Source organism: Chromobacterium paludis (assembly GCF_008275125.1).
GTDB lineage: Bacteria > Pseudomonadota > Gammaproteobacteria > Burkholderiales > Chromobacteriaceae > Chromobacterium > Chromobacterium paludis.
This window is the reverse complement of sequence record NZ_CP043473.1, coordinates 3898328-3953294: the sequence shown is the minus strand read 5'-3', so window position 1 is coordinate 3953294 and position 54967 is coordinate 3898328. Positions and strand designations below refer to the sequence as shown.

Annotated in this window: 57 protein-coding genes (1 of these 57 only partly in view); 14 read left to right on the top strand and 43 right to left on the bottom strand. The window is 65.6% G+C overall.

The features are described 5' to 3' along the window. Positions 1-18: 18 nt before the first annotated feature. The 4 genes from FYK34_RS18725 to FYK34_RS18715 form a co-directional block, all read right to left on the bottom strand. The gene (locus FYK34_RS18725; protein ID WP_149299137.1) at positions 19-2052 is read right to left on the bottom strand and encodes a prolyl oligopeptidase family serine peptidase; all 2034 of its coding nucleotides are present in this window, start codon (positions 2050-2052) and stop codon (positions 19-21) included. Positions 2053-2116: 64 nt separating this feature from the next. After that, positions 2117-2242: a hypothetical protein gene (locus FYK34_RS21085; RefSeq protein WP_269203834.1), complete on the bottom strand. Its 126-nt coding sequence runs from the start codon at positions 2240-2242 to the stop codon at positions 2117-2119. 155 nt (positions 2243-2397) lie between these two features. Next, the gene (gene ltaE, locus FYK34_RS18720; protein WP_149299135.1) at positions 2398-3426 is read right to left on the bottom strand and encodes a low-specificity L-threonine aldolase; all 1029 of its coding nucleotides are present in this window, start codon (positions 3424-3426) and stop codon (positions 2398-2400) included. A 13-nt stretch (positions 3427-3439) separates the two neighbouring features. Beyond that, complete coding sequence (locus tag FYK34_RS18715) at positions 3440-4045, bottom strand: TetR/AcrR family transcriptional regulator (protein ID WP_149299133.1); 606 nt, start codon at positions 4043-4045, stop codon at positions 3440-3442. Between the two features lie 100 nt (positions 4046-4145). On the opposite strand from FYK34_RS18715, the gene FYK34_RS18710 reads away from it, so the two are divergent. Further along, a complete protein-coding gene (locus FYK34_RS18710) occupies positions 4146-4481 on the top strand; it encodes a darcynin family protein (RefSeq protein WP_149299131.1) in 336 nt (111 codons plus the stop codon). 118 nt (positions 4482-4599) lie between these two features. On the opposite strand, the gene FYK34_RS18705 is transcribed toward FYK34_RS18710, so the two are convergent. Continuing rightward, on the bottom strand, positions 4600-4824 hold the full coding sequence (locus tag FYK34_RS18705; RefSeq protein ID WP_103901636.1) for a hypothetical protein: 225 nt from the start codon (positions 4822-4824) through the stop codon (positions 4600-4602). 274 nt (positions 4825-5098) lie between these two features. On the opposite strand from FYK34_RS18705, the gene FYK34_RS18700 reads away from it, so the two are divergent. Continuing rightward, on the top strand, positions 5099-5875 hold the full coding sequence (locus tag FYK34_RS18700) for a tRNA threonylcarbamoyladenosine dehydratase (RefSeq protein ID WP_149299129.1): 777 nt from the start codon (positions 5099-5101) through the stop codon (positions 5873-5875). A gap of 82 nt (positions 5876-5957) precedes the next feature. On the opposite strand, the gene FYK34_RS18695 is transcribed toward FYK34_RS18700, so the two are convergent. From FYK34_RS18695 to FYK34_RS18625, 15 genes are all read right to left on the bottom strand, one after another. Then, positions 5958-6350, bottom strand: a complete 393-nt coding sequence (locus FYK34_RS18695; protein WP_149299127.1) for a VOC family protein — start codon at positions 6348-6350, stop codon at positions 5958-5960. Beyond that, positions 6347-6787: an NUDIX hydrolase gene (locus tag FYK34_RS18690; protein WP_149299125.1), complete on the bottom strand. Its 441-nt coding sequence runs from the start codon at positions 6785-6787 to the stop codon at positions 6347-6349. Before FYK34_RS18690 ends, FYK34_RS18695 begins: the two co-directional genes overlap by 4 nt. After that, positions 6784-7542: a CDP-diacylglycerol diphosphatase gene (locus tag FYK34_RS18685; protein WP_149299123.1), complete on the bottom strand. Its 759-nt coding sequence runs from the start codon at positions 7540-7542 to the stop codon at positions 6784-6786. The genes FYK34_RS18690 and FYK34_RS18685 overlap by 4 nt, the downstream gene beginning before the upstream one ends. Positions 7543-7559: 17 nt before the next feature. Beyond that, positions 7560-8288, bottom strand: coding sequence for an SDR family NAD(P)-dependent oxidoreductase (locus tag FYK34_RS18680; protein WP_168209805.1), 729 nt, complete (start codon positions 8286-8288; stop codon positions 7560-7562). A 38-nt stretch (positions 8289-8326) separates the two neighbouring features. After that, entirely contained in the window at positions 8327-9214 is an 888-nt protein-coding gene (locus tag FYK34_RS18675; protein WP_168209804.1) for a tetratricopeptide repeat protein, read from the bottom strand. Between the two features lie 65 nt (positions 9215-9279). After that, positions 9280-9612, bottom strand: a complete 333-nt coding sequence (locus tag FYK34_RS18670; protein WP_149299120.1) for a YbjQ family protein — start codon at positions 9610-9612, stop codon at positions 9280-9282. Positions 9613-9674: 62 nt separating this feature from the next. Continuing rightward, positions 9675-10385, bottom strand: coding sequence for a 2-phosphosulfolactate phosphatase (locus tag FYK34_RS18665; protein WP_149299119.1), 711 nt, complete (start codon positions 10383-10385; stop codon positions 9675-9677). 212 nt (positions 10386-10597) lie between these two features. Next, positions 10598-11020, bottom strand: coding sequence for a DUF3224 domain-containing protein (locus FYK34_RS18660; protein WP_149299118.1), 423 nt, complete (start codon positions 11018-11020; stop codon positions 10598-10600). A gap of 86 nt (positions 11021-11106) precedes the next feature. Next, positions 11107-12096: a murein tripeptide/oligopeptide ABC transporter ATP binding protein OppF gene (oppF, locus tag FYK34_RS18655; RefSeq protein WP_149299116.1), complete on the bottom strand. Its 990-nt coding sequence runs from the start codon at positions 12094-12096 to the stop codon at positions 11107-11109. Next, positions 12089-13090 (bottom strand): oligopeptide/dipeptide ABC transporter ATP-binding protein, encoded by a 1002-nt coding sequence (locus FYK34_RS18650; RefSeq protein WP_149299114.1) that lies wholly within the window; start codon positions 13088-13090, stop codon positions 12089-12091. Before FYK34_RS18650 ends, oppF begins: the two co-directional genes overlap by 8 nt. A gap of 23 nt (positions 13091-13113) precedes the next feature. Beyond that, entirely contained in the window at positions 13114-14028 is a 915-nt protein-coding gene (locus FYK34_RS18645; RefSeq protein WP_149299112.1) for an ABC transporter permease subunit, read from the bottom strand. 14 nt (positions 14029-14042) lie between these two features. Further along, positions 14043-14963, bottom strand: coding sequence for an oligopeptide ABC transporter permease OppB (gene oppB, locus FYK34_RS18640; protein ID WP_149299110.1), 921 nt, complete (start codon positions 14961-14963; stop codon positions 14043-14045). A 142-nt stretch (positions 14964-15105) separates the two neighbouring features. Then, positions 15106-16719, bottom strand: coding sequence for a peptide ABC transporter substrate-binding protein (locus FYK34_RS18635; protein WP_149299108.1), 1614 nt, complete (start codon positions 16717-16719; stop codon positions 15106-15108). A gap of 436 nt (positions 16720-17155) precedes the next feature. After that, on the bottom strand, positions 17156-18190 hold the full coding sequence (gene pyrC / locus FYK34_RS18630; protein ID WP_149299106.1) for a dihydroorotase: 1035 nt from the start codon (positions 18188-18190) through the stop codon (positions 17156-17158). A 65-nt stretch (positions 18191-18255) separates the two neighbouring features. Continuing rightward, positions 18256-18486, bottom strand: coding sequence for a sulfurtransferase TusA family protein (locus tag FYK34_RS18625; protein ID WP_149299104.1), 231 nt, complete (start codon positions 18484-18486; stop codon positions 18256-18258). 123 nt (positions 18487-18609) lie between these two features. Here FYK34_RS18625 and FYK34_RS18620 point away from each other — a divergent pair, with 123 nt between their 5' ends. The 3 genes from FYK34_RS18620 (at position 18610) to FYK34_RS18610 (ending at position 20561) form a co-directional block, all read left to right on the top strand. Then, positions 18610-19374, top strand: coding sequence for an NRDE family protein (locus FYK34_RS18620; RefSeq protein ID WP_149300082.1), 765 nt, complete (start codon positions 18610-18612; stop codon positions 19372-19374). Positions 19375-19388: 14 nt separating this feature from the next. Further along, the gene (locus FYK34_RS20590; RefSeq protein WP_168209802.1) at positions 19389-19895 is read left to right on the top strand and encodes a CNP1-like family protein; all 507 of its coding nucleotides are present in this window, start codon (positions 19389-19391) and stop codon (positions 19893-19895) included. Between the two features lie 69 nt (positions 19896-19964). Further along, positions 19965-20561: a PDDEXK family nuclease gene (locus FYK34_RS18610; protein ID WP_149299100.1), complete on the top strand. Its 597-nt coding sequence runs from the start codon at positions 19965-19967 to the stop codon at positions 20559-20561. 42 nt (positions 20562-20603) lie between these two features. Here FYK34_RS18610 and moaC read toward each other — a convergent pair whose 3' ends face one another. The 20 genes from moaC to gatC form a co-directional block, all read right to left on the bottom strand. Beyond that, complete coding sequence (gene moaC / locus FYK34_RS18605; RefSeq protein ID WP_149299098.1) at positions 20604-21083, bottom strand: cyclic pyranopterin monophosphate synthase MoaC; 480 nt, start codon at positions 21081-21083, stop codon at positions 20604-20606. Between the two features lie 354 nt (positions 21084-21437). Then, entirely contained in the window at positions 21438-22349 is a 912-nt protein-coding gene (gene lpxC, locus FYK34_RS18600) for a UDP-3-O-acyl-N-acetylglucosamine deacetylase (RefSeq protein WP_168209841.1), read from the bottom strand. Positions 22350-22461: 112 nt separating this feature from the next. After that, complete coding sequence (ftsZ, locus tag FYK34_RS18595; RefSeq protein WP_149299094.1) at positions 22462-23649, bottom strand: cell division protein FtsZ; 1188 nt, start codon at positions 23647-23649, stop codon at positions 22462-22464. A gap of 102 nt (positions 23650-23751) precedes the next feature. Continuing rightward, positions 23752-24966 (bottom strand): cell division protein FtsA, encoded by a 1215-nt coding sequence (ftsA, locus tag FYK34_RS18590; protein ID WP_196782760.1) that lies wholly within the window; start codon positions 24964-24966, stop codon positions 23752-23754. A gap of 46 nt (positions 24967-25012) precedes the next feature. Beyond that, the gene (locus FYK34_RS18585) at positions 25013-25738 is read right to left on the bottom strand and encodes a cell division protein FtsQ/DivIB (protein ID WP_149299090.1); all 726 of its coding nucleotides are present in this window, start codon (positions 25736-25738) and stop codon (positions 25013-25015) included. Then, positions 25728-26639 (bottom strand): D-alanine--D-alanine ligase, encoded by a 912-nt coding sequence (locus FYK34_RS18580; RefSeq protein ID WP_149299088.1) that lies wholly within the window; start codon positions 26637-26639, stop codon positions 25728-25730. The genes FYK34_RS18585 and FYK34_RS18580 overlap by 11 nt, the downstream gene beginning before the upstream one ends. 48 nt (positions 26640-26687) lie before the next feature. Further along, on the bottom strand, positions 26688-28085 hold the full coding sequence (gene murC / locus FYK34_RS18575) for a UDP-N-acetylmuramate--L-alanine ligase (protein WP_149299085.1): 1398 nt from the start codon (positions 28083-28085) through the stop codon (positions 26688-26690). Positions 28086-28097: 12 nt separating this feature from the next. After that, positions 28098-29207 carry an undecaprenyldiphospho-muramoylpentapeptide beta-N-acetylglucosaminyltransferase gene (murG, locus tag FYK34_RS18570; RefSeq protein WP_149299083.1) on the bottom strand — a complete coding sequence of 370 codons (1110 nt, stop codon included), beginning with the start codon at positions 29205-29207 and terminating at the stop codon, positions 28098-28100. Positions 29208-29212: 5 nt separating this feature from the next. Beyond that, positions 29213-30370, bottom strand: a complete 1158-nt coding sequence (gene ftsW, locus FYK34_RS18565; RefSeq protein WP_149299081.1) for a putative lipid II flippase FtsW — start codon at positions 30368-30370, stop codon at positions 29213-29215. After that, positions 30367-31731, bottom strand: coding sequence for a UDP-N-acetylmuramoyl-L-alanine--D-glutamate ligase (gene murD, locus FYK34_RS18560; RefSeq protein WP_149299079.1), 1365 nt, complete (start codon positions 31729-31731; stop codon positions 30367-30369). The genes ftsW and murD overlap by 4 nt, the downstream gene beginning before the upstream one ends. 11 nt (positions 31732-31742) lie before the next feature. Beyond that, positions 31743-32828 (bottom strand): phospho-N-acetylmuramoyl-pentapeptide-transferase, encoded by a 1086-nt coding sequence (gene mraY / locus FYK34_RS18555; protein ID WP_149299077.1) that lies wholly within the window; start codon positions 32826-32828, stop codon positions 31743-31745. A gap of 1 nt (position 32829) precedes the next feature. Next, a complete protein-coding gene (locus FYK34_RS18550; RefSeq protein WP_149299075.1) occupies positions 32830-34194 on the bottom strand; it encodes a UDP-N-acetylmuramoyl-tripeptide--D-alanyl-D-alanine ligase in 1365 nt (454 codons plus the stop codon). Then, complete coding sequence (locus FYK34_RS18545) at positions 34191-35672, bottom strand: UDP-N-acetylmuramoyl-L-alanyl-D-glutamate--2,6-diaminopimelate ligase (protein WP_149299072.1); 1482 nt, start codon at positions 35670-35672, stop codon at positions 34191-34193. Before FYK34_RS18545 ends, FYK34_RS18550 begins: the two co-directional genes overlap by 4 nt. A gap of 4 nt (positions 35673-35676) precedes the next feature. Beyond that, entirely contained in the window at positions 35677-37431 is a 1755-nt protein-coding gene (locus tag FYK34_RS18540) for a peptidoglycan D,D-transpeptidase FtsI family protein (RefSeq protein ID WP_149299070.1), read from the bottom strand. Further along, positions 37431-37703: a cell division protein FtsL gene (ftsL, locus tag FYK34_RS18535; protein ID WP_149299068.1), complete on the bottom strand. Its 273-nt coding sequence runs from the start codon at positions 37701-37703 to the stop codon at positions 37431-37433. Before ftsL ends, FYK34_RS18540 begins: the two co-directional genes overlap by 1 nt. After that, positions 37700-38662, bottom strand: a complete 963-nt coding sequence (gene rsmH, locus FYK34_RS18530; RefSeq protein WP_149299066.1) for a 16S rRNA (cytosine(1402)-N(4))-methyltransferase RsmH — start codon at positions 38660-38662, stop codon at positions 37700-37702. Before rsmH ends, ftsL begins: the two co-directional genes overlap by 4 nt. Further along, complete coding sequence (gene mraZ, locus FYK34_RS18525; RefSeq protein WP_149299064.1) at positions 38659-39105, bottom strand: division/cell wall cluster transcriptional repressor MraZ; 447 nt, start codon at positions 39103-39105, stop codon at positions 38659-38661. The genes rsmH and mraZ overlap by 4 nt, the downstream gene beginning before the upstream one ends. Before the next feature lie 398 nt (positions 39106-39503). Further along, positions 39504-40931, bottom strand: coding sequence for an Asp-tRNA(Asn)/Glu-tRNA(Gln) amidotransferase subunit GatB (gatB, locus tag FYK34_RS18520; RefSeq protein ID WP_149299062.1), 1428 nt, complete (start codon positions 40929-40931; stop codon positions 39504-39506). Positions 40932-41098: 167 nt separating this feature from the next. Continuing rightward, complete coding sequence (gatA, locus tag FYK34_RS18515; protein WP_149299060.1) at positions 41099-42550, bottom strand: Asp-tRNA(Asn)/Glu-tRNA(Gln) amidotransferase subunit GatA; 1452 nt, start codon at positions 42548-42550, stop codon at positions 41099-41101. Between the two features lie 83 nt (positions 42551-42633). Then, complete coding sequence (gene gatC, locus FYK34_RS18510; protein WP_149299058.1) at positions 42634-42921, bottom strand: Asp-tRNA(Asn)/Glu-tRNA(Gln) amidotransferase subunit GatC; 288 nt, start codon at positions 42919-42921, stop codon at positions 42634-42636. A 349-nt stretch (positions 42922-43270) separates the two neighbouring features. Here gatC and FYK34_RS18505 point away from each other — a divergent pair, with 349 nt between their 5' ends. From FYK34_RS18505 to FYK34_RS18480, 6 genes are all read left to right on the top strand, one after another. After that, on the top strand, positions 43271-44314 hold the full coding sequence (locus FYK34_RS18505; protein ID WP_043623769.1) for a rod shape-determining protein: 1044 nt from the start codon (positions 43271-43273) through the stop codon (positions 44312-44314). 66 nt (positions 44315-44380) lie between these two features. Continuing rightward, the gene (gene mreC, locus FYK34_RS18500) at positions 44381-45289 is read left to right on the top strand and encodes a rod shape-determining protein MreC (protein ID WP_149299055.1); all 909 of its coding nucleotides are present in this window, start codon (positions 44381-44383) and stop codon (positions 45287-45289) included. Between the two features lie 6 nt (positions 45290-45295). Continuing rightward, positions 45296-45799, top strand: a complete 504-nt coding sequence (gene mreD, locus FYK34_RS18495) for a rod shape-determining protein MreD (RefSeq protein ID WP_149299053.1) — start codon at positions 45296-45298, stop codon at positions 45797-45799. Positions 45800-45813: 14 nt separating this feature from the next. Then, positions 45814-47754, top strand: coding sequence for a penicillin-binding protein 2 (gene mrdA, locus FYK34_RS18490; protein ID WP_149299051.1), 1941 nt, complete (start codon positions 45814-45816; stop codon positions 47752-47754). Then, entirely contained in the window at positions 47735-48832 is a 1098-nt protein-coding gene (gene rodA / locus FYK34_RS18485) for a rod shape-determining protein RodA (protein WP_149299049.1), read from the top strand. The genes mrdA and rodA overlap by 20 nt, the downstream gene beginning before the upstream one ends. 139 nt (positions 48833-48971) lie before the next feature. Beyond that, positions 48972-50414: a M16 family metallopeptidase gene (locus FYK34_RS18480; RefSeq protein ID WP_168209801.1), complete on the top strand. Its 1443-nt coding sequence runs from the start codon at positions 48972-48974 to the stop codon at positions 50412-50414. Here FYK34_RS18480 and dinB read toward each other — a convergent pair. From dinB to FYK34_RS18465, 3 genes are all read right to left on the bottom strand, one after another. Beyond that, the gene (gene dinB, locus FYK34_RS18475; RefSeq protein ID WP_149299045.1) at positions 50401-51528 is read right to left on the bottom strand and encodes a DNA polymerase IV; all 1128 of its coding nucleotides are present in this window, start codon (positions 51526-51528) and stop codon (positions 50401-50403) included. The genes FYK34_RS18480 and dinB overlap by 14 nt on opposite strands. 7 nt (positions 51529-51535) lie before the next feature. Continuing rightward, positions 51536-51835 carry a SelT/SelW/SelH family protein gene (locus tag FYK34_RS18470; protein ID WP_149299043.1) on the bottom strand — a complete coding sequence of 100 codons (300 nt, stop codon included), beginning with the start codon at positions 51833-51835 and terminating at the stop codon, positions 51536-51538. 362 nt (positions 51836-52197) lie between these two features. Beyond that, positions 52198-52656, bottom strand: a complete 459-nt coding sequence (locus FYK34_RS18465; protein ID WP_149299041.1) for a copper chaperone PCu(A)C — start codon at positions 52654-52656, stop codon at positions 52198-52200. Positions 52657-52847: 191 nt separating this feature from the next. Between FYK34_RS18465 and FYK34_RS18460 the strand changes: the two genes are divergently transcribed. From FYK34_RS18460 to FYK34_RS18450, 3 genes are all read left to right on the top strand, one after another. After that, a complete protein-coding gene (locus tag FYK34_RS18460; RefSeq protein WP_149299039.1) occupies positions 52848-53495 on the top strand; it encodes a MarC family NAAT transporter in 648 nt (215 codons plus the stop codon). 70 nt (positions 53496-53565) lie between these two features. Beyond that, positions 53566-54390 (top strand): helix-turn-helix domain-containing protein, encoded by an 825-nt coding sequence (locus FYK34_RS18455; protein ID WP_149299037.1) that lies wholly within the window; start codon positions 53566-53568, stop codon positions 54388-54390. 100 nt (positions 54391-54490) lie between these two features. Continuing rightward, on the top strand, positions 54491-54967 hold the 5' portion of the coding sequence (locus FYK34_RS18450) for an AzlC family ABC transporter permease (RefSeq protein WP_149299034.1). Its footprint extends 234 nt past the window's final position; the window shows 477 of its 711 coding nt (coding positions 1-477); it begins with the start codon at positions 54491-54493; its stop codon lies off the right edge, out of view.

The following is a 54967-nucleotide window of genomic DNA, read 5'->3' as shown; positions in this document are numbered from 1 at the left end:
GGCGCGATCCCAGCGTCGTCAGTCCATCAGCCGCTGGTACAGATACACCAGCACCCGCGCCAGCTCCTTCGCCGTGTCTTCCTGGCCGGCGTTGCCGGCGTGCCCGCCGCCATCGGTTTCGTAGAACAGCGCGTCGTGGCCCAGCTCGCGCAGGCGCGCCACCATCTTGCGCGCGTGGCCGGGATGCACGCGGTCATCGCTGGCGCTGGTGGTGAACAGGGCCAGCGGGTAGCGCGCGTCGGCGCGCAGATGGTGATACGGCGAGTAGGCCGCCAGCGCTTCGCGCTCGGCTTCGTCTTCCGGGTCGCCGTACTCGTCTATCCAGCTGGCGCCGGCCAATAGCTCGGTGTAGCGCAGCATGTCCAGCAGCGGCACCTCGCACACCACGGCCTGGAACAATTCCGGCCGCTGCGCCATCGCCGCGCCCACCAAGAGGCCGCCGTTGCTGCCGCCCTCTATCGCCAGCTTGGCCGGCGAGGTCAGCTGGCGGTCCATCAGGTCTTCCGCCACCGCGATGAAGTCGTCGAAGCTGACCTGCCGCTTGGGCCCCTGCGCCGCCTGGTGCCAATGCGGGCCGAACTCGCCGCCGCCGCGGATGCAGGCCAGCACGAAGGCGCCGCCCTGGGCCAGCCAGTGCGGGCCGAAGTTTTCGATGTAATACGGCAGCATCGGCACCTCGAAGCCGCCGTAGCCGTACAGCAAGGTCGGCGTGGAGCCATCGAAGGGCGCGTCGCGCCGACGCACTACGAAATAGGGGATTTGCTCGCCGTCCGGCGCCGTGGCCTGCCACTGCTCGGCCACATAGGGCGCAGGGTCGAAGGCCTCCGGCTGGCGGCGCAGGCATTCGCTCGCGCCGTTTTCCAGATCCAGACGGTACAGGCCGCAGGGCGTCAGGAAGTCGCTGTAGCTGTAGTACAGCACGTCGCTCTGCCACGGCTGGTCGGCGATTTCGATCACGCCGTCCTCCGGCAGGCTCAGCGGCTGGCGCACCCACTCGCCGTCCTGCTTGGCGAAGCACAGCATGCGGCTTTTGACGTTGTCCAGCAGGTTGACCAGCAGCCGGCTGCGTGTGGTTTCCACCATCGCCACCGCCAGCCGCGGCTCGGGCGCTTGCAAGGTCTGCGGCGCAGGGCCCTCGCCCAGCAGGCCGGCCAGGCTCACCGCCAGCAGGCTGCCGCTGGGATAGTTCGCGCCTTGCCAGGCCCAGTCTTCCGCCAGCTTGACGATGAAATCGCCGGCGATATAGGCCTCGATCTCCGCCTTGGGCGGCAGCGGCAGCGCGTGCAGCGCCAAGCCGCCGTCTATCAGGTAATAGGTTTTGCGGTAAAAACCGTCGGACACCTCGGCCAAGTCCAGCGCGCTGCCGTCGCTGTCCAGGAAGCGCCAGGCCGCGGTCATCATCGCGTCTTCCGGCGCGGCGAACAGCTGGGTCCAGCCGTGCTGGCCGTCTTCGCCCCGCTCCACCAGCCACACCTCGCGCGGGTAGCCGGCGCGGGTCAGCGGCGCGCCCTTCCAACCGGGGCAGACGAAGGCGCTGTCCGGATCGCGCCAGGCGATGTGGTTCTTGCCTTCCGGGAAGCTGAAGCCGCCCTCCACCCAGCGCCGCGCTTCGACATCGTATTCGCGCGCCACGGTGGCGTCGCCGCCGCCGTTGGTCAAATGCACCAGCGCCCGCTCCGGCATCACGGTGCAGTGGGACACGCCGTCCAAATACCAGTCCTTGCCGTCGGCGTCGGCCAAGGCGTCTATGTCCAGCACCGTCTGCCAGTCCTGGCTGCCGGCGCGGTAGTCGTCCAGGGTGGAGCGGCGGTAAATGCCGCGCGGATGCGCCTCGTCCTGATGGAAGTTGTACAGCCAGCCGGCGTGCTCGGCGAAGTATGGAATCTGCCGCGTGTCGCGCAGATGGGCCAGGATGTCGGCCTTCAGGCCGTCAAAACGCGGATCGGCGTCCAGCACGCCCTCGGTGCGGGCGTTCTGCTCCGCCACCCAGGCGGCGGCGCGTTTGGAATCCAGGCTTTCCAGCCAGGCGTGGGGGTCTTGGGACGGGGTCATGGCGCTGTGGATAAGAAATCAAAGAATGGCGGCGAGAGTAGCACCGGCGCGCGCCGCTGCCAAATCACCGCACCCCCGCCGCCGCAGCTTTGAAGCGGGCGATGACCTCCGGCGGCGTGTCCTTATTGAAGGCCGCGTACAGCGCGCTGTCCAGCTGGTCCAACTGGCCTAGCTTGATGCCGCGCGCCATCGAGGCGTTCCCGCTCCGCCGCCTTCAATGTGTTGAGCATGCCGGCCTTGGTAACGAGCGGCAGGTCGCAGCGGCCGCCTGCAACGCGAGCCCCTTCAAACGCATGCGGCCCGCTCCCGTTGCCCTGCCTAACGGTTATCGCCGCTGCGGCGCGATCAATCGCAAAGCACGCGCTGCATCACCTCCAGCAGGCGGTCGATGTCGGCGCGGCTGACCTGCCAATGGGTGACCAGGCGCATCATGCCCATGTGCGGCGGATTGGCCAGGAAGCCGGCCTCTTCCAGCGCGGCCATCAGTTCGGCAGAGTCTATCTCGGCGTTGAAGCGGAACCATACCAGGTTGATGTGGGTGTCGGCCGGGTTGATGTCCACGCAGGGCAGCTTGGCCAGGCCTTCGGCCAGATAGCGGGCGTTGGCGTGGTCTTCATGCAGGCGCGGCGCCATCTCGGTCAGCGCCAGAATGCCCGGCGCGGCCAGCACGCCGGCCTGGCGCAGGCCGCCGCCCATCAGCTTGCGCTTGCGGCGCGCCTGTTCGATGAAATCCTTGCGCCCGGCCAGCATGGAGCCCACCGGCGCGGCCAGTCCCTTGGACAGGCAGAACATCACGCTGTCCACGTGGTGGACCACTTCTCGCACGTCGCAGCCCAGGCTGGCGGCGGCGTTGAACACGCGCGCGCCGTCCAGATGCACCGGCACGCCGTATTCGCGCGCCAGCGCGGCGGTGTCGGCCATGGCGGCCAGCGGCAAGACGCGGCCGTTGCTGTGGGCGTTTTCCAGGCAGATCAGGCCGGTGCGCGGTTCGTGGATGTCGTCGCCGACGCGAATGCGGCGCTCGATCTGTTCCACCGCCATCAGGCCGTTGACGCCTTCGATGGTGCGCAGATGGGCGCCGGCGATCACCGCCGCCGCGCCGGCCTCGTGCCAGACGATGTGGCTGTTGTCCTCGACGATCACCTCGTCGCCGCGGCGGCAGTGGGTGAACAGGGCCAGCTGGTTGCCGAAGGTGCCGCTGGGCACGAACAGCGCGGCCTCCTTGCCCAGCGTGTCGGCGGCCAGCGCTTCCAGCTTCAGCACGGTGGGGTCGTCGCCGTAGCAATCGTCGCCCAGCGGGGCGTCGAACATGGCCTGGCGCATGGCCGGGGTCGGTTGGGTCACGGTGTCGCTGCGCAGGTCTATCCGCTGCATGTCTGGCTTCTCCTTAAGTGGCTTGCCGCGCCGGCAGGCCCAGGAAGCCTGCCAGCGCGTCGGTAATCGTGTGTTCCAGCGGCTCGGCCTCCGGCTCGCCGTCCAGCAGCAGGCCATGCGTCAGGCTGTCCGCCATGCGCAGCAGCGTGCCGGCTTTGGCCGGGTCCAGGCCGGATTCGGCCAGCCAGCCCGCTATCCGCGCGCGCAGCGCGGCGTCCAAGGGATTGCTGGCCGGCGGCTCGTCGAAGGCCGGCCATTCGCGCTCCAGCACCCGGTGCAGGCCCAGCTCGCGCCTATGCAGCGCCAACACGGCGTCCACCATGGCCGCCAGCCTGCCGCGCGGCGGCTGGCCGGCGCTTGCCGCCAGCGCATGATCCAGCGTCGCCAGCGTCCCTTCGCCATGGCGGCGATGCAGGGCGGCGACCAGCGCCTGCTTATTGGGAAAGTACTGGTAAAGCGAGCCGATGCCGACGCCGGCCTCCTCGGCGACGCGGTTGGTATTGAACGCGGCATAGCCGTCTCGCGCCAGAATGCGAGCCGCCGCCTCCAGGATGGCGGCCACGGCATGGCGGGAGCGGGCTTGGCGCGGCGCTTTGCGCGGCTGCGGAATCGTGGACATCGCTCAAGCTAAACACGAGTTTCCGCGCGCCGCAAGCCGCCTTACATTAAGCGCTGAGCGGAGCCGGCCCGCCCAGTCCTTTTCCCTACTGGAACCCATCATGTCCAAGACCATGACTTTCTTCGCGCTGCTGCGCGTCCACCCCAACTGGCTGCGGCTGAGTCGGCCGGAACGCAGCCGCTTTGAGGAAGATACGCTGAAGCCCATCTATGCGCGCTATCCCGAGGTGCGCATGCGCTGGTTCGACGCCGAGGCCTTCACCACGCGCTGCAGCGATGTGGCGATGTTCGAGACCGAGTCGGTGCCGGCTTTCTACTATCTGATAGACGCGCTGCGCGACAGCAAGGTGGTGACCGAACCCTATTTCGAGTTCGTCGACATCATCCCGGCGGTGGAGGAAGGCTTCCGCGATTACGACGCGCAGCTGGCGCGCTGAAAAACCGACGGCGGCCGCTGGGGCCGCCGTTTTCGCTTGCGCTCGCGCGCGCAGGTGGGGAACCTGGATGAGCCGGCCGAACCGGCGGGAGAATCAACGGATTGTCAGCAAAAAGCGCTTAATGGATGCGATAGGATTGGCGGATGGCGTCGGCCTGGCGTTCAGCTTTCTGGATGTCGGGCCCGCCCATCGAGATGTCCGCGCCGCAAGCGCAGCGCAAGGCATGATCGGGTAGCAGGGTCTTCAGATGCATCCGGGTCTCGCGCCCGCACTCCTCGCAGGCGATCACCACGGTGGCGTTGTAGTGCTTGTCCAAATCAATATCGAATCTTTGCTGCTTCATCGGACATCTCCCTAGAACTGAGAGTTGGCCGGCAGAGGAATCGCCTAACGCCATTCTTGCCGGTCCCGCAACACGCGCCGGAAAATCCTGACGCGTAATCATCAAGATACGGCCAATCGAAAAAGGTTCCAATCAATCAAGACCTTGGATTGTAAAAAAATCTTCACGCCGGCCAGAAACGCCACAGCGCCGCCCGGAAACGACAAGGGGGCTGGCATGGCGGCGGCAGCTTGGTTATCCTTGGCCGTTTTTTTCCGCGCCCAGGTAAGACCCGATGGACCACACTGCCGATCTAGACCGCCGCTTCGGCGGCATTGCCCGCCTCTACGGCGACGACGCGCTCTCGCGCTTCCGCCGCGCCCATGTCTGCGTGGTGGGCGTGGGCGGCGTCGGCTCTTGGGTGGTGGAGGCGCTGGCGCGCAGCGCCATCGGCAAGCTCACGCTGATAGACCTGGACAATGTGGCCGAGTCCAACACCAACCGCCAGCTGCCGGCGCTGGACCCGCTGTACGGCATGGCCAAGGTGACGGCGCTGGCGGCGCGCGTGAAAGCGATCAACCCGGCCTGCGAGGTGGTGGAGATAGAAGACTTCGTCACCGAAGAGAATATGGACGCCATGCTGGGCCAGAGCTACGACTACATCGTGGACTGCATAGACAGCCTGAAGGTGAAGACGGCGATGGCGGCCTGGTGCGCCCGCAAGCGCCAGCGCTTCATCGTGTCCGGCGGCGCCGGCGGCCAGATGGACCCGAGCCAAATCAAGCTGGCGGACCTGTCCGAAGTGACCCAGGACCCGCTGTTGTCCAAGCTGCGCTACAACCTGCGCCGCCATCACGGCTTTGCCCGCGACGGCAAGAAAATGGGCGTGCCCTGCGTCTATTCGACGGAGCAACTGGTCTACCCGCAGGCCCAGGCCTGCGACGCCGGCGAGGCGCGCGGGCCGCAGGGCTTGTCCTGCGCCGGCTTCGGCGCCGGCATGGTGGTGACGGCCAGCTTCGGCCTGTTCGCCGCGTCGCGGGTGCTGACGGATTTGGCGAAGGGCAAGAAATAAGTCGGCTGCAACGCCTATCCGCAATCTTTGGGGACCCTATCCGCGCAGCGGATTCAACACTCGCAAACTCTCAAGCAAGCGCTCAGCCCTTACGCTGAATCAAATCCCACTGATTGCCGCACAGGTCGCGGAACACCGCCACCGTGCCGTAGTCCTGCTCCAGCGGCGGGCGGGTGAACTCCACGCCGGCCGCGCGGTAGCGCTCGTAGTCGCGCCAGAAATCATCGGTATTCAAAAACAGCCACACCCGGCCGCCGGCCTGATTGCCTATGGCCGCGCGCTGGACCTCGCTGCTGGCCCGGGCCAGCAGCAGGCTGGCGGCCGAGCCCGGCGGCGTCACCACCACCCAGCGCTTGTCCTGCTCGGCCTGGTAGCTGTCCTCGGTCAATTCGAACCCCAGCTTGCCGACGAAAAACGCGATGGCCTCGTCGTAATCGGCCACCACCAGCGACACCAGCGCCAGACTCTGCTTCATATCCGCTCCTTCTCGCCCGGCGCTAGCGGCGGCGGAACATCCGCCAGCCTGCGCCGCGCCTCGGCCAGGGCGCGATGATACAGCGGATGGCTGTCCGCCGGCGCGGCCGCCGTCAGAGGATGCCAGAAGAAATTCAGCTGCAGCCCGCCGTCGTCGGCGCAAAAATGCGTCCAGGCCTGGGGCAAAAGCGCGTCGACCTCGCACAAAGTGAAGGACCAACGCTGACCCTGGTAGCCGGACGCCCATTCGCCCAGATCGCGCGTCGCGCGGGCATGGCGGATGCCGGCCTCTTCCGATAATTCGCGCAAGGCTGCCTCCGCCGCGCCCTCCCCCGGCTCTATCGTGCCTTTGACCAGCTGGCAGCCGGCCAAGGGATGGCGGAACCAAAGCAGTTTGCCGTCTTGCAGCAGCAGCGGGCAAGCCTTGTTGGCGCTCATGGCTGCAGAATCCTGCAATCGTGGTCCTGCAGCTCCTCGGCCGAGGCCCGGTTGGCCGTCAGGATGTCGGCGCGGGTGGCCAGCAGGACGAAGCCGTCTCCATCCGTGAAGCTCGCCGGCAGCAATGCCAGGCCGTAGCGGTCCATTTCCTCGCGCGCGCCGGGCAAGCCGTCGGCCAGCAGGCGGAACGGATCGGCGGCCGGATTGCCGTCGGCGTCGGCATCGACGCGGCGCGCCCAGTAGGCGTGGCCCTTCAGCTCCACCGGCAGCTGCCGCCAGGCCGTTCCCAGGCTGTCGTCCACATCGTCCACTTGCTGCCGCACCGTGCGGTCCACGCAGGAAATATGAATGTGCAGCTGGTTCTGCGTGCGCCCGTATGGCGAATTGATGGCCAACGACACCGCGCGCCGCGGCAAGGGCGCGCCGCGCTTGGCGTCCATGAAGCTGCGCGCCAGCCAGGCCTCGCGCCAATAGGCCGGCGCGTCGGCGCGCAGCAGCAAGGGGCTTTCGATGCCGCTGACGCGGCTGGTGGGGATCAGCAGGTATTGCAGCGCGCCGTGGATGTCCTTCAGCACCGCCACGCCTTGCGGCAGCTTCACTTCGGCGCAAGGCGCCGGCTGCCCCTTGGCCTGCTGGTCCGGCACGCATTGCTCGCCGACGATGCGCCACAGCGCGTCGCTGTCGGCCGCGTAATAGGCCAGGCCGGGCAACAGCAGCGCGGACAGGCAGAGGGCCTGCAGGAGTCGTTTCTTCATCTTGGGCTGTCGAACCATCAAAATTGCACCAGCGGGCTGGAGCCGCCGTCCACATACCAGTTGGCGCCGGAAACGAAGCTGGCGGCCGGACTGAGCAGGAAGGCCGCCACACGCGCCACTTCCTCCGGCGCGGCGAAGCGGCCCAGCGGATATTCGGCCAGCCGCCTCTGATACTCATCGGGCGCATCGTGTTTCAACTTGTCCCACAGGCCGCCGGGAAACTCGGTGGCGCCAGGCGAGACGGTGTTCACTCGCACCGCGGGCAACAGCCGGCAGGACAGGCTTTTCATGTAATGCGCCATCGCCGCCTTGGCCGCGCCATAGCCCTCGGCCTGCGGCATGGGCAAGGACGCCGACACCGAGCCGATATAACAAATGGCAGCGCTGGAGGCGCGCAGCAGATACGGCTCCGCCTCCTCCATCAGCGCCAGGGTGGCCTCCATATCGGTGGCGATGGACTCCCGCCAGCCGCCGCTGAGCGCGCTGACATTGGCCACCAGGCCGTCAAAAGCGCCGATGTCCCGCAACCAGGCCTGCAGGGCCGGCCTATCCCGCGCGTCCAGCGCGCGGCCGCGCACCCGCCACTCGCAAGGCAGCGCGCTGAGGAAGGCGTCCAACCGCGCGCCATCACGCGCGCAACAGAACACTTCCGCGCCTTCCTCCGCCAGCGTTTTGACGATGGCCGCGCCTATGCCGGCCGAGCCGCCGGTCACCACGATGCGCTTGCCCCGCAATTGCAAGTCCATAGCCTCTCCTTCATCCATCATGAGCGCGGCGCCCATGCTCATTGCGACGCCCCCGCCTGCCGGCGCAGCGTTGCATAATGGTCGGCCAGCGTGCCGTCGCCGCGCTCGCGATACAGCTTGGCCAGCTCGTCGAAGACGTCGGGATCCGGATCGCCCGCCGCGGCGTTTTCCTTTTCCAGGCGCAGCTGTATGGCCAGGGCCTCGTCCTGCCGTTTCATGGCATGCAAGGTCCAGGCCACCATCCACCATGCCACGCGGGTGGCGGCGGCATCGCGGCCCTGCCGGCGCAGGGCGAGCGCCTGCTGGAACTCGTCCAAGGCCTGGGGGTAATCGCCCTGCTGATACAGCACATAGCCGATGTTGTTGCGCAGGCTGGCCCGCCATTTTTGAGCGGCCGGCTGGCTGGAGGTTTCGGCCAGCCGCAAGGCCTCGCGGTTCCAGCGCAATTGCGCCGGCGTATCGGTCTCCACCAGCGCCAGCATGTGCAAGGAGTCTATCGACAGCGCGTCCAGCCCGCCACGCCGCGCCAGCCCGTCCGCCTGCAGATAGGCGGCGCGCGCCTGCCGCCGCGCGTCGTCTGTCAGCTGGTCCTGAGGATGGGTGGCGGATACCCAGCTGCGGCCCCATTCCAGCCAATAACGCGCCTGCGCCTCCAGGCTGGCGCCGGCCAGGCGCGGTTGAATGGCGGAGAGCAGCGCGCGCGTTTGCTTGAAGTCTTGGCGCAAGCCATAGCTGCGCGCGATCTGGGTTTGCAAGATCAGGAAGTCGTCGGGCCCGGCCGTCGCCTGGGCGGCGCGGAAGCGCTGCTCGCTGAGTGCGGGGCGATTGAAATCCCAAAGCGGGTTCCAATCCAGGGCGGCGGCCTCGGCGCTCCAAACCAGGAGCGCGCACACCAGCGCCTGTGAGACAACGCGAATGGCGGACATGACGATGTGGAAAAGCCGAAGAAAACGGCCATTCTCCATCATGCCAAAAGCATTGGCAATGCGAACTACAGCGGCTCCACCCGCACCGCCGTGCCGTAACACAGCACCTCGGTCAAGCCGGCCATCACGTCGGTGGCGTCGTAGCGCATGCCGACCACGGCGTTGGCGCCCAGCGCCGCCGCGTGATCGCACATCAGGGCATAGGTTTCCGAACGCGCCTGCTCGCACAGGCTGGTATAGATGGTGATATTGCCGCCGAACAGCGACTGCAGGCCGCCGAAGAAATTGCCGACGATGGAGCGCGAGCGCACGGTGATGCCGCGCACCACGCCCAGGTTGGCGGTGATGCGGTAGCCGGGCAAGTCAAAGGCGGTGGTGATCATTTTGGCGGGCAGCATAGGGCTCTCCAAGTGCCGCCCTGAATAGGCGGCCTGCCTCATGATAACCGGATACGCCGGCGTCAGGCCGGGCGATATTCGCCGTTGCGCAGCACAGGCACGCAGCGGCTGACGTTCAGCTGGGCCGCCAGCGTGATGTCTTCCGGAAAACCGCGCTCGGTCAGCTCGCAGGCCGACAAGCTATGGCCCAATTGCTGCTCGATATCGTTGCAGGCCAACACAAAAGCCGCTTCCGCGGCCAGCGCCTCCGGCGATTTGCTCCCGGTCAGCCCATGAATGATGGCGCCGGCGCCCAGGAAGTCTTCATAGGCAAAGCGCAGTTGGCCGTCTGCGTCCAGCTCGCCGGCCGCGATCAGCAGCACCGATCCGCCCAGGGCTTTCAGATGGCTGGCGACGGCGGCGGCATTGCGCAGGCAGCCGGCGATGGTCTGGGCCGACGCGCTGGCCAGGCTGACCGCCGCGCCATTGGGCGAAGGCAACACCAGCCGGCTGCCAAAGGCCAGCCGCTGCAGCGAAGTGGGCGACAAGGAGGGCCGGATGCGGCTGCGCTTACCTGCCAGCAGCGCCTGATGGCTATCCGCGTAGTCCTGCGCGCCGTCGTCCTTGAGCCGGTAAGGCAGCACCACCGCGCCGTTGCCGCAGGCCACATCGACGCAGGTGCTGAAAGACAGCACATCAATGACGACGCAGCTGTCCGCCTGCGGGCTCAACGCTCGCGCCGCCTCTTGTCCCCACTGCAGCCGCACTGTGAATTCTTGTTGTTCGTGTGGCATTCTTTATCCCTGAAAAACAGAAACCGCCAGCACGGGCTGGCGGCGTTTCGGAACGGATGCGGCGAAGCAGAAAGACGCGCCGCGCTTTCCCGTCCGACGCGACCGTCACAATCGGAAAGGTCTTGAGAATAACCATTTGACGGCCTAACGCAAAGCGGTTCGCGAAGCTTGGCGACAAATCGCCCCGCATTCGCCGCTCAAGCGCGGGGAAATCACAACAGTTTCAGCGTCAGCCTATATTCTCCGCCATGTTCGCCGGCATTGGCCACGAGCTGTCCCTCGCCGCGCAGCGAGATGAAATCCCCGCTGCCGCTGCCCGGCACCACCGTCAGGCTGCCATTGGCGCCGGATACCTGGGAGTACACGCCATCATGGCGCAGCACGAAGCTGCCCTGCAGATCGCCCCAGCTCGCCACCACTTGCTCGAAGCCGGTGAAGACCACGTCGCCGCCTTCCTTGACCGGATACATCAGCTGGTACTCCAGCCGGCCTTCGCCTTGCAGCGGCCCGCTCAGTTCATTGACGATGCTGGCGCGCTTCAGTTCACTGCCGCCCTCCGTCTGTTGCATGACCTGCTCCTGCCATTGCGTGGTGCGGAAGGTGCTGGCCAGCGCGACTGCCGTGTGGTTGCTCATTGTTAGCTCTCCTTGGGGGATACTTCAGCATATAACAGCCTGCTATGAAAAACGCCGCCTGACGGCGGCGGTTGACTGAAGACAAATCAGGCAAGCAAGCAGGAGGACTGCGTCTCCTGGCTGAGGCGGCGCAGCTTGGGCGCCTCCTCGGCGCAGCGGGCCTCCGCCAGCGGACAGCGCGTGCGGAACACGCAGCCGGACGGCGGGTTGATCGGGCTGGGCAGATCGCCTTGCAGGATCTGGATCACCTTGTTCTTTTCCAGCTTCGGATCCGGGATGGGGATAGCCGACAGCAGAGCGCGCGTATACGGGTGCGAAGGCACGTCGTACAGCGCGTGCTTCTGCGCCAACTCCATCTCGCGGCCCAGATACATCACCAGGATGCGGTCGGAGATGTGCTTCACCACGGCCAGGTCGTGCGCGATGAAGATCAGCGCCAGGCCCATCTCGCGCTGCAGCTCCTTCAAGAGGTTGATGATCTGCGCCTGGATGGACACGTCCAGCGCCGACACCGGCTCATCGCAGATGATCAGCTTGGGTTCCAGGATCAGCGCGCGGGCGATGCCGATGCGCTGGCACTGGCCGCCGGAGAATTCGTGCGGATAGCGGTTGATCATCTGCTCGCGCAGGCCGACGCGCTTCATGATCGCCTTGACGCGCTTCATCACCTCTTCCGAGGACAGCTCCGGCTTGTGCACGCGCAGCGGCTCGCCGATGATCTGGGCGATGGTCATGCGCGGGTTCAAGGACGCCAGCGGATCCTGGAAGATCATCTGGATGTCCTTGCGCACGTTCAGCCAATCCTTGGCGCTGCCTTTGCGCAGGTCCTTGCCCATCCACACGATCTCGCCGGCGGTGGCCGGGATCAGGTTCAGGATGGCGCGGGACAAGGTGGACTTGCCGCAGCCGGATTCGCCCACCACGCCCAGCGTTTCGCCGGGGTAGAGGTCGAAGCTGACGCCGTCCACCGCCTTCAGCGTTTTCTTGGGGCTCCACGGCCAGGCGTCGCCGCCCTTGACCTGGAAGTGCACCTTGACGTTGCGCACCGACAGCAGCGCTTGCTTGTTCTCAGCCATGAGTCACCTCCGCGGCGGCTTGTACCAGTTCTTCCGCCGGTTTGTGGCAGGCGCGCAGAATCTGCGGATTGAGCGTGCTGCTCGCCAGATGCGGCAGCTCGGCGGCGCAGCGGGCGCTGGCATGGGCGCAGCGCTCGCTGAACGGACAGCCCTTGGGCATGTGCGCCATGTTCGGCGGATTGCCCGGGATGCTGACCAGCTCGGAACCGTCGTGGTCCAGGCGCGGCAGGGCGCCCAGCAGGCCGATGGTGTAGGGATGGCTCGGATGATAGAAGATGTTGTCCGCCTGGCCGTATTCCATCGCCCGGCCGCCGTACATCACCAGCACGTTTTCGCACAGGCCGGCCACCACGCCCAGGTCGTGGGTGATCATGATGATGGCGGTGCCGAAATCGCGCTGCAGCTCCTTCAGCAGGGTCAGGATCTGCGCCTGCACCGTCACGTCCAGCGCGGTGGTGGGTTCGTCGGCGATCAGCAGCTCCGGCTCGCACAACAGGGCCATGGCGATCATCACCCGCTGGCGCATGCCGCCGGAAAACTCGTGCGGATACATATTGATGCGGCGCGCCGCCTCGGGGATGCGCACCGCGTCCAGCAGCTCGATCGCGCGCTTTTTCGCGTCGCGGCGGCTCATGCCCTTGTGCTGCTCCAGCACTTCGGTCATCTGCCGCTCCACCGTCAGATACGGGTTCAGCGAGGTCATCGGGTCCTGGAAAATCATGGACACGCGGTCGCCGCGGATCTTGTTCAGCTCGGCCGTCGGCAGCGCCAGCAGGTTTTGGCCGTGGAACAGCGCTTCGCCCGTGGCCTTGCCGTTCTTGGCCAGAAGGCCCATCAGCGCCAGCATGGTCTGGCTCTTGCCGGAGCCGGACTCGCCGACGATGCCCAGGGTCTGGCCCGGGTTCAGTTCGAAGCTCACGCCGTTGACGGCGTTGACCACGCCGTCGTTGGTCTGGAATTGAACCCCGAGATTATTGACTTTCAAAATGCTCATGTCTTGCCTCGTCTATCCTGGGGTCAGCGGTCTTTCGGGTCCAGCGCGTCGCGCAGGCCGTCGCCGATGTAGTTGGCGCAATAAAGCGTCAGGGACAGCATGCCGGCCGGGAACAGCAGAATCCACGGCGTGGTGTCCATCACGCCGGCGCCGTCCTGGATCAGCACGCCCCAGCTGGTCATCGGCTCTTGCACGCCCAGGCCCAGGAAGGACAGCACGGATTCGGTCAGGATCACGCCCGGCACCGTCACCGTGGTGTAGATCACCACGATGCCCAGCAGATTGGGCACGATGTGGCGGAAGATGATGGTGGGGGTGGACACGCCAATCGCATGCGCCGCCTCCACATATTCCTTGGACTTGATCGCCAGGGTCTGGCCGCGCACCACGCGCGCCATGTCCATCCACGAGAACACGGTGATGGTCAGCACCACCAGGTAGAAGTCGCGGCCCAGCAGCGTCACCATCAGGATGGCGATCAGCAGGTAGGGCACGGCGTACATCATGTCCACGATGCGCATCATCAGCGAATCGACCTTGCCGCCCAGGAAGCCGGCGGTGGCGCCCCAGACGATGCCGAGGATCACCGAGGCGATGGTGGCCAGCGCGCCGACCATCAGCGAGATGCGGCCGCCCATCAGGCAGCGCACCAGCAGGTCGCGGCCCAGCGCGTCGGTGCCGAACAAGTGCATATTATGCAGCGTCGGCGCTTCGCTCATGGCGTCCCAATCGGTGTCGGCATAGCCGTTGGACAGCAGCATGGGCCCGAAAATACAGGCCAAGGTGATCAGGGTCAGCAGCACCAGGCTGACCACGGCGGCCTTGTTGCGGAAGAAGCGGACGCGGGCGTCGCGCCACAGGCTGCGGCCTTCCATCGTGGCTTCGTTCAGGCCCGTCTCCACTGCCGCCACGGCGGCGGCTTGTTTGCTCTTTATCATTTTCCCGCGCCCCCTCAGTAGCGGATCTTCGGATCGAGCAAGGCGTAGGCCAGGTCGACGAGGAGGTTGAACACCACGGTGATCACCGTCACCAGCACCACCAGGCCCAACACCAGCGTGTAGTCGCGGTTGGACGCGCCGTTGACGATCAGCTTGCCGAGGCCCGGCAGGTTGAACACGGTCTCGGTGACCACGGCGGAGGTGATGGACGAAATGGCCAGCGGACCGATCACCGACACCACCGGCATCAACGCCGGCTTCAGCGCGTGGCGCAGCACGATCACGCGCAGCGGCAGGCCCTTGGCGCGCGCGGTGCGGATGAAGTTGCTGTTCAGCACTTCGATCAGGCTGCCGCGCATCACGCGGCCTATGGTGGACACGTTGATGAACACCAGCAGCGAAATCGGCAGAATCATGAATTTCAGCTTGAAGCTGTCCCAACCGCCGGCCGGCATCCACGGCAGCCAGATGGCGAAGATCATCACCAGCACCGGCCCCAGCACGAAGGAGGGGAAGGCGCCGCCGACGTTGCCGAACAGCATCACCAGGTAGTCGACCATGCTGTTCTGGCGCAGCGCGGCGATAGTGCCGAGCGCGACGCCGATGACCAGCGAAATCAGGATGGCGCCGCCGCCTATGGTGGCGGAAACCGGCAGAGCCTTGCTCACCAGGTCATTGACGCTCCAGTCCGCGTAACGGAACGACGCGCCCAGGTCGCCGTGCAGCAGGCTGTTCAGGTAATAGAGGTACTGCTTCCACAGGGGCATGTCGAGGTGATACTTGGCCTGCAGATTGGCCAACACCGCCTCGGACACCTTGCGTTCGGTATCGAACGGGCCGCCCGGCGTCATGTGCAGCAACAGGTAGCAGACGGTGATCACCGCCAGCAGGGTGGGAATCGTCGCCAGGATGCGACGGAAAGTATAAGACCACATAGCAAACTCCGATGGTCGGCACAAGACGCGGCCGCGCGGGCACGCGCCTTGGCCGCCGATCTACATCGCAAGCCGGATGGCCGCCAAGCGGACATCCGGCTCTCGTTCATGCCGGCGCGAACGCCGGCCCTGCGCATCAGGCTTAGTGGGCGATGATGTACAGATCCTTGCCTTGATAGCGGTCCATCGGGCTCTTGCCGTAGCCGCCGACGTAGGACTTCACCAGACGCGGCGCGGTGTATTGCAGCAGCGGCAGCATCGGGTAGTCGTCCATGATCATCTTCACGGCCTGGGTGAACAGCTGCTTGCGCTTGCCGGCATCCGTGGTCTGGTTGCCTTGCTTGATCAGCTCTTCGGCCTTCGGATTGCAGTTGCCGTTGTCGTTTTGATCGTTATTGCACTGCACCAGCGCCAGGAAGGTGGTGGCGTCGTTGTAGTCGGCGTTCCAGCCGTTGCGGGCGATCTGGTAGTCGCCGTCATGACGCTTCTTCAGCAGCACCTTGAACTCCAGGCTTTCCAGCTCGGTGTTCAGGCCCAGCTTGGACTTCCACTCGGACGCGGCGAAGATGGCCATCTTCTTGTGGTAGTCGTTGGTGTTGTAGGTGAACTTGATCTTGGTGCCCGGCTTCACGCCCGCTTCGGCCAGCAGCTTCTTGGCCTCGGCGACGCGCTTGGCCATCGGCCATTTCACCCAGTCGTAAGTGGAGGCGTCGGCGCCGGAGATGCCGTGCACCATCACGCTATAGGCCGGGTTCTGACCATCGGCGGTGACCTTCTTGGCCAGGATGTCGCGGTCGATCACCATGGACAGCGCCTTGCGCACGCGCACGTCCTTCAGCAGCGGGTCCTTGTTATTGAAGGAGTAGTAACGCAGGCCCAGGAATTCGGCGTTGCGGATTTCCTTCGGATACTTGGCCTTGTACATCTCGTAGGTGCCCGGGGGCAGCTGCTGCACGAAGTCGTTCTGGCCGGACTCATACAGTTTGATGTCGGCGTTGGTGTCTTCGATCGGCAGATAGGTGATCTTGGTCAGCTGAACGTTCTTGGCGTCCCAGTAGTCGGGGTTCTTCACCGCAACGACCTTGCTGTTGACTTGCCAGTCCTTCAGTTCGAAGGCGCCGTTGCTGACCATCTTGCCCGGCTTCACCCAGTCCTTGCCATACTTGTCGATGGTGGCCTTGGGCAGCGGCGCCAGCTGGGTATTGGTCACCAGCGAGGGCATGAACAGCACCGGATACGGCGTCTTCACTTCCAGGGTGTATTTGTCGAGAGCCTTCACGCCCAGAGCGCTGACCGGCTTCTTGCCTTCGGCGATTTCCTTGCCGTTGACGATGAAGATGCCATAGGTGGTGGCATACGGGGAGGCGGTCTTCGGGTCAACGAAGCGCTGCCAGCCGTAGACGAAATCGCCGGCGGTGACCGGGCTGCCATCGGACCACTTGGCGTTCTTGCGCAGGTGGAAGACCCAGGTGGTCGGATCGGTCTGCTTCCAGCTCTCGGCCACGCCCGGCTCGATCTTGCCGTAGGCGTCCTGACGGGTCAGGCCTTCGAACAGGTCGGCGGTGATGGTGTTGGCCGGCACGGATTCAGCCACGACCGGGTCCAGGGTTTCCGGTTCAGAGCCGGTGTTGCGGGTCAGCTCCTGCTTGGCGGCCAGTTTGACGCCGGCGGGAACGTGGGCGGCCAGGGCGGCACCGGAAGCCAGCGCCAGCGCCACGGCGCCGGCAATCACCTTCAGCGATTTGGGGTTCGTCATCTTCTACTCTCCTTGTTCTGTCTCGACTCGCGCTTGACGGGCCGGCAAATTTTTTTCACTCGATTGTATCCAGAGTGGGTGGCTGATTATGCGCCGAGGTTTTTGAATACTTCAAGCCCCCGATCACGCAATATTCCATTCATTTTCCTCAACATGCAAAGTTTCTCCGACAATGGACTGTCCGTGCAAATCAATGGCTTGACGCGGCGGCGCAATTTATACTCATTGCATTTCTGCATGCAAAATACTACTGACGGCGATCACCAGGACTCATGATGGCAGCGGATGGCAGCCACTGAACGCCCCCACTGAATCGCCATATGCTAATTCAGTTGAAAGCTCAATGGAAAGCATTTCCTCAGCAACTTCGAGTGAAATGAAAAAAGCCGCTAAAAAGCGGCTTTGGCATTAAATTTTCTCAATGCAGCGTGGTTTTTTATCCTTGCAGGCGCCATGCCACGCTCTCGCCCGCGCGCAGCGGCACCAGGCTGTCGCCCGGGTAAGGCAGCTCGGCCGGCACGGTCCAGCTTTCCTTGCGCAGGGTGATGCGGTCGCCATTGGCCGGCAAGCCGTAGAAGGCCGGGCCATTCAGGCTGGCGAAGGCTTCCAGCTTGTCCAGCGCGCAGGCGGCCTCGAAGGCCTCGGCATACAGCTCGATCGCGGCGTTGGCGGTATACATGCCGGCGCAACCGCAGGCGGCCTCCTTGGCGCCCTTGGCGTGCGGCGCGCTGTCGGTGCCGAGGAAGAATTTGGCCGAGCCGGAGGTGGCCGCCTTGACCAGGGCCTGGCGGTGCAGCTCGCGCTTGAGCACCGGCAGACAGTAATGATGCGGACGGATGCCGCCGACGAACAGCGCGTTGCGGTTCATCAGCAGATGGTGGGCGGTGATGGTGGCGGCGACATTGGCCGGCGCGGCGGCGACGAACTCGGCCGCCTCGCGGGTGGTGATGTGCTCGAACACCACTTTCAGATTCGGCAGCTGGGCCAGCAGCGGCTTCATCACCCGTTCGATGAACGCCGCCTCGCGGTCGAACACGTCGATGTCGGCGTCGGTCACTTCGCCGTGCACCAACAGCGGCATGCCCGCTTCCGCCATCGCCTGCAGCGCGGGCATGGCGTGGGCGATGTCGGTGACGCCGTGGTCGGAATTGGTGGTGGCCCCGGCCGGATACAGCTTGACGCCATGCACGAAGCCGCAGGCCTTGGCCTTGCGGATTTCTTCCGCGCTGGTCTTGTCGGTCAGATACAGCGTCATCAGCGGCTCGAAGGCGCTGCCGGCCGGACGCGCGGCCAGGATGCGCTCGCGGTAGGCGGCGGCGGCTTCGACGGTGGTGACCGGCGGCTTCAGATTGGGCATCACGATGGCGCGGCCCATCTGGCGGCAGGTATCGGGCAGCACGGCGGCCAGCGCGGCGTCGTCGCGCAGGTGCAGGTGCCAATCGTCGGGGCGGATCAGGGTGAGTGTCTGCATGGCGGATGGCTTCGATCTAAAAGTGGGATAAAACAATGGCGACGGGGTCTCCGTCGCCTGGGCGGTCATTTGCGGCGCAGCACCATGCGGAACTTGCCTTCATCGGTAGTCGTGGACTCGACCAGCCCATTGCCGGTCTGGCGGCAAAACGCCTCGAAGTCCTTGGGCGCGCCCGGATCGGTGGCGATCACTTCCAGCACGGCGCCGCTTTCCATGTCCGCCAGCGCCTTCTTGGCGCGCAGTATCGGCAACGGGCAATTCAGGCCGGAAAGGTCGATGTGTTTGTCGGGTGTCATGGACCGGTGTCCTCAGCCATATCGGGTTACAATGGGGAAAACCTGGCGCGGCCGCGATGCGCGGCAAGCCGTAGCCGTATAGTTTACGCCAGACGTCAAGCCTTGCCCAAATCGGTCCGTATCATGTGCATCATCGCCTTCGCTTACAAAATGCCGGGCATGGGCCAGCTGGTCCTGCTGGCCAACCGCGACGAATACTACGCCCGCCCCGCCGCGCCGCTGGACTGGTGGCCGGAATACCCCCATGCCCTGGGCGGCCGCGACCTGCAATCCGGCGGCAGCTGGCTGATGGTGGACGGCCGCAACCGCATCGCCGCGATCACCAATTTCCGCGACGGCTTTCCGGCCAAGGCCGAGCGCTCGCGCGGCGAGCTGGTGCAGCGCTTCGTCGGCGGCGACGAGGACCCATTCGCCTTCGCCGACTGGCTGCGCGCCGAAAGCCATCGCTACGCGCCGTTCAATCTCTTGTTCGGCAGCACCTCGGACCTGTTCTTCTTCCACAGCCCCGGCCGCCAGATCGCCCGCGTCACGCCGGGCCTCCATACCCTGTCCAACGCCACGCTGGACACGCCGTGGTTCAAGAGCCGCCGGCTGGCGGCCCATCTGACCGAGTTTGGCCGCGTGCCGACCGAGGACCAGGCCTACGCCGCGCTGGCCGACCCGACGCCGGCCGGCCCGGGCGAGCTGCCCAATACCCGCATCGGCCTGGCCTTGGAAAAGGTCTTGTCGCCCATCTTCATCCAGGGCCGCGACTACGGCACCCGCAGCTCCATGCTGCTGACGGTGAGCAGCCGCGGCGACATCGGCTTTTCCGAGCTGAGCTGGGGCCTGGCCGGCCGCGAAACCGGCCGCCGTCATTTCAACTTGCGCGCCGGCACGGCGCGCTGATCCGGAGCACTCCCTTGAAACACCGCCTGACCCTGCCCGCGCTGCTGGCGCTGTGCCTGAGCCTGACCGCCCATGCCGAAGGCAAGCTGATCAAGAACGACAATTACGCCGTGGACACCGACAAGCCGTGGGAAGAGCAGGCCTACGCCTTGCCCGCCTACCCGCAGGCGGCCGACTGGATCGAGGTCAAGCCGGACTGGCTGCAAAGCAACCGCTTCTTCATCGACGCCAAGACGCTCAGCGTGGGCCAGGACGGCGTGGTGCGTTATATCAGCAAAGTGCTTAGCGGCAAGGTGGAAAACCTCAGCGTGGAAGGCATCCAGTGCAAGAACAATCAATACAAAGCCTATGGCTTTGGCGACAGCATCCATCATGACTGGATCGCGGCCATGGCCCCGCAGTGGCAAGGCATTGCCTATGGCGACAAGCTGCGGCGCGAGTTACGCACGCTGCTGTGCCCATACGGCAGCGCGCCGCGCGATGCGGCCGAGGCGGTGGCGGCCTTGCGCAAGGGCGATTGAGCCCAGGCGCGAATGCGCTGCGCGGATGTTCTAAGATGAAGCATCTGACTTGCAACCGCGTAGGCGCCGATGGATCAGCAAACTCAGCAACAGAGCCGGGAAAGGGAGTGGGTCAGGCGGCTGTTCGAGCAGAAAGGCATCGCGCCGCTTGACGTCAGGTCCTTGAAATGCCCGGCCCCGGACGTGGGCGTCGCCCTGTCGGACGGCCGCTTCCTGGCCATAGAGGTGACCGAGGTGCTGGCCGGCGAGCATGCCCGCCGCAATGCCCGCAAGAAAGAGATTCAACAGGCCCAACAGGCCGCCGGCGGCATCGGCGCCATTTTCACCCGCCCGGCCAGCGCGCTGGACGTGGCCTCTCGCATCGAGGCCAAGATAGGCAAAGACTACCAGGTGCCGCACGGCCATCAGCTGCATCTGCTGTTGGCCGCCGGCACCTTCGAACATGGCGCGGTGCCCGCCGCCATGTTGCTGTATATCTCCATCCAGGAGCTAAACCAGCTCACCCATGCCATGCTGGCGCGCTCGCGCTATCAACATGTCTATCTGCATCTGCAGCGGGGGCGCGGACTGTATGAATGGAACCGGCTGGACCGCTGGCATGAAATCCACACCCCCATTCGCGAAGACTGCGCCGGTCTATTGCCGCAGCGGCAAGCCGGCGTCTAAGCGCGGTGGGCGCGGGGAGCGCGCCGCAAACGTGGATAGCCGTTAACCGTCCGCCCGCCAGCCGCCGCTCTTGCCGCCGTCTTTCTCCAGCAGGCGGATGCCGCCGATTTCCATGCCGCGGTCCACCGCCTTGCACATATCGTAGATGGTCAAAAGGCCGACATTGACCGCCGTCAGCGCTTCCATTTCCACCCCGGTCTGGCCGTTGCACTCGGCCGTGACCTCGATGCGCACGGCGGATTCGCCCTCCCGCAGTTCGAAATCCACCGCCAGCCGCGTCAAGGCAATGGGATGGCACAGCGGGATCAGGTCCCAGGTTTTCTTGGCCGCCATGATGGCGGCGACGCGCGCGATGCCCAGCACGTCGCCCTTCTTGTGGCCGCCATCCCGCACCAGCGCGAAGGTGGCCGGCAGCATGCGGATCACGCCCTCGGCCACCGCGCGCCGCGCCGTGGCCGGTTTGGCGCCGACATCGACCATATGGGCTTGGCCGGCGGCATCGAAATGGGTGAGTCGGGTCATGGCAAACCTTTCGAGTCAAACATGATTAGCCGCGGGCGCACACGGAAAGGCACGGACAGCATCCGCCGATGCGGCTTTCTCAACACGAGTCCGCTAGTCCGCGCGTGCCCGCTCAAGCGCCATGCATTCCGTGCTCTTCCATGTGTCCCCATGGCTATCACGCTCAGATTGAACCCTCCGCGCAACCTGCGGAATATCAGCCAAAACAGCAAATGACAAGCTGCTGGCCAGCGCGCCAGCGTGCAATCGCCGGAGCAGACGGCGCGGCTCATGGGTGAAGGCGAAGCCTGGCAGCGCCCAGCCTATGGTCAAGATCGTCAGCAGCCGCCATCGCCGCCAGAAACCGAATACGGCTCAATCCGGCTGCGGCAGCTGATGGAAGCTGGATGGCGCGTCCAGCACATCGTCGAAACTGACGAACTCCCACGCCTCAGGCGTGGCCAATAGCTTGCGCAGCAGCTTGTTGTTCATGGCATGGCCGGATTTGTGGCCGGAGAAGGCGGCGATTAGCGGATGGCCGATGATGTAGAGGTCGCCGATGGCGTCCAGCAGCTTGTGGCGGACAAACTCGTCCGGGAAGCGCAAGCCTTCTGGATTGAGCACGTATTCGTCGTCGATGACGATGGCGTTATCCAGGCTGCCGCCGCGGCCCAGGCCGTGGCTGCGCATGTATTCCAGCTCGTGCATGAAACCGAAGGTGCGGGCCCGGCTGATCTCGTCCATATAGGAGTGGCGGGCGAAGTCCACTTCCACCGTCTGCGGCGCGCGGTTGAACGCCGGATGGTTGAACACGATGCCGAGCTTGACCTTGAAGCCTTCGTGCGGGTCCAGCCTGACCCATACGTCGCCCTCTTCCACCGCCACGCTCTGCTTGACGCGGATGAAACGCTTTTTCTTGGGCTGATCGACCACCCCGGCCGTCTGCAACAGGTAAAGAAACGGCGCGGCGGAGCCATCCATGATGGGCATTTCCGCCGCCGTCACTTCTACGATCAGGTTGTCGATGCCGAAGCCGGCAAAGGCCGACATCAGGTGCTCGATCGTGCCGACACGCACGCCGGTGTCCGTCACCAGCGTGGAGGAGAGGCGCGTGTCGTTCACGAGCGAGGGTTCAGCCTTCACATCGACCGGCTCGGGCAAGTCGGTGCGACGGAAGACGATGCCGGTATCGGGCGGCGCCGGCAGCAGGGTGAGCTTCACCCGCTCGCCGGAATGCAGACCGACGCCCGTGGCGCTGATCGCTTGCTTCAGCGTGCGCTGCAAAATCATTTCAGGCTACTCAATCAATCGGGAATGCCCGATTCTAGCATAGCGATTCGCTATGCTTTATTGATTGATTCGCTGGCATGAATAGCGTTTATCTATCCGCGTCCTCCGCTCAGTCCGCCTGCTTGCGCAGGAAGGCCGGGATGTCGTAGCTTTCGCTCACTTCCGGGTTGGAGAAGTCCAGCGACGGCGAGGCGCGGCGACGGCCGGTGCGCATGATGGCCGGCGCGTCCAGGTCTTCGTAGTTCACCATTTCCACGGCGCGGTCGTCGGTGCCGGTCTTGACGATCTTGATGTACTCCGGACGCTCTTCGTTGCGCGGGCTCTTCTTCTGGCCCAGGCCGGTGGCGATCAAGGTCACGCGGATGGTGTCTTCCGGCATGTCCTCCACTTCGGCGGTGCCGAACTTGATCTGCGCGTCCTCGTCCGCGTACTGGCGGATGATGCCCATGATTTCGCGGTATTCGCTCATCTTCAGGCAGCCCGGGGCGGTGGAGATGTTCACCAGCACGCCGCGCGCGCCTTCCAGGGTGATGTTGTCCAGCAGCGGGCTGGCCACGGCCTGCTCGGCGGCCACGCGGGCGCGGTCGATGCCGGCAGCGTAGGCGGAACCCATCATCGCCAGGCCCATCTCCCCCATCACGGTGCGCACGTCGGCGAAGTCGACGTTGATCAGGCCCGGGCAGGTGATCACTTCGGCGATGCCTGCCACGGCGCCCTTCAGCACGTCGTCGGCGGCGCGGAAGGCTTCGCGCATGGTCACGTCCTCGCCCAGCACTTCCATCAGCTTCTCGTTGGGGATCACGATCAGCGAATCCACATGCTTCTTCAGGTCCTCGATGCCGTTCTGCGCCACTTTCAGGCGTTTGCCTTCGTGCTCGAACGGACGGGTGACCACGCCCACGGTCAGGATGCCCATTTCCTTGGCCACTTCGGCCACAACGGGCGCCGCGCCGGTGCCGGTGCCGCCGCCCATGCCGGCGGTGACGAACACCATGTTCGCGCCGCGCAGCGTTTCCGCGATGCGCTCGCGGTCTTCCAGGGCGGCGCTGCGGCCCACTTCAGGGTTGGCGCCGGCGCCCAGGCCGCGCGTCAGGTTGGAGCCCAGCTGCAGCTTCTGCGGCGCGCGGTTGCGCTGCAGCGACTGCGCGTCGGTGTTGGCGCAGATGAATTCCACGCCGTGCACATTGCCGGAAATCATGTTGTCGATGGCGTTGCAGCCGCCGCCGCCCACGCCGATCACCTTGATCACGGCCGCGCTGGCCGTCTCTTGCATCACTTCGAAAACCATTCCGCTCATTTCCCTCTCCTCACATAAAGATGAGCCATTGCCCAACTTAGGTACTGCGCCCGAACTACATTTGGATGTGCCGCCGGCCCATGCCGGCGGCGCTCAATCGCATCAGAAATTGCTGCCAAACCACGCCTTCATGCGCGAGAACATCTGGCCCATGCCGCCGCTCTCCGCCTTCACCGGGCCGGCATAGCCCTGGATCTGGTCCTTGCCGTACAACAGCAGGCCCACGCCGGTGGAGAAGCGCGGCGTCTTCACCACTTCGGCCAGGCCGCCCACATACTTGGGCACGCCCACGCGCACCGGCAGGTGGAACACTTCTTCGGCCAGCTCCACCATGCCCGGCATCAGGCTGGCGCCGCCGGTCAACACCATGCCGGAGGACAGCAGTTCTTCAAAGCCGCTGCGGCGCAGCTCCTGCTGCACCAGCTGGAACAGCTCTTCCACGCGCGGCTCGACCACCTCGGCCAGGGTGGCGCGCGACATCTGGCGCGGACCGCGCTCGCCCACGCCCGGCACTTCTATCATCTGCGCCGGGTCGGCCATGCCCACCAGGGCCACGCCGTGCTGAATCTTGATGTCCTCGGCTTCCTTGGTCGGGGTACGCAGCGCCATGGCGATGTCGTTGGTGATCTGGTCGCCGGCGATCGGGATCACCGCGGTGTGGCGGATGGCGCCGCCGACATAGACGGCGATGTCGGTGGTGCCGCCGCCGATGTCGATCAGGCACACGCCCAGGTCTTTTTCATCTTCCGACAGCACGGCGATGGCCGAGGCCATGGGCTGCAGCACCAGGTCGGACACTTCCAGGCCGCAGCGGCGCACGCACTTGGTCACGTTCTGCGCGGCGGACACCGCGCCGGTGACGATGTGCACCTTGGCCTCCAGCCGCACGCCGCTCATGCCCAGCGGCTCGCGCACGCCTTCCTGGCCGTCGATGCTGTATTCCTGGGTCAGGATGTGCAGCACCTGATGGTCCGGCGGAATGGTCACCGCGCGCGCGGTCTCGATCACGCGGTCGATGTCCATCTTGGTGACTTCGCGATCCTTGATCGCCACCATGCCGTGCGAGTTCACGCTCTTGATGTGGCTGCCGGCGATGCCGACGAACACCTCGTGAATCTTGCAGTCGGCCATCAGCTCGGCCTCTTCCAGCGCGCGCTGGATCGCCTGCACGGTGGACTCGATGTTCACCACCATGCCGCGCTTCAGGCCGCGCGACGGGGTGTGGCCCATGCCGACGATGTTAAGCTGGCCGTCTTCCAGCACCTCGGCCACGATCGCCACGATCTTGGAGGTGCCGATGTCCAGGCCGACCAGCATGTTTTTGCTTTCCTTGGGTTTGCTCACCTGTCGCTCCAAAGCCTAATCACTTGTGTCCTTTGGCCGGCGGCGCCTTGTAATCGGGCATCCGCACGGCGAATCCATTCGGGTAGCGCAGGTCGACGTATTCGATGTGATACGGCAACCGCGCCAACTCGCTCTTCCAGTAGGTGGCGAAGCGTTCCGCCCTCGCCACCGCGTCATTTCTGCCCAGCTCCAGCTCCAGCTGGTTGTCCAACACCACTTTCCACGCCCGCCGCGACGACAGCCACAGCTCGCGCGGCGCCAGGCCCGACGGCTGCAAGGCCTGACGCAGCTGCGTCAGCATCGCCGTCATGTCCTTCTCCGCGCCCGCCGGACCGTAAAACACCGGCAAGTTGGCGTCGCTGGCGGCGTCGAAGCGCTCGCCGCGGGTGTTGACCAGACCGTTTTCTCCCCAGCGCGCCAGCGCCGCATGCTCCTCCACGGTGATATCCAGCGCGTCCGGCCAGCGCCGTCTCACCTGCGCGTCGCGCACCCACGGCAGCTTGCCGAAGGCGGCGCGCGTCTTGTCGATATCCAGCGTGAAGAAGGTGCCGGACAGTTCATGCTCCGCGATGAATTTCAGCTGTTCCGCCGTCACCCGGTTCATGTCGCCCTGTATCCGTATCTTCTTCACCGGGAACACCGGCGCGTGCGTCAGCCAGAATCCCCCCGCGTACAGCAGCATCAGCGCCGAGGCGCCCAGCAGCAGATTGGCCAGGCTCCTTAGCAGCCGATGGTTATCCCACATGCACCGTATCCAATACCTTCAGACACAGATCCTCGTAGGCGATCCCTTCGGCCCGCGCCGCCATCGGCACCAGGCTGTGGCTGGTCATACCCGGGCTGGTATTCGCTTCCAGCAGGTAGATCTCGCCCGCCTCGTCCATCAGGAAATCCACCCGGCTCCAGCCGCGGCAGCCCAATACCTGGAACGCCTTCAAAGCCAGCTCGCGCGCCCGGGCTTCCACTTCCGGCGAAAGGCCGGACGGACAGCGGTAGACCGTGTCGTCACGGAAATACTTGGCCTGGTAGTCGTAATACTCGGTGGCCGGCTCGATCTTGATCGTCGGGTAAGCCGTCTCGCCTATCACCGCGCAGGTGTATTCGCCGCCGCCGATGAACTGCTCGGCGATCACCACGTCGTCGTACTTGCGCGCTTCTTCAAACGCCGCGCGCAACTCGCCCGGCTGCTTCACCTTGGTCACGCCTATGCTCGAACCCTCGGTCGACGGCTTGACGAAGAGGGGCAGGCCCAATTGCTTTTCGATGGCGTCGAAATCGCTGCCCTCGTCCAACAGTTCAAAGGCCGGAATCGGCAGCCCCGCGCCCTTCCACAGCAGCTTGGTGCGCCACTTGTCCATGGCGATGGCCGAGGCCATCACGCCGCAGCCGGTATACGGCATCCCCAACGCTTCCAATGCGCCCTGCAGCGTGCCGTCCTCGCCGAAGGGGCCGTGCAGGATGTTGAACACGCAATCGAACCCCTCTTCCTTCAGCGCCGCCAACGGTTTTTCCGACGGGTCGAAACGATGGGCGTCCACGCCCTTCGATTGCAGCGCCGCCAGCACGCCCGCGCCGCTCATCAGCGACACTTCGCGCTCGGACGAGCTGCCGCCCATCAACACCGCCACCTTGCCGTACTGCTTCATCTATCTATCCTCAACAAGCCCGCGCCGGCGGCGCGGGCGAAAATCCTGTCAAACCGCCTGCGCGGCCACAACCTTGGCCGGCACCGCGCCGACCGAGCCCGCGCCCATGGTCACCACCACGTCGCCGTCGTGCGCCGCGTCCAGAATGGTCTGCGGCAGGTCGGCGATGGCCTCGACGAACAACGGCTCCACCTTGCCGCCCACGCGCACCGCGCGCGCCAGCGCCCGGCCGTCTGCCGCCACGATCGGCGCTTCGCCGGCCGCGTACACTTCGCACAGCAGCAGCGCGTCCACGCCGGACAGCACCTTGACGAAGTCTTCGAACAAGTCGCGGGTGCGGGTGTAACGGTGCGGCTGAAAGGCCAGCACCAGGCGCCGGCCCGGGAAAGCGCCGCGCACGGCGGCCAGCGTGGCCGCCATTTCCACCGGATGGTGGCCGTAGTCGTCGATCAGGGTGAAACTGCCGCCATCCTTGGCTTTCACCTCGCCGTAGCGCTGGAAGCGGCGGCCGACGCCGGCGAACTCCGCCAGGCCCAACTGGATGGCTTCTATGCTGGCGCCGCACTCCAGGCCGATGGCGATGGCGGACAGCGCGTTGAGCACGTTGTGGCGCCCCGGCAGGTTCAACACCAGCGGGAAACGCGTGGTGACGCCGTTTTTCACCACCACGTCGAAATGCATCTGGCCGGCTACGGCACGCACGTTTTCGGCATAGATGTCGGCGCTGTCGTCCAGACCGTAGGTGGTGACCGGCCGGGTGATGCGGGACTTGATCTCGCGGACGTTGGGATCGTCTACGCACAGCACGGCGCGGCCGTAGAACGGCATGCGCTGCAGGAAGTCGACGAAAGCCTGTTTCAGCTTGTCGAAGCTGTGGTCGTAGGTGTCCATGTGGTCGGCGTCGATATTGGTCACCACCGCCATCACCGGGGTCAGATGCAGGAAGGACGCGTCGGATTCGTCGGCCTCGGCCACCAGGAACTCGCCGGAGCCGAGCTTGGCGTTGGCGCCGGCTGCGGTCAGCTTGCCGCCGATGACGAAGGTCGGGTCCAGCCCGGCCGCGCCCAGCACCGAGGCGGTCAGGCTGGTGGTGGTGGTCTTGCCATGAGTGCCGGCGATGGCGATGCCCTGCTTGAAGCGCATCAGCTCGGCCAGCATCATCGCGCGCGGAATCACCGGGATGCGCTTGTCGCGCGCCGCCAGCACTTCCGGGTTGTCCGCCTTCACCGCGGTGGACGTCACCACCACGTCGGCGCCTTCGATATACGTGGCGTCGTGGCCGAAGAACACGCGCACGCCTTCGGCCGCCAGCCGCTTGGTGGTGGCGTTGTCGGCCATGTCCGAACCGGACACGGTATAGCCCAGGCCGTGCAGCACCTCGGCGATGCCGCACATGCCGACGCCGCCTATGCCCACGAAATGTATGTGTTTGACCCTGTGTTTCATGTCTGTGTGTCTCTACTGGGACGCTTCTGCGGCGTCCGGTCTATCCCCGGCCAGCTGCTGGCACAGGTCGGCCACCCGGCCGGCCGCGCCCAGGCGGGCCAGCGCGCGCGCGCGCTCCGCCTTTTGCAGCAACTGGTCTCTGTCCAGCGTCGCCAACAGGCCAGCCAGCCCATCGGCAGTCAATTCTTTTTGCGGCAAATGCCAAGCCGCGCCTTCTTTTTCCATCCACTCCGCGTTGTCGCGCTGATGGCTGGTGGTGGACACCACCAGCGGCACCAGCACGCTGGGCACGCCGGCCGCGCACAGCTCGCTGACCGTGATCGCGCCGGCGCGGCAGAGGATCAGGTCGCACTCGGCCAGGCGCTTAGGCATGTCGTCGACAAAGGGCAACAGCTCTACCTGATCCCGCAGGCCCGCCGCCTGATAGGCCGCTTCGACCGAAGCGAAATTGGCCTCGCCGGTCTGGTGCGTCAATTGCGGCCGCTTGTCGGCCGGCAGCTTGGCCATCGCCTGCGGCAAGGTTTCGTTCAACACCTTGGCGCCCAGGCTGCCGCCCACCACCAGCACCTTCAGCGGCCCGCGGCGGCCGGCGAAGCGCACGGCCGGCGCGGCGATGTCTTCGATCTCTCTCCGCACCGGATTGCCGGTAACCAGCGCCTTGGCCTGCTTGGCCGCGCTGCCGTCGAAACCGCACACCAGCTTCTTGGCGAAAGGCAGCAAGGCCTGGTTGCTCAGCAACAGGCTGGCGTCGGCGTTGACCAGGGCCAGCGGTTTCCACAGCAGGCCGGCCATCACGCCGCCGGGCAGGCAGACATAGCCGCCCATGCCCAGCACCACGTCCGGCCGGTGCTGGAAAATCAGCCCCGCGCACTTGAAGAACGCGCCCGCCAGCTGCAGCGCGCCCTGGATCGAGCCAAACAGGCCCTTGCCGCGCACGCCGTGGAAATTCAGCCGTTCAAGTTCAATGCCGGTCGGCGGCACCAGCTTGTTTTCCATGCCGCGGCGGGTGCCCAGCCACACCACCTTCCAGCCCCGGCTTTGCAATTCCTTGGCCACGGCGAGGCCGGGGACGATGTGTCCACCCGTGCCTGCCGCCATCACCATGACCGTACGATTCGCCATCTTCGTCAAACCTTGTAGCCGCGCATGATGCGTCGGTTCTCATAATCCACTCGCAACAGCACCGCCATCGCGATCAAATTCATCAACATGGCCGAGCCGCCGAAGGACATCAGCGGCAGGGTCAGGCCCTTGGTGGGCAGCAAACCCATATTCACGCCCACATTGAAAAACACTTGGATGCCCAGCCAGATGCCCATGCCTTGCGCCACCAGCGCCTGGTAGTAGCGCTCCAGCTTTCTCGACTCCACGCCGATGTGGAAAGCGCGGCGCACGATCCAGGCGTACAGTCCGATCAATACGCAGATGCCGACAAAGCCGAACTCCTCGGCGATCACCGCCAGGATGAAGTCGGTATGCGCTTCCGGCAGATAGAACAGCTTCTCTATGCTGCCGCCCAGGCCCACGCCCAGCCATTCGCCGCGGCCGATGGCGATCAGCGAGTGGGACAGCTGGTAACCCTTGCCGTACGGGTCGTCCCACGGGTCCATGAAACCCAGCACCCGCTTCAAGCGGTACGGCGAGGAGATGATCAGCAGCACGATGGCCACCACCGCCATCACCGCCAGGCCACTGAAAATACGCAGATTGATGCCGCCCAGGAACAACAGGCCCATGGCGATGCTCATCACCACCATCAGCGCGCCGAAGTCCGGTTCGCGCAGCAGCAGGAAGGCCACCACCACCATGGCGGCGAACATCGGCGCGAAGCCCTCCTTGATGCTGTGCAGCAAATGGCTCTTGCGCACCGTGTAATCGGCCGCGTACAGCACGGTGGCGAACTTCATCACCTCGGACGGCTGCAGGTTCAACACCAACAAATTGATCCAGCGCCGCGAGCCGTTCACCACCCGGCCGATGCCGGGAATCAACACCAGCACCAGCAAGACCAGGCCGATCAAGAACAGCTTGCCGGAGTACTTCTGCCAGAACGACGTCGGCACCAGGAAGGCGATGTAACCGACGCTCAAGCCGATCACCATGAACACGATGTGGCGCATCAAGTAGAAGTAGCGGTTATGCGTCGCCGCGTCGGCCTCCGCATAGGCGATGGACGCCGAATACACCATCACCAGGCTGATGGACAGCAGCAAGGCCAGGGCCCAGGCCAGCGCCTCGTCCAGGGGGGTGATCGCCGTGTAGCGGCTGGCCGGATTGCGGATCATGCGCGCTCCGCCTTCACCGCCGCCACGGTGTCGATGAACACCTGGGCGCGATGCGCGTAGTTCTTGAACATGTCCAGGCTGGCGCAGGCCGGCGACAGCAAGACCGCGTCGCCGGGTTGGGCCAATGCCGCCGCGCGGCGCGTGGCGTCTTCCAGCGTGTCGAAGCGCTCCAACGCCACGCCGCTGCCCGCCAGCGCCTGCTCGATCTTGGCCGCGTCGCGGCCGATCAGCAGCACGGCGCGCGCGATGCGGGCGCAGGCCGGCCTCAAGGGCGCGAAGTCCTGGCCCTTGCCGTCGCCGCCGGCAATCAGCACCACGGGGCGCGTCATGCCGTTCAAGGCCGCCTCGGTGGCGCCCACATTGGTGCCCTTGGAGTCGTCGATGAAGGCGACGCCGTCGAATTCGTCCACCAGCTCGACGCGATGCTCAAGTCCACGGAAAGTCTTCAACCCGCCCAGCAATTTATCCAACGGCAGGCCTATCGCCTGGCACAGGCCCAGCGCGGCCAGCGCGTTGGCGGCGTTGTGCAGGCCTTGCAGCTGCATCTCGGCGCAATCGAACACCTTCTCGCCCTGCACGCTGAGCCAATAGCGGCCCGCTTCCACCGCCAGCGCGTAATCGGCCTCGCCTTGCAGCGAAAACCACTTCAGCGCATGGCCGGGGCGGGCCATGGCGCGCACCAGCGCGTCGTCCTTGTTCAGCACCTGCGCGCCCTGGCCGTGGAACACCCGGGTCTTGGCGTGGGCGTAGTCCAGCAGGTCCGCGTAGCGGTCCAAGTGGTCCTCGGAAATATTCAGCACCGTGGCGGCATCGGCCTGCAGCGTGAAGGTGGACTCCAGCTGGAAGCTGGACAATTCCAGCACCCACACATCGGGGCGCTTGCCGCTGTGCTCGCGTTCCAGCTGCGCCTCCAGCACCGCCAGGCCGATATTGCCGGCGACGACGGTGTCCAGTCCGGCGGCCTCGCACAGATGGCCCACCAGGCTGGTGACCGTGCTCTTGCCGTTGGAGCCGGTGATGGCGATCACCTGGCTGCCATCGCCATGGATGGCGCGCGCCAGGATCTCGATATCGCCGACGACCTCGCCGCCGGCGCGGCGGAAGGCGGCGATGGCCGGATTGGCCAGCGGCACGCCGGGGCTGACCACCAACAAGTCGGAACCGGCGAAGGTGGCGTCCTCAAACGCGCCGGCGATGACTTCGGTGCCCGGCAGATGGCGCTCCAGCTCGGCCAGCCGCTCGGCGGACGGCTTGGCGTCGGCCACGCGCACGCGCGCGCCGTGGGCGGCCAGATAGCGCGCGGCCGCCAGGCCCGAGCCTCCCAGCCCCACCACCGTCACCTGTCGCTTGGCGTAATCCATGGCGTTCATCCTCAGCGCAGCTTCAGCGTGGACAGGCCGACCAGCACCAGCATCATGGTGATGATCCAGAAACGCACCACCACCTGGGTTTCCTTCCAACCCTTCAGCTCATAGTGGTGATGCAGCGGCGCCATGCGGAACACGCGCTTGCCGGTCAGCTTGAACGAGGCCACCTGTATCATCACCGACAGCGCCTCCATCACGAACAGGCCGCCCATGAAGAACAGCACGATCTCCTGGCGCACGATCACCGCCACCGTGCCCAAGGCCGCGCCCAGCGCCAGCGCGCCGACGTCGCCCATGAACACCTGGGCCGGATAGGCGTTGAACCACAGGAAGCCCAGGCAGGCCCCGCACATCGCGGCGCAGAACACCACCACCTCATGCGCGCCGGGAATAAAGGGCACGCCCAGGTACTTGGAAAACACCGCGTGGCCCGCGACATAGGCGAAAATCGACAAGCCGGCCGCCACCAGCACGGTGGGCAGCGCCGCCAGGCCGTCCAGGCCGTCGGTCAGGTTGACAGCGTTGGAGGTGCCGACGATCACCAGATAGGTCAGCACGCAAAAACCCACCGCGCCCAGCGGATAGGCGATGGTCTTGACGAAGGGCACGATGAACTCGGTGGAAGCCGGCAGCTTGGCGGTGGCGATCAGGAATACGCCGGCGCCGATGGCGATGGCGGATTGCCAAGCCATCTTGAACTTGGCGGACACGCCTTTCGGGTCCTTGTACACCACCTTGCGCCAGTCGTCGTAAAAGCCCAGCGCGCCGGTGCCCAGCATCACCGCCAGCAGCAGCCACACGTATTTGTTAGACAGGTCGGCCCACAACAGCGTGGTCAGGGTGATGGCCAGCAGGATCAGCGAACCGCCCATGGTGGGGGTGCCGGCCTTGACCAGATGGGTTTGCGGGCCGTCGTTGCGCACGGCCTGGCCCACTTTCAGCTCGGTCAGCTTGCGGATCACCCACGGCCCCATCAGCAAGGAAATCGACAGGGACGTCAGCGCCGCCATCACCGCGCGCAGCGTGATGTAGTTGAAGACATTGAAGGCCCGGATATGCGAGCCCAACAGATCAGCCAGCCAAAGCAGCACCTTATACTCCTTCTTTCTTTGCTTGCATCAGGTGTTCCACCACCCGTTCCATGCGCATGAAGCGCGACCCCTTGACCAGAACGGCGGTACCCGACGCCAGCCGGCTATCCAGGCACTCCAACAGCTCGTCAATCGAATCAAAACCTTGTCCGGCCTCGCCAAACGCCTGCACGGCGCGCCGCGACAGCTCGCCCAGCGCAAACAGCTGCTCGATGCCGCGCGCGCGGGCATGCTCGCCCACCTCGGCGTGCAGTTCCGGCGCGGCTTCGCCTAGCTCGCCGATATCGCCCATCACAAAGCAACGCGGGCCAGGCAGGCCGGCCAGCACATCCAGGCCGGCCTTCATCGAATCCGGGTTGGCGTTGTAGCTGTCGTCTATCACGGTCAAGCCGCGCGGGCTGTGCTTGAGCTGCAGCCGGCCCTTGGCACCGCCGAATGCGGCGAGGCCCTCGGCGATGGCCGCCAGCGGCACGCCCAGCGCCAACGCCATGGCCGCCGCGGCCAGCGCGTTGCGCACGTTGTGCTCGCCGGGCGCCGGCAGCTCGATGGCGATCTCGCCGGCCGGCGAGGTCAACATGAAGCGGCTGGCCAGCGCGGAGGCTTGCACTTCGCGCGCGCCGACGTCCGCCGGACCGGCCAGGCCGAAACGCGACAGGCGATGATGGCCGGCCGCGGCGATAAACACATCCAGATTGGCGTCATCGGCGTTGACCACCGCGACGCCGTCCTCGGCCAGCCCTTCGAAAATTTCCGCCTTGGCCCGCGCCACGTCGGCGGTGGAGCCGAAATGGCCGAAATGGGCGCGCATGGCGTTGTTGACCAGCGCCACCTGCGGCCGGACCAGGCCAGTCAGATAACGCAGCTCGCCGTGATGGTTCATGCCCATCTCGATCACGGCGTAACGGTGCTGCGGCTTCAGCTGCAGCAGGGTCAGCGGCAGGCCGATGTCGTTGTTGAAGTTGCCGGCGGTAGCCAATACGGCCTCGCTGCCGGCATGGGCGCGCAAGATCGCCGCCAGCATCTCCTTGACCGTGGTCTTGCCGTTGGAGCCGGTGACGCCGATGCAAACGGCCGGCTGCGTCTCGCGCCAGCCGGTGGCCAAGCGGCCCAGGGCCAGCCGGGTGTCGTCGCCGGCCGGGATCAGGCTGGCGCCGGCCAGCTCGAAGCCGTCCCGCACCAGCGCGGCCGCGCCTTTGGCCACCACGTCGGCCACGAAAGCGTGGGCGTCGAAACGCTCGCCGGTCAGCGCGACGAACAGGTCGCCCGGCTGCGCCAGGCGGCTGTCGGTGATCACGCGCAGCACTTCGCCGTCGGCGCCGATCAGGCGGCCCTGGGCGAAGGCGGCGGCTTGGCTCAGCGTCATCATGGCTGCGCCCCCCAGGCGGTGAGCGCCTCTTCCGCCACGCGGAAGTCGGAGAACGGACGTTTGACGCCGGCGATGTCCTGGTACTCCTCATGGCCCTTGCCGGCCACCAGCACCACGTCGCCCACGCGGGCCTGGCTCACCGCCCAGTGGATGGCGGCCTCACGGTCGGCTTCCACATGGGCCTTGGCGGCGTCCATGCCGGCCAATACGTCGCGGATGATGGCCTGCGGGTCCTCGCTGCGCGGGTTGTCGCTGGTCAGCACCGCCACGTCGGAATATTTCTGCGCGATGGCGCCCATCATCGGGCGCTTGCCAGGGTCGCGGTCGCCGCCGCAGCCGAATACGCAAAACAGCCTGCCGCCGGTGGGGCGGATTTCAGACAAGGTGGCCAGCGCCTTTTCCAAGGCGTCCGGGGTGTGCGCGTAGTCGATCACCACCAGCGGCTCATGGGTGCCGCCCACGCTCTGCATGCGGCCGCGCGCCGGCTGGATGCGCGCCATCACCGCGGCGGCGTCCTGCAGGCTGACGCCGTTGACGCACAGCGTGGCGAGGCAGGCCAGCAGATTGGCGGCGTTGAAGCGCCCCACCAGGCCGGTGCGCACGTCCACCACGCCCCACGGCGTGGTCACGGTCAGTTGCAGGCCTTCCAGGGTGGCGGCCAGCGCCAGCGGGCGCACATCGCCCTGCTCCAGGCCGTAGGTCACCACCTGGGTGGTTTGCGGGTCGATCTCGGCGGCCAACTGGCGGCCGAAGGCGTCGTCAGCGTTGATGACCGCCTGCTTCAGGCCCTCCCAGAAGAACAGCTTCTTCTTGGAGGCACCGTAGGCTTCCATCGAACCGTGGTAGTCCAGATGGTCGCGCGTCAGATTGGTGAACACCGCGGTGGCGAACTCCACGCCGTTGACGCGGAACTGGTCCAGGCCGTGGCTGGACACTTCCATCGTCACCACATGCGCGCCCTGGCGGCGGTACTCGGCCAGCTTCTGCTGCACCGTCACCGGGTCCGGCGTAGTGTGGGTGGTTTCGGTCAGCTGGCCGTAAAAGCCGTTGCCCACGGTGCCGATCAGCGCCGCCTTCTGGCCCAGCAAGGAAAACGCCTGCGCCAGCCAATGGGAAATGGAGGTCTTGCCGTTGGTGCCGGTGATGCCGACCACGGTCAGGTCGCGCGAGGGCTGGCCCAATACGTGCGCGGCGACGATGCCGGCGCGCTCGCGCAGATTGGGCACCGCCAGATTGGGCGCCTGCCACTCGGCTTTCCAGGCGAAGCCGTCGGCGTCGTCCCACAGCACGGCGGCCGCGCCCTTCTCCAGCGCGGCGGCAATGAAATCGCGGCCGTCGGTGTATTCGCCGCGGCAGGCGAGAAACACATCGCCCGGCAGCACGCGGCGGCTGTCGGCCTCCACCCGCTTGATGGGGAGGCCCAGCTGTTGCAACAAGGCCGGATCCCAGTCCGGCAACGCAGTCAAACGGCTCTTCATGATCTTAGAAATCCGCCGGAACCGGAGTCGATTCCGGCAATAAAGTGTTGTTGGATGGCTCGTCGGGCGGCACGTTCAAGATGCGCAGCGCCCCGCCGGCCACATTGGCGAACACCGGCGCGGATACCGCGCCGCCGTAGTATTTGCCCGCCGAGGGTTCGTCCAGCATCACCGCCACGATCACCTTGGGCGCATGGCCGGGCGCAAAGCCCATGAACAGCGCGCGGTGCTTGTTGGCCACGTAAGTGCGGCCTTCCAGCTTGCGCGCGGTGCCGCTCTTGGCGCCTATGCTGTAGCCGATGATGCGGCCGTTGACGCCGCCGCCGCCGGGCTGGCTGTTGGCGATCAACAGATCGCGCATCTCATGCGCGGTCTTGACGTCGATCACGCGCTTGCCCGGCATCGGGTTATTGGTCTTGTACAGCGAGATGGGCAGCATCACGCCGTCGTTGGCGAAAATGGTGTAGGCGCGCGCCATCTGGATCAGGCTGACCGACACGCCATAGCCGAAGGACATCGTCGCTTGCTCGATGGGCCGCCACTTATGCCAGTCGCGCAGGCGGCCGCTGGCCTCGCCGGGGAAACCGGTGTCCGGCGCGCGGCCAAAACCCAGCGCGTCGTAATGCTTCCAGAACTCCTCCGGCGTGCTCATCAGCGCCAGCTTGCTGGTGCCGACGTTGGACGACTTCTGGATGATGCCCAGGATGTCCAGGCTGGGTTGCGGCGACACGTCGCGCACCACGGCCGGTCCTATCATGTAGCTGTGCGTGTCCAGCACCGTCTTCAGATTGGCCTTGCCGTGCTCCAGCGCCAGCGAGATGGACAGCGGCTTCATGGTGGAACCCGGTTCGAACAGGTCGATCACGCCGCGGTTGCGCATCATCTCCGGCGTCACGCCCACGCGGTTGTTCGGGTTGTACGAGGGATAGTTGGCCAGGGCCAGCAATTCGCCGGTGTGCGCGTCCAGCACCACCACGCTGCCGCCCTTGGCCTTGTTGATTTCCACCGCGTTCTTGATCTCGCGGAAGGCCAGGTACTGGATGCGCTGATCCACCGCCAACGCCAGCTTCTGGCCGTCGCGAGGCGGCTCGATGGCGGCCACGTCCTCGATGATGTGGCCGCGCCTATCCTTCAACACCACGCGGCGGCCGTCATGGCCGGCCAGCATTTTCTCGCGCGCCAGCTCCACGCCTTCCTGGCCTTTGCCGTCCACGCCAGTGAAGCCGATGATGTGGGCGGTGACTTCGCCAGTGGGATAGAAACGGCGATATTCCTGCTGCTTGGCGATGCCGGGAATGCCCAGCGCCATCACCTTGTCCGCCAGCTCCGGGCTGATCTGGCGCTTGATGTAGACGAATTCCTTCTTGCGGTCGGACAGTTTGGCCGACAGTTCTTCCGGCGATAGCTCCAGCAGGTCGGCCAGCTCGCGCAGCTTGGCCGGCGGCACCGGCTCCATGTCGGCCGGACTGGCCCAGATGGTCTGCACCGGGGTGCTGATGGCCAAGGGCTCGCCGTTGCGGTCGGTGATCACGCCGCGGTTGGCTTCCAGCGTCAGCGTGCGACGGAAACGGGCGTCGCCCTGGTTTTGCAGGAAATCCTGCTGCACCAGCTGCAGATACATCGCGCGGCCAACCAAGGCCAAGAACAGCGCAGCCAGCACCAACAGCACGCAGCGCACTCGCGTGCTGGTCATGCGCAGGGCCGGGCTGGCCGACGCCGGACGCTGGCGGACGCTGCTGTAGCTGGAGCCGGCGCGCATCAGATGCCCCCCGCCGAAGTCAGCACCTGGATCTGGCGCGGATCGGGCGTATGCATGCCCAGCCGCGTGGACGCGGCCTTCTCGATCACCGCATGCGCGCCCCAGGTGCTCTGCTCAAGCTGCAACTGGCCGAACTCCACCTCCAGCTGCTGCGCGGACTTGGTTTCCTTCTGCAAGTCGCTGTACAGCTGGCGGGAAACGTGGGTGGACGTGACCACCGACCAGGCAGAGAACACGGCCATCGCCAGCAGCACGGCGTTGAGCTTGTTCATGCGTCTATCTCCCGCCACGGCGCGGCCGTGCGTTCGGCCACGCGCATGATGGCGCTGCGCGCGCGCGGGTTGTCGCGCACTTCCTCATCGCCGGCGCGGATGGCCTTGCCCGTCAGGGAGATAGGCGGCTTGGCCATGTCCTGGGCGCGCACCATGGCCCATTGCGGCAGCTTTTCCTCGCTGCTGACATCGCGCAGGTATTGCTTGACGATGCGGTCCTCCAGCGAATGGAAGCTGATCACGGCCAGGCGCCCGCCCTCATTCAGCAGGCGCGCGGCCTGCGGCAGCACGGACTTCAGCTCGTCCAGCTCGCGGTTCACAAAGATCCGGATCGCTTGGAAGGTGCGCGTAGCCGGGTCTTGACCCGGTTCGCGAGTACGGACGTTTTGCCCAACGAGCACAGCGAGCTCGCGGGTGGTCGTGATGGGGTTTTCCCCCCGTTGCGCAACAATGGCTGCTGCGATCTTGCGAGCAAACCGCTCTTCACCATAAGTCTTGATGACCTCTCTGATATCGGCCTCGTCGGCCGTTGCCAACCACTCGGCGGCAGTCATGCCGCGCGTGGTGTCCATGCGCATGTCCAGCGGCGCGTCGAAACGGAAGCTGAAGCCGCGGCTGGCGTCGTCGATCTGCGGCGAGGACACGCCCAGATCCATCAGCACGCCGTCGACCCGGCTCACGCCGAGGCGGGCCAGCTCGGCCGACAGCGTCTCGAAACCGTTGTGGACGATGTTGAAACGGGCATCGTCGGCCGCCAATTGCTCGGCGACGGCGATGGCTTGCGGGTCCTTGTCGAAGGCGATCAGCCGGCCGCTGGGGCCCAGCTTCGACAGGATCAGGCGGCTGTGGCCTCCGCGACCGAAGGTGCAGTCGACGTAGACGCCATCCTCACGGATGGCGAGCGCATCGACCGCTTCGGTCAGCAGTACCGTGCGGTGCACGAAGTCGGGGGTGCTCACAGCGTGAAATCTCCAAGGTGTTGGGCCAAATCGGCTTGGTCTATGGCCAGCGCGTCAGCGGTCTGGCTGTCCCATTCCTCGGCATTCCACAGTTCGAAGCGGTTGCCCATGCCTACCAGGGCAACGTCCTTGTCCAGCGCGGTCAGTTCGCGCAGGCGGGCCGGCAACAGGATGCGGCCGGCGGCGTCCATCTCCAGGGTCTCGGCGTGGCCGAGCACCAGTCTTTGATAGCGTTTCAGGGTGGGATTGCCGGTGGGAAGGGCCAGCAGACGAGCCTCGACCGGGCGCCAGTTGGGTTCTGGGTAGATCAGCAGATGGTCCTGGGATTCGAGGGTAACGATGAGCTTATGGCCGAAAGCGGACAGCAGCGTCTCGCGGTGTCTGGCCGGAATAGCCAAACGCCCCTTGCTATCGAGAGACAAGATGCTGACGCCACCAATCATGATTTGAAGAATCCGCTGACCAAAGAAAACGGAGCCGTCGCTCCGGAGGGGCACTCACCCCACTTTCACCCACTTTACCCCACTTTTCGCCACTATAAGAAAGAACCGCCCCACGGTCAACATCGGGAATCCCTAATTCGCCTTTTGCGACAATGACTTACGGGAAGCGTTGAAAATGGAATCTGAAACAAATCAGTGACTTAAAATCACCTGTAAAAGTGGGACGTGAAGATTGGAAATGGAAAGAGATGCAACAAAGCGGAAACAATCACGCACTGAAGTAATTGACGCAGCAGTCTCTTCAAGAAAAGAAACAATCTTGCTGCGCCAATTTTATTGACTGTATTTAAAAAACAACACGGCGGCTATAAGCGCCGCCGTGTTGCTTCCCGCCAAACTCAAGCCAGCTTCTGACGCAGAATATCCTGCACCTGAGCCGGATTGGCCTTGCCCTTGGACGCCTTCATCACCTGGCCGGCCAAGGCATTCAGCGCTTTTTCCTTGCCGGCGCGGAATTCCTCCACCGCCTTGGGGTTGGCGGCGATGGCTTCTTCCACCATCTTCTCGATGGCGCCGACGTCGGACACCTGCTTCAGGCCGTCGCGCTCGATGATGGCGTCGGCGGACAAGTCGCTGTCCCACAGCGCGTCGAACACTTGCTTGGCCAGCTTGCTGGACAGGGTATTGTCGGCGATGCGCGCGATCAGGCCGGACAAGCGCTCCACCGAGATCGGGCAGTCGGCGATGTCCTTGCCGTCGCGGTTCAGGCGCGCGGCGATCTCGCCGTTGATCCAGTTGGCGGCCAGCTTGCCCTGGCCGGAGGCCTTGGCGACGGCTTCGAAATACTCCGCCTGTTTGAGGCTGGAGGTCAGCAGCGCCGCGTCGTAGGCCGACACGCCGTAAGCTTCCACGAAGCGGGCCTGCATCGCGCCCGGCAGCTCCGGCATTTCGCCCCGGATGCGGGCGATCTGCTCGTCGGAGATGCGCACCGGCAGCAGGTCCGGGTCCGGGAAGTAACGGTAGTCGTGCGCGTCTTCCTTGCTGCGCATCATGCGGGTTTCGCCGGTGTCCGGATCGAACAGCACGGTGGCTTGCTGCACCTTGCCGCCGTCTTCCAGCGTGTCGATCTGCCACTGGATTTCGTACTTGGCGGCCTGCTCCAGGAAGCGGAAGGAGTTGAGGTTCTTGATCTCGCGGCGGGTGCCGAATGCCTGCTGGCCTTCCGGGCGCACCGACACATTGACGTCCATGCGGAAGCTGCCTTCCTGCATATTGCCATCGCAGATGCCCAGCCAGGTCACCAAGGTGTACAGCGCCTTGACGTAGGCCAGCGCCTCGTCGACCGAGCGCATGTCCGGCTCGGACACCACTTCCAAGAGCGGCGTGCCGGCGCGGTTCAGGTCGATGCCGGACAGGCCCTGGAAGTCTTCATGCAGGCTCTTGCCGGCGTCTTCTTCCATGTGGGCGCGGGTCACGCCGATGACTTTTTCCTGATCGCCGACCAGGATTTTCAGCTTGCCGTGCTCGACGATGGGCAGGTCCATCTGGCTGATCTGATAACCCTTGGGGAGATCGGGATAGAAGTAGTTCTTGCGCGCGAACACATTCTTCTGGTTGATCTTGGCGTCCAGCGCCAGGCCCAGGCGGATCGCCTTGTCCACCACGGCGCGGTTCAGCACCGGCAGCACGCCGGGCAGCGCCAGCTCCACCGCGGAAGCCTGGGTGTTCGGCTCCGCGCCGAAGGCGGTGCTGGAGCCGGAGAAAATCTTGGAGGCGGTATTGAGCTGCACGTGCACCTCGATACCGATTACGACTTCCCATTTCATGGTCGGAAAATCCTTATTCATGCCAGAACGCAAGCTCAGCCGCATTCTTGGAAACGTAAATCTTAGCCTGCGCGCGAGCGGCGCGGAGACAAGGCGGGCGCGCGCAGACAGTACATTGAGTACGGCAAGCGCGCCCAACGCCGTATCCGCGTCGCGCAGCCGCTGGCTTACAGCGCGGGCGCCTTGGCGTGCCAGTCAGTCGCCTGCTGGAACTGATGCGCCACGTTCAGCATCTTCGCTTCGGCAAAGTAGTCGCCGATGATCTGCAGGCCGATCGGGCGGCCGTTGGCGGCGAAACCGGCCGGCACGCTCATGCCGGGCAGGCCAGCCAGGTTGACCGACAAGGTATAGATGTCGGACAGATACATCTGCACCGGATCGGACGACAGCTGGCCCAGGTCGAAGGCGGCGGTCGGCGCCACCGGCCCCAGGATCACGTCGCACTGCTGGAAGGCGGCCTTGAAGTCGTTGGCGATCAGGCGGCGGATCTTCTGCGCCTTGATGTAGTAGGCGTCGTAGTAACCGTGGCTCAGCACATAGCTGCCCACCAGGATGCGGCGCTTGACCTCGTCGCCGAAGCCTTCGGCGCGGGTCTTTTCGTACATCTCCACCAGGTCCTTGTACTCCTTGGCGCGGTGGCCGTAGCGGACGCCGTCGTAGCGGGACAGGTTGGTGGAGGCTTCGGCCGGGGCGATCACGTAATAAGCCGGGATGGACAGCTCGGTGTTGGGCAGGCTGATTTCCACCGCCTCGGCGCCCAGCTTCTTCAGCTCGGCCACCGCGCTGTCCACCGCGCGCGCCACGTCGGCGTCCAGGCCGGCGGCGAAGTATTCCTTGGGCAGGCCCACCTTCAGGCCAGCCAGCGACTGGTTCAGATCGCGCGTGTAGTCTTCCTTGGCGCGCTCCAGGCTGGTGGAGTCGCGTTCGTCGAAGCCGGCCATCACGTTCAGCATCAGCGCGCAGTCTTCGGCGGTTTGGGCGATCGGGCCGCCCTGGTCCAGCGAGGAAGCGAAGGCCACCATGCCGTAGCGCGACACCGCGCCATAGGTCGGCTTGATGCCGGTGACGCCGCAATGGCTGGCCGGCTGGCGGATGGAGCCGCCGGTGTCGGTGGCGGTGGCCACCGGCGCCAGGCGCGCGGCCACGGCGGCGGCGGAACCGCCCGAGCTGCCGCCCGGAATGGCGTTCAGGTCCCACGGGTTCTTCACCGCGCCGTAGAACGAGTTCTCATTGGACGAGCCCATGGCGAATTCGTCCATATTGGCGCGGCCCAGCGTCACCATGCCGGCGGCGGCGCACTGCTCCACCACGTGGGCGCTGTACGGCGAGACGAAGTTGTCCAGCATCTTGGAGCCGCAGCTGGTCTTCCAGCCTTGCTGGCAGAACAGATCCTTGTGCACCAGCGGCACGCCGGTCAGCGCGTGGGCGGCGCCGGCGGCGAGGCGCGCGTCGGCGGCCTTCGCCTCGGCCAGCGTCTTTTCACGGTCCACGCTGATCAGCGCGTTCAGTTGCGGGTTCAGCGCCTCGATGCGCTCCAGATACTGGCTGGCCAGTTCCACGCTGGAAACCTGCTTGGCTGCCAGCTGCTGCGACAATTGCTTGAGAGTGGCTTGTGTCATTTCGATCAAAATCTTGCTATTGGGATAGTCGGGCCCGATCGGCGACATGGCGGGAACCATTGGCGCCGGGACGGCTCACAGGCTTACTCGATCACTTTGGGAACGAGGAACAGGCCCTTTTCCACTTGCGGGGCGACCGCCTGGAAGCGCTCGCGCTGATTGCTTTCGGTGACCACGTCGTCGCGCAGGCGCAAGGACACATCCTGCGGGTGGGCCATGGGCTCGATGCCGTCGGTATCCACCTCCTGCATCTTCTCGATCAGGCCGAAAATACTGTTGAGCTTGTCCGCCGTGGCGGCGATTTCCGCCTCGCTCACCTCGATGCGGGCGAGCTTGGCGATCCGTGCGACATCCTGGTGCGTCAGCGACATGGCTTCCTCGTTAAAACCTTTAATATTTCAAGCTTTATAGGGTATCATACCCCGTTTGATTCTCCCAAGATCGACATCGCGCCACGACGCATGCCGCGGGCCTTTTCCGCCGCGGGAAAGCAGCGCTCGGGGCGCGGCAAACGCAGGCCCGCTCACGCCGCCCGGGACGTCCGGACAAGCACCGCGCAAGGCCAGCCGAACGGGCGCACACTCCGCCCGACTGACGAAGCCGAACGCAGTGGTTTCATGTCACGCCAAGGGGGCTGACGCATGGGCCGACAACAGATGAACTGGATTAACCGAACGCCCCGCGCGTTCGCCACTGACGAAAACTGACCAGGACCGCCCAATGTTTCGTTCGCTGACCGGATACTTCTCCAACGACCTCGCCATCGACCTCGGCACCGCCAACACCCTGATTTACATGCGCAGCAAGGGCATCGTGCTGGACGAGCCTTCGGTCGTCGCCATTCACAGCGACGCGCCCACCAACAAGAAATCCATCCTGGCCGTGGGCCTGGAAGCCAAGCGCATGCTGGGCCGCACCCCGGGCAGCATCCAGGCCATCCGCCCGATGAAGGACGGCGTGATCGCCGACTTCACCGTGACCGAGCAGATGCTGAAGCAGTTCATCAAGAAGGTGAACCCCAACCGCTTCTTCGCCGCCAGCCCGCGCATCGTGATCTGCGTGCCCTGCGGCTCCACCCAGGTGGAACGCAAGGCCATCCGCGACTCCGCCCTGGCCGCGGGCGCGCGCCGCGTCGAACTGATCGAAGAACCGATGGCCGCCGCGATCGGCGCCGGCCTGCCGGTGGAAGAGCCGACCGGCTCCATGGTGGTGGACATCGGCGGCGGCACCACCGAAGTGGGCGTGATCTCGCTGGGCGGCGTGGTGTACAGCAACAGCGTGCGCGTGGGCGGCGACAAGTTCGACGAAGCCATCATCAACTACATCCGCCGCAACTACGGCATGCTGATCGGCGAAACCACCGCCGAGGAAATCAAGAAGACCATCGGCTCCGCCTTCCCCGGCGCCGAAGTGCGCGAAATGGAGGTCAAGGGCCGCAATCTGGCCGAAGGCATTCCGCGCGCCTTCACCGTGTCCTCCAACGAAATCCTGGAAGCGCTGACCGAGCCCTTGAACCAGATCGTGTCCGCCGTGAAGATCGCGCTGGAGCAGACCCCGCCGGAACTGGGCGCCGACATCGCCGAGAAGGGCATGGTGCTGACCGGCGGCGGCGCGCTGCTGAAGGACATCGACCGTCTGCTGGCCGAAGAAACCGGCCTGCCGGTGTTCGTGGCCGAAGAACCGCTGACCTGCGTGGTGCGCGGCTCCGGCAAGGCGCTGGAGAAAATGGACAAGATCGGCACCATTTTCACCAACGTGCCCTAAACTTCCAGCAAATACACCGATTAAGCGAGCGAACGCCGCGCCGTCAAGGCGCGGCGACCTGTGCCCATGGATTTCGCCAACACCCCCAGCTTTTTCCGCTCCGGGCCGCCGCCGGCTGCGCGCCTGGCCATCAGCGTGGCCGCGTCCCTCGCGCTGCTGATTGGCGACAGCCGCTACGGTTTGATGGAGCAAGCGCGCGAAGCGCTGTCTCTGGCGCTGTACCCGGTGCAGCGCGCCGTCAACCTGCCGGCCCAGGCCATGCGCCACGTCGGCGACTACCTGACCTCGCAAACCGAGCTGAAACAGGAAAACACGGCGCTGCGCGAACGCCAGCTGCAGATGACGGCCCAACTGGGCCGGCTGCAGTCGCTGGAGCGCGAGCTGAACGAACTGCGCCAGCTGAACGCCATCCGCGCCCAGCGCGACGACGCGGCGCAGATCGCCGAGACGCTGTACACCGGGCGCGACCCCTTCTCGTACAAGATCATCATCGACAAGGGCGCCGACGCCAAGCTGCAGCCGGGCCAGCCGGTGGTGGACGCGCGCGGCCTGCTGGGCCAGATCACCCGCGTGCAGCCCCTGACCGCGGAAGTCACGCTGATCATAGACAAGAACCAGATGGTGCCGGTGATGCTGGAGCGCACCGGCGAGCGCGCCATCCTGTACGGCTATGGCGGCGGCGTGGAGCTGCGCTATCTGCCGCAGAGTTCCGACGTGAAGGAAAACGACAAGGTGGTGACGTCCGGCCTGGACGGCGTCTACCCGGAAGGCATCCCGGTGGCCATGGTGACCCGCGTGGAGCACAACGCCGGCGCCGCCTTCACCCGCATCAACACCGTGCCGCTGGCCGGCGTGCAGCAAACCCGCTACGTGCTGGCGCTGCAGGCCAAGCCGATGCCGGCGCGTCCGGCCGACCCTACGCCGCCGCCGGAGAAAAAGACCAAGGGCGGCAGACAGTCCGCCAACGAGGAGTAAGCCGTCATGTCGTTGGACCGACCCAAGGAACTGCTCAAGCCGGTCAAGCGCCGCTTCATCTTCCTGACTTTCGTCATCGCCGTACTGGTTGAGCTGGTGCCGCTGCCGCACGGCAGCACGCGCTGGCTGCCGGACTTCATCGGCCTGTTGATCCTGTATTGGGTGATCAACCAGCCGCGCCGCGTCAGCATAGGCGTGGCCTTCCTGATGGGCATCATCGCCGACGTCTCCACCGCCGGACTGTTCGGCCAGCACGCGCTGGCCTATTCGGTCACCGCCTTTCTCGCCCTGTCCCGCCAGCGCCAGCTGGTGATGTTCAATCTGGGGCAGCAGGCGCTGGTGGTGCTGGGCCTGATGACGCTGAACCAGTTCATCATGGTGGTGGTGCGCATGCTGACCGGGTCCGCCTTCGTCGGCTGGAGCTACTTCCTGCCGCCGCTGGTCGGCGCGCTGCTGTGGCCGCTGTTGACCAAGCTGATGCTGATTCCCTACCGCCACCATTCGGCATGAGACCCGACTGATCCATGCGCCGCCCGACCCGCTTCAAGAACCCGCAGAACGACGAGGAACAGTTCGAGCTGCGGCTGATCATCGCCTACGCGCTGATCATCGTGATGTTTCTCACCCTGCTGGCCCGCTTCGTCTGGCTGCAGGTGCTGCAGCATGACCACTTCTCCACCCTGGCGCAGAACAACCGCATCTCGCTGGTGCCCATTCTGCCCAATCGCGGCCTGATCGTGGACCGCAACGGCGTGGTGCTGGCGCAAAACTATTCGGCCTACACGCTGGAGCTGACCCCGAGCAAGACACCGGACCTGGACGCCACCATCGCCAAGCTCAAGACCCTGGCCGATGTCACCCCGCGCGACGAAAAGCTGTTCAAAAAACTGCTGGCGGAAAGCAAGAACTTCGAGGCGGTGCCGCTGAAAGTGAAGCTCAGCGACGAGGAAGCCGCCCGCGTGGCCGCCCACGCCTATGAGCTGCCCGGCGTCGAGGTCAAGGCGCGGCTGTTCCGCGATTATCCCTTCAAGGAAATGACCAGCCATGTGCTGGGCTATATCGGCCGCATCAACCAGAAAGACAAAGAGCGGCTGGATGAAGAAGACAAGACCACCAATTACAAGGGCAGCAACTACATCGGCAAGACCGGCCTGGAAGCCGTGTACGAAGACGATCTGCACGGCCAGGTCGGTTTCGAGGAGGTGGAGACCGACTCCGGCGGACGCGCGGTGCGCACGCTGCGCCGCACGCCGCCGGTCAACGGCAACACGCTGAAGCTGGCGCTGGACATCCGGCTGCAGGAAATGGCGGACAAACTGTTCGGCCAGCGCCGCGGCGCGCTGGTGGCGATAGACCCGGCCACCGGCGGCGTGCTGGCCTTTTTGTCCAAGCCCGGCTTCGATCCCAGCCTGTTCATAGACGGCATCGACAGCCAGACCTGGAAAGACCTCAACGAGGACTGGCAGAAACCGCTGGTCAACCGCGCCCTGCGCGGCACCTACCCGCCCGGCTCCACTTTCAAGCCCTTCATGGCGATGGCGGCGCTGGTCACGCACAGCATAGGCATGCACGACATCCGCCCGGCGCCCGGCTATTTCACCCTGCCCGGCTCCAGCCACCAGTTCCGCGACAGCAAGAAGCAGGGCAACGGCATGGTCAATCTGCAACGCGCCATCACCGTGTCCAGCGACACTTTCTTCTACAAGCTGGCCTGGGACATGGGCATAGACAAGATCTACCCGGTGGTCGGCTCCTTCGGCCTGGGCAGCAAGACCGGCATCGACCTGGACGGCGAGGCCAGCGGCGTGCTGCCGTCCAAGGAGTGGAAAGCCAGGCGCTTCGCCCGCTACAAACCGGAAGTGCGGCGCTGGTATCCGGCCGACGTGGTCAGCGTGGGCATCGGCCAGGGCTTCAACGCCTACACCCCGCTGCAGATGGCCAACGCCACCGCCATCATGGCCAATAACGGCGAGGCCTTCAAACCGCACCTGGTGCAGCAGATCGTCAATTCCAAGACCGGCGAGAGCCGGCTGATCGAGCCCAAGCCGGAGAAGCAGCTGCCGTATCCGCAGGAATACTTCGACTACATCAAGGAAGGCATGCGCGGCGTGATGATTTCCGGCACCGGCGCGCGCGTCGGCGTCGGCCTGCAGTATTCCATGGCCGGCAAGACCGGCACCGCCCAGGTGGTGGCGATCAAGCAGGGCGCCAAGTACAACGCCTCGGCGCTGGCCGAGCAATACCGCGACCACAGCTGGTTCATCGCCTTCGCGCCGGTGGAGAAACCCAAGATCGCCGTGGCCATCATCGTGGAAAACGCAGGCTTCGGCGCCGCCGCCGCCGCCCCCATCGCGCGCGGCCTGTTCGACTTCTACCTGCTGGGCAAGGTGCCCAAGGACATGGACGGCCTGCTGAAGACCGTGCCGCAGGAAAACGGAGACGCAAGTGAAAACGCCGCTCATTAGCCGCATCTGGCAGCAGGTCAAGGAGCCGCTGGACGGCTGGCTGATGCTGTTCCTGGGCCTGCTGTTCGGGGTCAGCATGGTGCTGCTCTACTCCGCCAACAACCAGTCCTTCGACAAGATAGACAATAAGCTGGTCTACACCGCGCTGGCGCTGACCATCATGTGGCTGATCGCGCGCATGCGGCCGCAAAGCGTGATGAACTTCGCGCCGCCCATCTACGTGCTGGGCGTATTGCTGCTGATCGCCGTCCACTTCAAGGGCATCACCGTCAACGGCTCCACCCGCTGGCTGAGCCTGGGCGTCACCCGCATCCAGCCTTCGGAAATCCTGAAGATCGCGCTGCCGATGATGCTGGCCTGGTTCTTCCAGAAGAACGAACTGACGCTGCGCTGGTGGCACTATCTGGTGGCCGCCGCGCTGGTGCTGGTGCCGGTGGCCCTGGTGCTGAAGCAGCCGGACCTTGGCACCGCGCTATTGATCGCCGCCGCCGGCTTCTTCGTGCTGTTCTTCGCCGGCCTACCGTGGAAAGTCATCTTCAGCGGCCTGGCCCTGTTCGCCGCCAGCCTGCCCCTGGTGTGGAACCATCTGCACGACTACCAGCGCAAGCGCGTGCTGACCCTGATCGACCCCACCACCGACCCGCTGGGCACCGGCTACCACATCATCCAGTCCATGATCGCCATCGGCTCCGGCGGCCCCTGGGGCAAGGGCTGGCTGCACGGCACCCAGACCCACCTCGACTACATCCCGGAGCGGACGACGGACTTCATTTTCGCCGTGTATTCCGAGGAATTCGGCCTGATCGGCAATATCGTGCTGCTGATCCTGTACCTGCTGATCCTGAGCCGCGCCATGATGATCACCGCCAGCGCGCAAACGCTGTACGGCCGGCTGATGGCCGGCTCCATCACCATGTCCTTCTTCGTCTACGCCTTCGTCAACATGGGCATGGTGTCCGGCATCCTGCCCGTAGTGGGCGTGCCGCTGCCCTTCATGTCCTATGGCGGCACCGCCACGGTGACCCTGTTCATCGGCATGGGCATGCTGATGGGCATCAGCAATCTGCGTCGGCTGTAGCGGCACAGGCCTGTCAATGACAATTCGATACGTAGATTTTTCTCTGTAAGGTTCTATCATTTGTGGTTTCGCGGCAATTCCGTCCGCGCAGAATGGATCAGAACACAGCGGCCGCCGCCGGATGGCCGCGGAGAAAACCATGCGCTTACCTGCCTTGGGCCTGCTGCTGGCCCTGTCGCTGGGCGCGGCGCCGCCCAGCCAGGCCGCCGCCGATGCCGGCGCGCCGGAGGCCCGCGCCGAAGCTGCCATCCCGGCGCCCGGCGAGAACTTCGACCCCAGCCCCGCCAATATCGAACGCCGCACCGAAAGACTGGCCCTGGCCAACGGCGCCCGCCTGGCCTTGCTGCCGAAAAGCACGCGCGGCCATACCGTCAACGGCTACTTCAGCTTTGTGTTCGGCGATGCCGAGCAACTGGCGGGGCAAGGCCAGATCGCCCGCCTGACCGCCGCCATGCTGAACCAGGGCGTGGCGGGACTGGACCGCACCACGCTGGCCCATAGGCTGGGCCAGCTGCAATCGTCGCTGCACATCAGCGGCAGCGGCCAGGAAGTGCGCGTCGGCTTCGCCAGCCAACGCGACACTCTGCCCGCGTTGCTGGACCTGATCGCCGCCCAGCTGCAACGCCCCAGCTTCCCCCCCGAAGCGTTTGAGCGCCTGCGGCAACAGCGCCGCGCCGAGCTGGAAAATCAGCGCCGCAACCCCCAGGCGGTGGCCGCCCAAACCCTGGCCCATCGCATGAACCGTTACGGCCCCGGCGACATCCGCTACATCCCCACGCTGGACGAGGAGCTGGCCAGCCTGCGCCAGGTCAAGCTGGCGCAGTTGCGGCGTTTTCATCAGCGCTTCTACGGCGCTGACCACGCCAGATTGGTCGTGGTCGGCGATTTCGACGCCGCAGCCGTGCGGCGCCAGCTGAGCCGGCAGTACGGCGCGTGGCGCAGTTCTGCCCGCTATCGTCCCTTGGCGCCGCGCCTGCAGGACAAGCCTGCCGGCGTGCAGGCGCTGCGGCTGGCCTCAGCCGGCGGCAGCGCCTACTTGGCGGCGCAGCCGCTGGTCCTGCGCGACACGGCGGAAGACTACCCGGCCTTGTTGCTGGCCAACCAGATCCTGGGCGGCGAGAGCCGGTCCAGGCTGTTCCAGCGCGCGCATCAGACGCAAGACGCGGCGGAAGGCATACGCAGCACGCTGCGCGCGGACAGCGCGCAAAACGCCGGCCTGTGGCGGGTGGCGATTGCCGGCGCTCCGCGCGACCTGACGGAGTGGCAGGCAGGGCTGGACGAGGCCATGCGGCGCCTGCTCGAAGAGGGCGTAAGCGAGCTGGAAGTCGCCGCGGCCAAGCACGCCCTGCTACAAGACGCGCAGCTGGCGCGCGCGCAGGACGACACGCTCAGTCTGGAGCTAAACCGTCAGCTGGCGGAAGGCCGGACCATGGACTTTGTTGAAAAGCTGGAAAACAGGATACGGCAGGCCTCGGTGGCGCAAGTCAACGCCGCGCTGCGCCGCCACCTGCGTCCACGCGCCTGGAGCGCGGTCTATGCCGGCGTCGCTTTGCCCGCGCGGCCTCTGCTCAGCCAGAACTGAGCGTCGACGGGGCGGCGACCTCCGCCACGCTATCCGGCAACGGCCGCCCGTCGCGGCCGAACAAGCGCAGCTGACGCGGCAAATCATGCTCGTCCGCCAGCTTGACCCCCACGCCCAATAGCCGCACCGGCCGCGCGCCGCGCGCGAAGCCGGTGCGCAGCAGCTGGCCGAAGGCCGCCATGCCCAGCACTTGGCCCGGCTGTTCCACCGTGGTCTGGCTGAAGTCGTCGAACTTCAGTTTGACCGACAGGCCCTTGAATTCCGGATTGCCGTTGCGCGCCAGCCGCGCCTGCAGCCGCTCGGCCAGCTCCGGCAGCTTGGACAAACAGGCCTGCAGGTCGGGCAGGTCCTGGGCATAGGTCTCTTCCACGCTGATGGTCTTGCGGCTGCGGTCAGTGGACACCGGCCGTTCGTCCACGCCGTGCGCCATCGCCAGCAATTGCTCGCCGAAGCGGCCGAAATGCCGGAACAGGTCGGCCGCCGTCCAGCGCCTCAGATCGCCGCAGCTGTGTATGCCCAGCTTGTGCAAGCGCTCCGCCGTCACCCGGCCCACGCCATGCACCTTCTCTACCGGCAGCGCCGCGACGAAGGCGTCCACGTCGCGCGGCCGCACCAGGTACTGGCCGTCCGGCTTGTTCCAGTCGCTGGCCACCTTGGCCAGGAATTTATTGGGGGCGATGCCGGCCGAGGCGGTAATGCCCACCTCCTCGCGGATCTGCCGTCGTATCGCCTCCGCCATCAAGGTGGCGCTGCCCTGCTCGTGCGGCTGGCCGGTGACATCCAGATACGCCTCGTCCAGCGACAGCGGCTCGATCACCTCGGTGTAGCGTTGGTAGATGGCCATGATCTGCTGGCTGGCCAGCCGGTAGCGTCCCATGTCCGGCGGCAGGATCACCAGCTCCGGGCAGAGCCGCAGCGCGCGCGCCGACGACATCGCCGAATGCACGCCGTAGCGGCGGGCGATGTAGTTGCAGGTGGCCACCACGCCGCGCGTCTCCGGCCTGCCGCCCACCGCCAGCGCCAGCTCGCGCAGGCTGGGGTCGTCGCGCATCTCGATGGCGGCGTAGAAACAGTCGCAGTCGACGTGGATGATTTTGCGCTGCGCGGCGTTCATCGCGGCCTCAGGGACGATCGCTATGTCCCAGCGGCTTGTCGGGCGCGATGCGGTCGCGCAGCCGCTGCTTGAGGATTTTCAGCTCGGGAAAGCCATCATCGGCCTTGCGGTCCCACAGCGGCTCGCCGTCCACCTCGACGCGGAACACGCCGCCGCTGCCAGGACGCAAAGCCACTTCGGACAATTCCTTCTCGAAAGTGGTCAGCAGTTCCTGGGCCAGCCAGCCGGCGCGCAGCAGCCAGCGGCAACCGGTGCAGTAATGGATGACGACGCGGGGAAGCGGATAGGAAACAGGAAAATCGGACATGGAAGCGAAATGATGAGGCAAAAGCACAGCATAACGCAGAAAAATAGCGCCGGCCCCCTGTCTTTATATGTTTTCGGGCGCTAGGCGCCCGCTCCTCCATCCTTTGTATTGGCAGACTTGGCGCAAACCAGTTTCGGGAGCCGGCGGCCGGGGATGACGTCTTGTTCAATGCTCGTTGCTTGATTGAGTGTGCCCAGTCATCCGCGCGCTGTAAAGCCTGTTCGGAGCGCTGAATTCAATGCTGCAAAGCAATATGTAACTTTGACGCAACGATATACCATAGCCATAAAAAACAACAGCTTGCCCTTGTGAAAGGCAAGCTGCCGCATGAGCAGGCCGAATCCGGCCGGCGCATCGCCTCGTCAGTGGCTATGCGCGTCGGCCGCGCCGTCCTGCACCACCACATCCACCGTCACGCTGCCGGCCTTCTCGAACTTCAGCGTCAGCGGAAAATGATCGCCGGCTTTCAGCGGCTGCTTCAAGCCCATCAGCATCACATGGTAGCTGCCCGGCGCGAACTTGACGGTCTTGCCCGGCGCCAGCTCCACGCCGCCTTCCACTTTGCGCATGCGCATCACGCCGTTGTCGTTGATGTGGGTGTGCAGCTCGGCGCTGTCGGCGCGCGGCGTGCTGGCGGACAGCAGCTTGTCCTCCGCCTTGCCCTGGTTCTCCAGCGACAAGTAGACGCCGCCGGTCGCGCTGGCGGCGGGCATGGCGCGGCTCCACGGGTGGCCGATGTGGATGGAGCCGAGTTGGAAGGAGTGGGCGGCGGCCAGGCCGGACAGACACAGGCCCAGCAGGGCGGCGGCAAAACGTTTCATCGCGGACTCCAGCGAAGCAATATGGGGCTGTCACTCTAGCACGCCGCGCCAAGCGCGCCCCGCGACAAAATGTCGCAGCCGTTCCCGCGCCGCCACACCTTTTCATGCCGGCGTTTTAAAGCGCGGCCCGCGGCTACCCGCGCGCCGCGCAACGTTCTACAATTTGCGGGCTTCACCATCGGCCTCGCATCATGCTCAAAACCCTGTCGCTGCAATTCCTGTTTGGCGGTCTGCTCAGCCTGATCACCATCACCAATCCCTTGTCCAAGATTCCGCTATTCATCACGCTGACCCGCGAAATGAGCGACGGCCGGCGCAATTCGCAAGCCCGGCGCGCCTGCGTCTTCGCCGCCGCCATCATGGTGGTGAGCCTGCTGGCGGGCAATCTGATCATGGCCGCCTTCGGCATCTCCTACGGCGCGCTGCGCATCGCCGGCGGCTTCGTGGTATCGGTGCTGGGCTACCGCATGCTGTTCCTGTCGCAAGACCCGGGCCAGGCGCCCAAGCAGGCCGGCGAACGCGAGGACTACGCCTTCTTCCCGCTGGCCATGCCCGGCATCAGCGGCCCCGGCACCATCGCCGTGGTGATAGGCATTTCCACCGAGATCGCCGAACTGACCACCCTGCCGGCCAAGGCCATCGCCTTCTTCATGACCTTTTCCGCCATCGGCCTGACCTGCGCCGGCATGTGGCTGACGCTGAAGTCGTCCCTGCTGATCTCGGAACGGCTGGGCCGCGGCGGACGCGAGGTGATGACGCGGCTGATGGGCTTTTTGCTGATCTGCATCGGCGTGCAATTCGTCGGCTCCGGCATCCGCACCTTCATGGCCGGCTCCTAAGCCTGTCCTCGTCGCGCACAAGACGCGGCGCTTCTGCCACAATGGACGGATCGCCACCGCCATCCGTCCCATGCCCGCCACTGAACGCTCCGACCTGTTCCGCGCCGACGATCTCGGCCGGCTGGAATGCCTGGACGCCCAGTACGCCGAGCGGGTGTTCCCGCCGCACTTCCACGAAGAATACGTCGTCAACACGCTGACCCTGGGCGCGCAGGCCTACCGCCATCGTGGCGGCACCCACCTCGCCGGCGTCGGCGCGCTGGTGCTGATCAATCCGGGCGAGGTCCACACCGGCGAAACCGCCCACGAGGCCGGCTGGGCCTACCGCGGCTTCTATCCTTCCGCCGAGATGATGCAGGCGCTGGCAGCCGACCTTGGCGGCGACACGCATGCCCGCCCCTTTTTCCGCGACACCGTCGTCGTCGATCCCGCCCTGGCCTGCCGGCTGGACCAATTGCACCGGCTGCTGCGCGACGAGGCCGACCCGCTGCTGCGCGAAACCATGCTGGCCGCGGTGTTCGGCGAGGTGCTGATGCGCCACATGAACCTGCGGCCGCAAGAGCAGGCCGCGGCGCCCTGCGCGGTGGAAAGAGCGCGCCAGATGCTGGCCGACGAGCCGTCCTCCACGCTGTCGCTGCAGCAATTGGCGCAGGCGGTGGGCTTGTCGCCGTGGCAGCTGTGCCGCCAGTTCAAGCAGCTGACCGGCCTGCCGCCGGTGGCCTGGCGCAACCAGCTGCGCGTGGCGCGCGCGCGCCGCCTGCTGGCCTCCGGCCTGGCGCCCGGCGCGGTGGCGCTGGAGCTGGGCTTCGCCGACCAGCCCCATCTGACCCGCGCCTTCCAGCAAGCGCTGGGCGTCACGCCGGCAGCCTATCAACGGGCGATGGGCGCGCGCTGAGCGGCGCTGCAAAATCGTTCAAGACAAGACCGGTCGGCCGTCCCATCATCAAAGCCAGCGAGCCGATGTCCGGCTCCGCCGCCACGCAGGACGCAAGACTATGCCCCACCCCGCTCCCCGCCGCCGCTGGCTGCTGGACGGCGCGCGCGACACCATTCCGATGATGGTGGGCGCCGCGCCGTTCGGCGTGATCTTCGGCACCCTGGCCGTGGCCGCTGGCCTGCCGCCGGCCGCCGCCGCCGCCATGTCGCTGCTGGTCTTCGCCGGCTCCTCGCAATTCATCGCCGTCAGTCTGGTTTCGGCCGGCGCGGCGCTGCCGGTGATCTGGCTGACCACCTTCGTCGTCAACCTGCGCCACGCCTTGTACAGCGCCACCCTGCTGCCGTATGCGCGCAGCTGGCCGGCCGCCTGGCGCTGGCCGCTGTCATTCTGGCTCACCGACGAGACCTTCGCCGTGGTGGAGCACCGCTTCCGCCAGGGCGAGGCGGCTGGCGGCCAGTGGTATTGGCTGGGCTCTTCCGTCGCCATGTACGGCAATTGGCAGCTGTGGACGCTGGTCGGCATCGGCTTGGGCCGC

Excerpts from the sequence above, each read along its gene's own strand:
- FYK34_RS18725 (WP_149299137.1), bottom strand. The coding sequence starts at position 2,052 with ATGACCCCGTCCCAAGACCCCCACGCCTGGCTGGAAAGCCTGGATTCC.
- FYK34_RS18665 (WP_149299119.1), bottom strand. The coding sequence starts at position 10,385 with ATGCCACACGAACAACAAGAATTCACAGTGCGGCTGCAGTGGGGACAA.
- FYK34_RS18580 (WP_149299088.1), bottom strand. The coding sequence starts at position 26,639 with ATGAAGCAGTACGGCAAGGTGGCGGTGTTGATGGGCGGCAGCTCGTCC.
- ftsL (WP_149299068.1), bottom strand. The coding sequence starts at position 37,703 with ATGAACAAGCTCAACGCCGTGCTGCTGGCGATGGCCGTGTTCTCTGCC.
- FYK34_RS18455 (WP_149299037.1), top strand. The coding sequence starts at position 53,566 with ATGCCCGCCACTGAACGCTCCGACCTGTTCCGCGCCGACGATCTCGGC.
- FYK34_RS18625 (WP_149299104.1), bottom strand. The coding sequence starts at position 18,486 with ATGACACCCGACAAACACATCGACCTTTCCGGCCTGAATTGCCCGTTG.
- murD (WP_149299079.1), bottom strand. The coding sequence starts at position 31,731 with ATGGATTACGCCAAGCGACAGGTGACGGTGGTGGGGCTGGGAGGCTCG.
- FYK34_RS18470 (WP_149299043.1), bottom strand. The coding sequence starts at position 51,835 with ATGTCCGATTTTCCTGTTTCCTATCCGCTTCCCCGCGTCGTCATCCAT.
- FYK34_RS18660 (WP_149299118.1), bottom strand. The coding sequence starts at position 11,020 with ATGAGCAACCACACGGCAGTCGCGCTGGCCAGCACCTTCCGCACCACG.
- FYK34_RS18465 (WP_149299041.1), bottom strand. The coding sequence starts at position 52,656 with ATGAAACGTTTTGCCGCCGCCCTGCTGGGCCTGTGTCTGTCCGGCCTG.
- gatB (WP_149299062.1), bottom strand. The coding sequence starts at position 40,931 with ATGAAATGGGAAGTCGTAATCGGTATCGAGGTGCACGTGCAGCTCAAT.
- mreD (WP_149299053.1), top strand. The coding sequence starts at position 45,296 with ATGTCGTTGGACCGACCCAAGGAACTGCTCAAGCCGGTCAAGCGCCGC.
- ftsA (WP_196782760.1), bottom strand. The coding sequence starts at position 24,966 with ATGCTGGTCGGCCTGGACATCGGCACCTCCAAGATCGTGGCGATCGTG.
- FYK34_RS18550 (WP_149299075.1), bottom strand. The coding sequence starts at position 34,194 with ATGATGACGCTGAGCCAAGCCGCCGCCTTCGCCCAGGGCCGCCTGATC.
- FYK34_RS18645 (WP_149299112.1), bottom strand. The coding sequence starts at position 14,028 with ATGATAAAGAGCAAACAAGCCGCCGCCGTGGCGGCAGTGGAGACGGGC.
- FYK34_RS18670 (WP_149299120.1), bottom strand. The coding sequence starts at position 9,612 with ATGCTGCCCGCCAAAATGATCACCACCGCCTTTGACTTGCCCGGCTAC.
- FYK34_RS18505 (WP_043623769.1), top strand. The coding sequence starts at position 43,271 with ATGTTTCGTTCGCTGACCGGATACTTCTCCAACGACCTCGCCATCGAC.
- FYK34_RS18635 (WP_149299108.1), bottom strand. The coding sequence starts at position 16,719 with ATGACGAACCCCAAATCGCTGAAGGTGATTGCCGGCGCCGTGGCGCTG.
- gatA (WP_149299060.1), bottom strand. The coding sequence starts at position 42,550 with ATGACACAAGCCACTCTCAAGCAATTGTCGCAGCAGCTGGCAGCCAAG.
- ftsW (WP_149299081.1), bottom strand. The coding sequence starts at position 30,370 with ATGATCCGCAATCCGGCCAGCCGCTACACGGCGATCACCCCCCTGGAC.
- oppF (WP_149299116.1), bottom strand. The coding sequence starts at position 12,096 with ATGGCTGAGAACAAGCAAGCGCTGCTGTCGGTGCGCAACGTCAAGGTG.
- FYK34_RS18705 (WP_103901636.1), bottom strand. The coding sequence starts at position 4,824 with ATGAAGCAGCAAAGATTCGATATTGATTTGGACAAGCACTACAACGCC.
- mrdA (WP_149299051.1), top strand. The coding sequence starts at position 45,814 with ATGCGCCGCCCGACCCGCTTCAAGAACCCGCAGAACGACGAGGAACAG.
- murG (WP_149299083.1), bottom strand. The coding sequence starts at position 29,207 with ATGGCGAATCGTACGGTCATGGTGATGGCGGCAGGCACGGGTGGACAC.
- murC (WP_149299085.1), bottom strand. The coding sequence starts at position 28,085 with ATGAAACACAGGGTCAAACACATACATTTCGTGGGCATAGGCGGCGTC.
- FYK34_RS18650 (WP_149299114.1), bottom strand. The coding sequence starts at position 13,090 with ATGAGCATTTTGAAAGTCAATAATCTCGGGGTTCAATTCCAGACCAAC.
- mraZ (WP_149299064.1), bottom strand. The coding sequence starts at position 39,105 with ATGATTGGTGGCGTCAGCATCTTGTCTCTCGATAGCAAGGGGCGTTTG.
- FYK34_RS21085 (WP_269203834.1), bottom strand. The coding sequence starts at position 2,242 with ATGGCGCGCGGCATCAAGCTAGGCCAGTTGGACCAGCTGGACAGCGCG.
- ftsZ (WP_149299094.1), bottom strand. The coding sequence starts at position 23,649 with ATGAGCGGAATGGTTTTCGAAGTGATGCAAGAGACGGCCAGCGCGGCC.
- FYK34_RS18480 (WP_168209801.1), top strand. The coding sequence starts at position 48,972 with ATGCGCTTACCTGCCTTGGGCCTGCTGCTGGCCCTGTCGCTGGGCGCG.
- pyrC (WP_149299106.1), bottom strand. The coding sequence starts at position 18,190 with ATGCAGACACTCACCCTGATCCGCCCCGACGATTGGCACCTGCACCTG.
- dinB (WP_149299045.1), bottom strand. The coding sequence starts at position 51,528 with ATGAACGCCGCGCAGCGCAAAATCATCCACGTCGACTGCGACTGTTTC.
- FYK34_RS18700 (WP_149299129.1), top strand. The coding sequence starts at position 5,099 with ATGGACCACACTGCCGATCTAGACCGCCGCTTCGGCGGCATTGCCCGC.
- FYK34_RS18545 (WP_149299072.1), bottom strand. The coding sequence starts at position 35,672 with ATGAAGAGCCGTTTGACTGCGTTGCCGGACTGGGATCCGGCCTTGTTG.
- FYK34_RS18620 (WP_149300082.1), top strand. The coding sequence starts at position 18,610 with ATGTGCATCATCGCCTTCGCTTACAAAATGCCGGGCATGGGCCAGCTG.
- FYK34_RS18585 (WP_149299090.1), bottom strand. The coding sequence starts at position 25,738 with ATGTGGGATAACCATCGGCTGCTAAGGAGCCTGGCCAATCTGCTGCTG.
- FYK34_RS18695 (WP_149299127.1), bottom strand. The coding sequence starts at position 6,350 with ATGAAGCAGAGTCTGGCGCTGGTGTCGCTGGTGGTGGCCGATTACGAC.
- ltaE (WP_149299135.1), bottom strand. The coding sequence starts at position 3,426 with ATGCAGCGGATAGACCTGCGCAGCGACACCGTGACCCAACCGACCCCG.
- FYK34_RS18715 (WP_149299133.1), bottom strand. The coding sequence starts at position 4,045 with ATGTCCACGATTCCGCAGCCGCGCAAAGCGCCGCGCCAAGCCCGCTCC.
- FYK34_RS18710 (WP_149299131.1), top strand. The coding sequence starts at position 4,146 with ATGTCCAAGACCATGACTTTCTTCGCGCTGCTGCGCGTCCACCCCAAC.
- FYK34_RS18460 (WP_149299039.1), top strand. The coding sequence starts at position 52,848 with ATGCTCAAAACCCTGTCGCTGCAATTCCTGTTTGGCGGTCTGCTCAGC.
- FYK34_RS18680 (WP_168209805.1), bottom strand. The coding sequence starts at position 8,288 with ATGGACTTGCAATTGCGGGGCAAGCGCATCGTGGTGACCGGCGGCTCG.
- FYK34_RS18690 (WP_149299125.1), bottom strand. The coding sequence starts at position 6,787 with ATGAGCGCCAACAAGGCTTGCCCGCTGCTGCTGCAAGACGGCAAACTG.
- moaC (WP_149299098.1), bottom strand. The coding sequence starts at position 21,083 with ATGACCCGACTCACCCATTTCGATGCCGCCGGCCAAGCCCATATGGTC.
- oppB (WP_149299110.1), bottom strand. The coding sequence starts at position 14,963 with ATGTGGTCTTATACTTTCCGTCGCATCCTGGCGACGATTCCCACCCTG.
- FYK34_RS18675 (WP_168209804.1), bottom strand. The coding sequence starts at position 9,214 with ATGTCCGCCATTCGCGTTGTCTCACAGGCGCTGGTGTGCGCGCTCCTG.
- gatC (WP_149299058.1), bottom strand. The coding sequence starts at position 42,921 with ATGTCGCTGACGCACCAGGATGTCGCACGGATCGCCAAGCTCGCCCGC.
- FYK34_RS18540 (WP_149299070.1), bottom strand. The coding sequence starts at position 37,431 with ATGCGCGCCGGCTCCAGCTACAGCAGCGTCCGCCAGCGTCCGGCGTCG.
- mreC (WP_149299055.1), top strand. The coding sequence starts at position 44,381 with ATGGATTTCGCCAACACCCCCAGCTTTTTCCGCTCCGGGCCGCCGCCG.
- FYK34_RS18610 (WP_149299100.1), top strand. The coding sequence starts at position 19,965 with ATGGATCAGCAAACTCAGCAACAGAGCCGGGAAAGGGAGTGGGTCAGG.
- FYK34_RS18685 (WP_149299123.1), bottom strand. The coding sequence starts at position 7,542 with ATGAAGAAACGACTCCTGCAGGCCCTCTGCCTGTCCGCGCTGCTGTTG.